Annotated in this window: 53 protein-coding genes (1 of these 53 running past the window's edge); 32 read left to right on the top strand and 21 right to left on the bottom strand. The window is 45.4% G+C overall.

Annotated elements, in window-relative coordinates; all coding sequences use genetic code 11:
* Nucleotides 1-69 precede the first annotated feature (69 nt).
* The 4 genes from ACLI09_RS10300 to ACLI09_RS10315 all read right to left on the bottom strand — a co-directional run bounded on the left by ACLI09_RS10300 (nucleotide 70) and on the right by ACLI09_RS10315 (nucleotide 3,296).
* Nucleotides 70-687 (bottom strand): bifunctional nuclease domain-containing protein, encoded by a 618-nt coding sequence (locus ACLI09_RS10300; protein WP_411419536.1) that lies wholly within the window; start codon nucleotides 685-687, stop codon nucleotides 70-72.
* Nucleotides 688-786: 99 nt separating this feature from the next.
* Nucleotides 787-1,755, bottom strand: coding sequence for an electron transfer flavoprotein subunit alpha/FixB family protein (locus ACLI09_RS10305; RefSeq protein WP_411419537.1), 969 nt, complete (start codon nucleotides 1,753-1,755; stop codon nucleotides 787-789).
* A gap of 105 nt (nucleotides 1,756-1,860) precedes the next feature.
* Nucleotides 1,861-2,607, bottom strand: coding sequence for an electron transfer flavoprotein subunit beta/FixA family protein (locus tag ACLI09_RS10310; protein WP_411419538.1), 747 nt, complete (start codon nucleotides 2,605-2,607; stop codon nucleotides 1,861-1,863).
* 212 nt (nucleotides 2,608-2,819) lie between these two features.
* The gene (locus ACLI09_RS10315) at nucleotides 2,820-3,296 is read right to left on the bottom strand and encodes a TlpA family protein disulfide reductase (protein ID WP_411419539.1); all 477 of its coding nucleotides are present in this window, start codon (nucleotides 3,294-3,296) and stop codon (nucleotides 2,820-2,822) included.
* A 184-nt stretch (nucleotides 3,297-3,480) separates the two neighbouring features.
* Between ACLI09_RS10315 and ACLI09_RS10320 the strand changes: the two genes are divergently transcribed.
* The 3 genes from ACLI09_RS10320 to ACLI09_RS10330 all read left to right on the top strand — a co-directional run bounded on the left by ACLI09_RS10320 (nucleotide 3,481) and on the right by ACLI09_RS10330 (nucleotide 7,817).
* Entirely contained in the window at nucleotides 3,481-4,458 is a 978-nt protein-coding gene (locus tag ACLI09_RS10320; RefSeq protein ID WP_411419540.1) for a pyruvate dehydrogenase complex E1 component subunit beta, read from the top strand.
* Nucleotides 4,459-4,614: 156 nt separating this feature from the next.
* Nucleotides 4,615-7,110 carry a DUF5686 family protein gene (locus tag ACLI09_RS10325; RefSeq protein ID WP_411419541.1) on the top strand — a complete coding sequence of 832 codons (2,496 nt, stop codon included), beginning with the start codon at nucleotides 4,615-4,617 and terminating at the stop codon, nucleotides 7,108-7,110.
* A gap of 182 nt (nucleotides 7,111-7,292) precedes the next feature.
* Complete coding sequence (locus ACLI09_RS10330) at nucleotides 7,293-7,817, top strand: inorganic diphosphatase (protein ID WP_411419542.1); 525 nt, start codon at nucleotides 7,293-7,295, stop codon at nucleotides 7,815-7,817.
* Between the two features lie 90 nt (nucleotides 7,818-7,907).
* On the opposite strand, the gene ACLI09_RS10335 is transcribed toward ACLI09_RS10330, so the two are convergent.
* The 8 genes from ACLI09_RS10335 to ACLI09_RS10370 form a co-directional block, all read right to left on the bottom strand.
* A complete protein-coding gene (locus tag ACLI09_RS10335) occupies nucleotides 7,908-8,522 on the bottom strand; it encodes a deoxynucleoside kinase (protein ID WP_411419543.1) in 615 nt (204 codons plus the stop codon).
* Nucleotides 8,523-8,531: 9 nt separating this feature from the next.
* Nucleotides 8,532-9,326 (bottom strand): hypothetical protein, encoded by a 795-nt coding sequence (locus ACLI09_RS10340; protein ID WP_411419544.1) that lies wholly within the window; start codon nucleotides 9,324-9,326, stop codon nucleotides 8,532-8,534.
* An 89-nt stretch (nucleotides 9,327-9,415) separates the two neighbouring features.
* Nucleotides 9,416-10,795, bottom strand: a complete 1,380-nt coding sequence (gene hutF, locus ACLI09_RS10345) for a formimidoylglutamate deiminase (protein WP_411419545.1) — start codon at nucleotides 10,793-10,795, stop codon at nucleotides 9,416-9,418.
* A 3-nt stretch (nucleotides 10,796-10,798) separates the two neighbouring features.
* A complete protein-coding gene (locus ACLI09_RS10350; protein WP_411419546.1) occupies nucleotides 10,799-11,593 on the bottom strand; it encodes an N-formylglutamate amidohydrolase in 795 nt (264 codons plus the stop codon).
* 187 nt (nucleotides 11,594-11,780) lie between these two features.
* Nucleotides 11,781-12,548, bottom strand: coding sequence for a hypothetical protein (locus ACLI09_RS10355; RefSeq protein WP_411419547.1), 768 nt, complete (start codon nucleotides 12,546-12,548; stop codon nucleotides 11,781-11,783).
* 31 nt (nucleotides 12,549-12,579) lie between these two features.
* Nucleotides 12,580-13,296 carry a hypothetical protein gene (locus tag ACLI09_RS10360; RefSeq protein ID WP_411419548.1) on the bottom strand — a complete coding sequence of 239 codons (717 nt, stop codon included), beginning with the start codon at nucleotides 13,294-13,296 and terminating at the stop codon, nucleotides 12,580-12,582.
* Nucleotides 13,289-13,996: a hypothetical protein gene (locus ACLI09_RS10365; RefSeq protein WP_411419549.1), complete on the bottom strand. Its 708-nt coding sequence runs from the start codon at nucleotides 13,994-13,996 to the stop codon at nucleotides 13,289-13,291. Before ACLI09_RS10365 ends, ACLI09_RS10360 begins: the two co-directional genes overlap by 8 nt.
* Complete coding sequence (locus ACLI09_RS10370; RefSeq protein ID WP_411419550.1) at nucleotides 13,993-14,724, bottom strand: hypothetical protein; 732 nt, start codon at nucleotides 14,722-14,724, stop codon at nucleotides 13,993-13,995. Before ACLI09_RS10370 ends, ACLI09_RS10365 begins: the two co-directional genes overlap by 4 nt.
* A 75-nt stretch (nucleotides 14,725-14,799) precedes the next feature.
* Between ACLI09_RS10370 and pepE the strand changes: the two genes are divergently transcribed.
* The 5 genes from pepE (at nucleotide 14,800) to ACLI09_RS10395 (ending at nucleotide 19,059) form a co-directional block, all read left to right on the top strand.
* Nucleotides 14,800-15,507: a dipeptidase PepE gene (pepE, locus tag ACLI09_RS10375; protein WP_411419551.1), complete on the top strand. Its 708-nt coding sequence runs from the start codon at nucleotides 14,800-14,802 to the stop codon at nucleotides 15,505-15,507.
* Between the two features lie 123 nt (nucleotides 15,508-15,630).
* The gene (locus tag ACLI09_RS10380) at nucleotides 15,631-16,191 is read left to right on the top strand and encodes an RNA polymerase sigma factor (RefSeq protein WP_411419552.1); all 561 of its coding nucleotides are present in this window, start codon (nucleotides 15,631-15,633) and stop codon (nucleotides 16,189-16,191) included.
* Entirely contained in the window at nucleotides 16,178-16,942 is a 765-nt protein-coding gene (locus ACLI09_RS10385; protein WP_411419553.1) for a hypothetical protein, read from the top strand. Before ACLI09_RS10380 ends, ACLI09_RS10385 begins: the two co-directional genes overlap by 14 nt.
* A gap of 37 nt (nucleotides 16,943-16,979) precedes the next feature.
* Nucleotides 16,980-17,993 (top strand): hypothetical protein, encoded by a 1,014-nt coding sequence (locus tag ACLI09_RS10390; RefSeq protein ID WP_411419554.1) that lies wholly within the window; start codon nucleotides 16,980-16,982, stop codon nucleotides 17,991-17,993.
* A gap of 139 nt (nucleotides 17,994-18,132) precedes the next feature.
* Nucleotides 18,133-19,059 (top strand): cation diffusion facilitator family transporter, encoded by a 927-nt coding sequence (locus ACLI09_RS10395; protein ID WP_411419555.1) that lies wholly within the window; start codon nucleotides 18,133-18,135, stop codon nucleotides 19,057-19,059.
* Here the strand turns inward: ACLI09_RS10395 and ACLI09_RS10400 are convergent.
* Together ACLI09_RS10400 and fabD are read right to left on the bottom strand one after the other, a co-directional pair.
* Nucleotides 19,031-20,032, bottom strand: a complete 1,002-nt coding sequence (locus ACLI09_RS10400; protein ID WP_411419556.1) for a hypothetical protein — start codon at nucleotides 20,030-20,032, stop codon at nucleotides 19,031-19,033. The two genes, ACLI09_RS10395 and ACLI09_RS10400, sit on opposite strands and share 29 nt — an antisense overlap.
* Nucleotides 20,033-20,184: 152 nt before the next feature.
* Nucleotides 20,185-21,060 (bottom strand): ACP S-malonyltransferase, encoded by an 876-nt coding sequence (gene fabD, locus ACLI09_RS10405; protein WP_411419557.1) that lies wholly within the window; start codon nucleotides 21,058-21,060, stop codon nucleotides 20,185-20,187.
* Nucleotides 21,061-21,326: 266 nt separating this feature from the next.
* On the opposite strand from fabD, the gene map reads away from it, so the two are divergent.
* The 6 genes from map (at nucleotide 21,327) to pruA (ending at nucleotide 27,817) form a co-directional block, all read left to right on the top strand.
* Nucleotides 21,327-22,145 (top strand): type I methionyl aminopeptidase, encoded by an 819-nt coding sequence (gene map / locus ACLI09_RS10410; RefSeq protein WP_411419558.1) that lies wholly within the window; start codon nucleotides 21,327-21,329, stop codon nucleotides 22,143-22,145.
* Nucleotides 22,146-22,302: 157 nt separating this feature from the next.
* Nucleotides 22,303-22,698, top strand: coding sequence for a GxxExxY protein (locus ACLI09_RS10415; RefSeq protein WP_411419559.1), 396 nt, complete (start codon nucleotides 22,303-22,305; stop codon nucleotides 22,696-22,698).
* A 103-nt stretch (nucleotides 22,699-22,801) separates the two neighbouring features.
* Entirely contained in the window at nucleotides 22,802-23,569 is a 768-nt protein-coding gene (locus ACLI09_RS10420; RefSeq protein ID WP_411419560.1) for a class I SAM-dependent methyltransferase, read from the top strand.
* A gap of 85 nt (nucleotides 23,570-23,654) precedes the next feature.
* A complete protein-coding gene (locus ACLI09_RS10425) occupies nucleotides 23,655-24,911 on the top strand; it encodes a DUF5103 domain-containing protein (RefSeq protein ID WP_411419561.1) in 1,257 nt (418 codons plus the stop codon).
* Between the two features lie 113 nt (nucleotides 24,912-25,024).
* Nucleotides 25,025-25,411, top strand: coding sequence for a Co2+/Mg2+ efflux protein ApaG (gene apaG / locus ACLI09_RS10430; protein ID WP_411419562.1), 387 nt, complete (start codon nucleotides 25,025-25,027; stop codon nucleotides 25,409-25,411).
* Between the two features lie 780 nt (nucleotides 25,412-26,191).
* A complete protein-coding gene (pruA, locus tag ACLI09_RS10435; RefSeq protein ID WP_411419563.1) occupies nucleotides 26,192-27,817 on the top strand; it encodes an L-glutamate gamma-semialdehyde dehydrogenase in 1,626 nt (541 codons plus the stop codon).
* A 339-nt stretch (nucleotides 27,818-28,156) separates the two neighbouring features.
* Here pruA and gldA read toward each other — a convergent pair whose 3' ends face one another.
* The 3 genes from gldA to ACLI09_RS10450 are packed head-to-tail and all read right to left on the bottom strand — an operon-like array spanning nucleotide 28,157 to nucleotide 32,785.
* The gene (gldA, locus tag ACLI09_RS10440; RefSeq protein ID WP_411419564.1) at nucleotides 28,157-29,062 is read right to left on the bottom strand and encodes a gliding motility-associated ABC transporter ATP-binding subunit GldA; all 906 of its coding nucleotides are present in this window, start codon (nucleotides 29,060-29,062) and stop codon (nucleotides 28,157-28,159) included.
* Between the two features lie 42 nt (nucleotides 29,063-29,104).
* Nucleotides 29,105-31,858 (bottom strand): carboxypeptidase regulatory-like domain-containing protein, encoded by a 2,754-nt coding sequence (locus ACLI09_RS10445; protein WP_411419565.1) that lies wholly within the window; start codon nucleotides 31,856-31,858, stop codon nucleotides 29,105-29,107.
* A gap of 39 nt (nucleotides 31,859-31,897) precedes the next feature.
* Nucleotides 31,898-32,785, bottom strand: a complete 888-nt coding sequence (locus tag ACLI09_RS10450; RefSeq protein WP_411419566.1) for a GLPGLI family protein — start codon at nucleotides 32,783-32,785, stop codon at nucleotides 31,898-31,900.
* A 344-nt stretch (nucleotides 32,786-33,129) separates the two neighbouring features.
* On the opposite strand from ACLI09_RS10450, the gene ACLI09_RS10455 reads away from it, so the two are divergent.
* Complete coding sequence (locus ACLI09_RS10455; protein ID WP_411419567.1) at nucleotides 33,130-33,711, top strand: tRNA-(ms[2]io[6]A)-hydroxylase; 582 nt, start codon at nucleotides 33,130-33,132, stop codon at nucleotides 33,709-33,711.
* A gap of 113 nt (nucleotides 33,712-33,824) precedes the next feature.
* Here ACLI09_RS10455 and ACLI09_RS10460 read toward each other — a convergent pair whose 3' ends face one another.
* Entirely contained in the window at nucleotides 33,825-36,521 is a 2,697-nt protein-coding gene (locus ACLI09_RS10460) for a hypothetical protein (protein ID WP_411419568.1), read from the bottom strand.
* Complete coding sequence (locus ACLI09_RS10465; protein ID WP_411419569.1) at nucleotides 36,521-36,733, bottom strand: hypothetical protein; 213 nt, start codon at nucleotides 36,731-36,733, stop codon at nucleotides 36,521-36,523. The genes ACLI09_RS10460 and ACLI09_RS10465 overlap by 1 nt, the downstream gene beginning before the upstream one ends.
* Before the next feature lie 232 nt (nucleotides 36,734-36,965).
* Here ACLI09_RS10465 and ACLI09_RS10470 point away from each other — a divergent pair, with 232 nt between their 5' ends.
* The 6 genes from ACLI09_RS10470 (at nucleotide 36,966) to ACLI09_RS10495 (ending at nucleotide 42,950) form a co-directional block, all read left to right on the top strand.
* Entirely contained in the window at nucleotides 36,966-37,469 is a 504-nt protein-coding gene (locus tag ACLI09_RS10470) for a DUF6702 family protein (RefSeq protein ID WP_411419570.1), read from the top strand.
* 3 nt (nucleotides 37,470-37,472) lie between these two features.
* A complete protein-coding gene (locus ACLI09_RS10475) occupies nucleotides 37,473-39,731 on the top strand; it encodes a M1 family metallopeptidase (RefSeq protein ID WP_411419571.1) in 2,259 nt (752 codons plus the stop codon).
* Between the two features lie 128 nt (nucleotides 39,732-39,859).
* Complete coding sequence (locus ACLI09_RS10480) at nucleotides 39,860-40,879, top strand: T9SS type A sorting domain-containing protein (RefSeq protein ID WP_411419572.1); 1,020 nt, start codon at nucleotides 39,860-39,862, stop codon at nucleotides 40,877-40,879.
* 27 nt (nucleotides 40,880-40,906) lie between these two features.
* Nucleotides 40,907-41,920, top strand: a complete 1,014-nt coding sequence (locus ACLI09_RS10485) for a T9SS type A sorting domain-containing protein (protein WP_411419573.1) — start codon at nucleotides 40,907-40,909, stop codon at nucleotides 41,918-41,920.
* 118 nt (nucleotides 41,921-42,038) lie between these two features.
* On the top strand, nucleotides 42,039-42,338 hold the full coding sequence (locus tag ACLI09_RS10490; RefSeq protein ID WP_411419574.1) for a twin-arginine translocase TatA/TatE family subunit: 300 nt from the start codon (nucleotides 42,039-42,041) through the stop codon (nucleotides 42,336-42,338).
* Nucleotides 42,339-42,950, top strand: a complete 612-nt coding sequence (locus tag ACLI09_RS10495) for a phosphatase PAP2 family protein (RefSeq protein ID WP_411419575.1) — start codon at nucleotides 42,339-42,341, stop codon at nucleotides 42,948-42,950.
* Here ACLI09_RS10495 and ACLI09_RS10500 read toward each other — a convergent pair.
* Nucleotides 42,909-43,550, bottom strand: coding sequence for an O-methyltransferase (locus tag ACLI09_RS10500; protein WP_411419576.1), 642 nt, complete (start codon nucleotides 43,548-43,550; stop codon nucleotides 42,909-42,911). The genes ACLI09_RS10495 and ACLI09_RS10500 overlap by 42 nt on opposite strands.
* Nucleotides 43,551-43,753: 203 nt before the next feature.
* Here ACLI09_RS10500 and ACLI09_RS10505 point away from each other — a divergent pair, with 203 nt between their 5' ends.
* From ACLI09_RS10505 to ACLI09_RS10515, 3 genes are all read left to right on the top strand, one after another.
* Nucleotides 43,754-43,936 (top strand): hypothetical protein, encoded by a 183-nt coding sequence (locus ACLI09_RS10505; protein ID WP_411419577.1) that lies wholly within the window; start codon nucleotides 43,754-43,756, stop codon nucleotides 43,934-43,936.
* A 142-nt stretch (nucleotides 43,937-44,078) separates the two neighbouring features.
* A complete protein-coding gene (rlmN, locus tag ACLI09_RS10510) occupies nucleotides 44,079-45,131 on the top strand; it encodes a 23S rRNA (adenine(2503)-C(2))-methyltransferase RlmN (protein WP_411419578.1) in 1,053 nt (350 codons plus the stop codon).
* 130 nt (nucleotides 45,132-45,261) lie between these two features.
* The gene (locus ACLI09_RS10515; protein ID WP_411419579.1) at nucleotides 45,262-46,239 is read left to right on the top strand and encodes a polyprenyl synthetase family protein; all 978 of its coding nucleotides are present in this window, start codon (nucleotides 45,262-45,264) and stop codon (nucleotides 46,237-46,239) included.
* A gap of 72 nt (nucleotides 46,240-46,311) precedes the next feature.
* On the opposite strand, the gene ACLI09_RS10520 is transcribed toward ACLI09_RS10515, so the two are convergent.
* Complete coding sequence (locus tag ACLI09_RS10520; protein ID WP_411419580.1) at nucleotides 46,312-46,698, bottom strand: SPOR domain-containing protein; 387 nt, start codon at nucleotides 46,696-46,698, stop codon at nucleotides 46,312-46,314.
* 214 nt (nucleotides 46,699-46,912) lie between these two features.
* Between ACLI09_RS10520 and ACLI09_RS10525 the strand changes: the two genes are divergently transcribed.
* The 8 genes in view from ACLI09_RS10525 to ACLI09_RS10560 are tightly spaced (at most 41 nt apart) and all read left to right on the top strand, a layout consistent with a single transcriptional unit that may run on beyond the window.
* Complete coding sequence (locus ACLI09_RS10525) at nucleotides 46,913-48,265, top strand: cytochrome c3 family protein (RefSeq protein WP_411419581.1); 1,353 nt, start codon at nucleotides 46,913-46,915, stop codon at nucleotides 48,263-48,265.
* Between the two features lie 33 nt (nucleotides 48,266-48,298).
* Complete coding sequence (locus ACLI09_RS10530) at nucleotides 48,299-51,355, top strand: TAT-variant-translocated molybdopterin oxidoreductase (protein ID WP_411419582.1); 3,057 nt, start codon at nucleotides 48,299-48,301, stop codon at nucleotides 51,353-51,355.
* A gap of 40 nt (nucleotides 51,356-51,395) precedes the next feature.
* Nucleotides 51,396-52,820, top strand: coding sequence for an NrfD/PsrC family molybdoenzyme membrane anchor subunit (nrfD, locus tag ACLI09_RS10535; RefSeq protein ID WP_411419583.1), 1,425 nt, complete (start codon nucleotides 51,396-51,398; stop codon nucleotides 52,818-52,820).
* Between the two features lie 5 nt (nucleotides 52,821-52,825).
* Entirely contained in the window at nucleotides 52,826-53,350 is a 525-nt protein-coding gene (locus ACLI09_RS10540; RefSeq protein WP_411419584.1) for a DUF3341 domain-containing protein, read from the top strand.
* Between the two features lie 8 nt (nucleotides 53,351-53,358).
* Nucleotides 53,359-53,904, top strand: a complete 546-nt coding sequence (locus tag ACLI09_RS10545) for a c-type cytochrome (protein ID WP_411419585.1) — start codon at nucleotides 53,359-53,361, stop codon at nucleotides 53,902-53,904.
* 28 nt (nucleotides 53,905-53,932) lie between these two features.
* The gene (locus ACLI09_RS10550; protein WP_411419586.1) at nucleotides 53,933-55,507 is read left to right on the top strand and encodes a quinol:cytochrome C oxidoreductase; all 1,575 of its coding nucleotides are present in this window, start codon (nucleotides 53,933-53,935) and stop codon (nucleotides 55,505-55,507) included.
* 19 nt (nucleotides 55,508-55,526) lie between these two features.
* A complete protein-coding gene (locus ACLI09_RS10555) occupies nucleotides 55,527-56,729 on the top strand; it encodes a cytochrome c oxidase subunit II (RefSeq protein WP_411419587.1) in 1,203 nt (400 codons plus the stop codon).
* A gap of 41 nt (nucleotides 56,730-56,770) precedes the next feature.
* Nucleotides 56,771-57,671 carry the start of a cbb3-type cytochrome c oxidase subunit I gene (locus ACLI09_RS10560; RefSeq protein WP_411419588.1) on the top strand. 908 nt of this gene lie beyond the right edge of the window, so only the first 901 of its 1,809 coding nucleotides appear in the window; its start codon is at nucleotides 56,771-56,773; its stop codon lies beyond the right edge, outside the window.

Below are 57,671 nucleotides of genomic sequence, written 5' to 3' on the forward strand. Positions count from 1 at the left end.
CACTTGAAGAAAGCAATGTAAAGAAGATAGGAGTGAAGCTCCAAATTAACTAATTACCATATCCACAAATTAACTCTCTCGCTTCGATATTTCGTCCCTTATCTTGGCTGCCTTCTCGTAGTCTTCGTTCTGTACGGCCTGTTCCAGCTGCTCGTGCAGTTCCTGCAGGTTGTATTGTGTATAGCCTTCGCCTGAAACCACATTTTCGGCAGTGCCAAAGGTTTCCGGTTCGCTAAGTACATCGTCGCTATGTTCTTCGCCCTGCTCGGGGTTTATTTTCAGGTAAATGCCGGCTTTGTCAAGTATGTTCTTGTAGGTGAAAATAGGCGCGTTAAAGCGCAGGGCAAGTGCTATGGCATCGCTGGTGCGGGCATCGATAATCTCTTCAATGCGGTCGCGCTCGCAAATAATGCTGCTAAAAAATACCCCGTCTACCAGTTTATGTATGATAACCTGCTTTACCACAATGTCAAAGCGGTCGGCAAAATTTTTAAAAAGGTCGTGTGTAAGTGGGCGCGGCGGCTTTATCTCTTTTTCCAGGGCAATGGCAATGGATTGTGCTTCAAAAGCGCCGATAACAATGGGAAGCTTGCGTTCGCCATCTACTTCGTTAAGTATCAGGGCATAGGCCCCGTTTTGCGTTTGGCTGTACGAAATGCCCTTTATAGTAAGTTTTACTAAGCTCATGTTGGTATTTTCTCCGGGTATACAAAAAAAGGCTATCAGGCAAAGATAAAAACTATCCTTTACCTGATAGCCCAATTAGGGGCACAATTTATAATAAAATTATGAGTTTTGCGCCTTGAAGGCCTTTATTTTTTCTGTCAGTTTCGGTACGATATCAAACGCGTCGCCTACCACACCATAGTCGGCCACTTTAAAGAAAGGGGCTTCGGGGTCGGCATTAATAACCACTTTTACCTTACTGCTGTTAATACCGGCAATGTGCTGTATGGCACCCGATATGCCTACGGCAACATACAGGTTAGCAGCTACAGGTTTGCCCGTCTGGCCCACGTGCTCGCTGTGCGGCCTCCAGCCCAGGTCAGATACCGGCTTAGAGCATGCCGTTGCAGCGCCCAGGGCAGATGCAAGGTCTTCAAGTATACCCCAGTTCTCCGGGCCTTTTAGCCCGCGTCCGCCCGATACTACAATCTCAGCATCGGCTATGGTTACTTTTCCGCTTACTTTTTCTGATGACTGTACGGTAACGGTAAAGTCGCCATCGTTTAGGCTTGGACTGAAATCTTCCTCCGCTAATGCCGTTGCGTTTTCTTTTAACCCGAATGAGTTTTTACCAATAGCAAGTACTTTTATGTCGGTAGTTATTTCAGTAATATTAAAAGCTTTATTAGAGAACGCATTTCTTTTTACCCGGAAAGGCGACAGGCTTTCCGGCAGCGCTACCACATTGCTGGCATACCCGGCCTCAAGGCCCACGGCTACCAGCGGTGCGATATATAAACTATCGGTATTGCTTGAGAACAATACAAATTTCGAGCCCTCTTTAGTGGCGGCCTGTTTAATCACATCAGCATACGCCTTAGCGTTAAACGCTTTAAGTTTCTCATTCGTTACCTTAAGCACTTTATCTACGCCATAAGCGGCAAGTGCCGATGCATCGGCCACGTTAATGGCTACCGCGGTAACGGTGGTTCCGGTTTGTCCGGCTATATTTTTAGCGTAAGAAGCAACCTCAAACGCGGTCTTTTTAAATTTTCCTTCTGCCGATTCGGCGTATATTAGTATAGACATTTCTTTTGTTTATTTGTGGATTTGGTGATTCGGTAATTCGGTCTTTCCAGGGCGGTAATCCGGTGCTTAACAAATAACCGTATTACCAAATAACGCATTACCTCTTTAAATAACTTTCGCTTCCGTGTGCAATAAATTTACAAGTTCATCAAGGTTGTCAGGGCTTATCAGCTTCACAGCCGATTTAGGTGCGGGTTTTTCAAACTTCACGGCTTTGGTTTTAGCATCGGCGCCGGTAGGCTCTAAAATAGTAAGCGCTTTGGTACGGGCGGCCATAATGCCACGCATGTTAGGTATGCGCAGGTCTTTTTCCTCCACAAGGCCTTTCTGCCCGCCAATAACAAGGGGAAGTTTCGCGCTAAGTGTTTCCTTACCGCCGTCTATTTCGCGGATGGCTGTAGCATCGCTGCCGTTTACATCCAGCTTAATACAGCCGTTTACAAAGTCGGCTCCGGTAAGTGCCGCCAGCATGCCGGGCACCATACCACCGTTATAGTCTAATGACTCTTTACCGGCAATAACCAGGTCATACCCGCCGCTTTTTACCACTTCAGCAAGTTGCTTTGCTACGAAAAAACCATCGGTAGGGGCGGCGTTTACACGGATTGCTTCGTCAGCGCCTATGGCAAGGGCTTTGCGCAGCGTGGCTTCGGCGTCAGGGCCGCCCACATTTACCACCGTTACGGTGGCGCCGGCCTGCTCCTTAAACCAGATGGCACGCGTAAGGCCAAATTCGTCGTTAGGGTTGATAACAAACTGAACGCCATTAGTATCAAAGGCGCTGTCGTTGTCTGTAAAGTTAATTTTTGCAGTAGTATCAGGCACGTGGCTGATGCAGACTAATATTTTCATTATAGATAAGGAATTATAACGTTTGATTATTGATATCACGAAGTTATGAAAAAAATCCTAATTAAAAACTATGCATGCATATTAAATATCGTTTTCATTAAAAATTAATCTTAAAAGTAAAATACTGATAAAAACACAGCCTTAAAAGTGGTTTTTGATGTTTTATTCTGAACTAATCAGTAATTTTCACAGATATATAAATAAGTGTTAAACTACATTTTCAGGTATTTTTCGAGTTCGGTTTCTAATTCTTTTTCACTAGGGCGTGGAGCATCGGCGTTGACCAAGTTCCCATCTTTATTAAAGATTACATAGCGGGGTATAGATGAAACTTTAATTAACCTGGATAAATCGGTTTTTTTGATATCCCACGACATATAGCTGTACGGCATATTTACAATTTTTTCTTTTTCAGCAGCTTTTTTCCATTCATCTGCTTCAATATCCATCGATATAAATACAAACGTAATGTTAGCATCCTTATATTTTTTCATCAGTGCCCTCATCTCAGGCATTTCCTTGCGGCAGGGCTTGCACCAGCTGGCCCAGTAATCAATAAGTATTACTTTTCCTTTATTTTCAGCTATTATTTCCTCAAACGACTTTTTCGCGCCTGTTTGTGGATTAACACTTATTTGAGCCTGTGAATATTGAGCAATAAGTATAAATACTAAAAGAAAACGTATCATAATGACAGTTGGTATAAATTAGTAGTGTGGTGGTTCTGCCATAAAATAAATGTCTTTAGGCGTTTATTGTCATGAAATGAAATCCCTACCGTTATTTTATCGCATTATTACCCCATAAAAATAGTTTAAAATAATATAAAATATTTATTTTTGCCACACATTTAACCACGCGAAATACATTTACATGAGAACAATACAATTCAGGGAAGCAGTTTGCGAAGCAATGAGCGAAGAAATGCGTCGTGATGAAGCAATCTATTTAATGGGCGAAGAGGTAGCCGAATACAACGGTGCCTATAAAGCCAGTAAAGGGATGCTTGACGAATTTGGCGCCAAGAGGGTTATAGATACCCCGATTGCCGAGCTGGGCTTTGCCGGTATAGCAGTAGGTTCTGCCATGAACGGCAACAGGCCTATTGTAGAATTCATGACCTTTAACTTTGCCCTTGTGGGTATTGACCAGATTATAAACAACGCGGCAAAAATCCGCCAGATGAGCGCCGGCCAGTTTAACTGCCCTATCGTGTTCCGCGGGCCTACGGCTTCTGCCGGCCAGCTGGGTGCTACGCATAGCCAGGCTTTTGAAAACTGGTATGCTAACATACCGGGCCTTAAAGTGGTGGTGCCAAGTAACGTATACGACTGTAAAGGTTTGCTTAAATCGGCCATACGCGATAACGACCCTGTTATATTTATGGAATCTGAGCAAATGTATGGCGACAAAGGCGAGGTGCCTGAAGGGGAGTACACAATTCCGCTGGGTGTTGCCGATGTTAAGCGCGAAGGTAAAGACGTTACAGTGGTATCGTTTGGTAAAATCATTAAAGAGGCGTTTATCGCTGCCGAAGAACTTGAAAAAGAAGGCATCAGCATCGAGATTATCGACCTTAGGACCATCCGCCCGATGGACCATGAAACCATCATTACATCGGTTAAAAAAACAAACAGGCTGGTTATCCTTGAAGAAGCATGGCCGTTTGGCTCTATATCTTCTGAGATTACTTACATTGTACAGGAACGCGCCTTTGATTACCTTGACGCGCCTATACAAAGGATTACTACTGCCGATACCCCGGCCCCATATTCTCCGGCATTGCTGAAAGAATGGATACCTAACGCGGGCGACCTTGTTAAGGCAGTTAAAAAGGTTATGTATAAGTAATTTGAAGATTCTGCAATTTGAAAATTTGTAAATGCTGTCGCATGTTAAGGCAATTTTCAAATTACTGCATTTTCAAATCTTCAAATTGTAAAATTATTGCCATATATTTGAAACTTCATCATACTAAATGATGAAGTTTTCTGTTTTTATCCCCATATGAAGAGAACGTTACTGTTTGCCTTTTTGGCATTTACCGTGTTTACCCTTTCTGCCCTGGCCCAAACCAAGGTTAGCGGCGTTGTAGTTGATAATACCGCGCAGCCGCTGCCGTATGTAAGCGTATATTTTAAAGGCAGTAGCGAAGGCGTTATTACCGATGAGAACGGCAAGTTTTACCTGGAGTCGCAAAACACCTATACCGACCTGCTGGTTTCTTTTGTTGGCTTTGCCTCAAAAGAAGTGCACCTTGACAGCCCTGTAGCCTACAACCTGAAAGTTACACTTGCCGAAGCTACTGAGCTTAAAGAGGTGGTACTTTACAGCGGCAAGACTTCTAAAAAAAATAACCCCGCTATAGACATATTGCGTAAAATATGGGAGCGCCGCCGCAAGAACGGCCTGCACATGTTTAAGCAATATGAATATGATAAGTATGAAAAGGTAGAGTTTGACCTTAATAATATAGACAGCGCCATGACTCAGAGTAAGTTGTTTAAAGGCATGGAGTTTATATTTGAACAGGTAGATACCAGCAATATTACCGGCAAGAGCTACCTGCCCATATTTATTAACGAGCAGCTAAGCAAGGTATATGGCGATAATGAGGCTAACCGCAGGAAGGAAGATATATCGGCAAATAAAAATTCGGGCTTTAGCGATAACCAGCAGATTATTGCCTTTGTAAAAGACCTTTATGCCGATTATGACATCTACAACAACTATCTGAAGTTTTTTGATAAGGATTTTGTAAGCCCGCTGTCACGCACCGGTATTAATGTATACAACTATGTGCTGGCCGATACCGCCGTTTTAGATAATAAATATTGCTATAACATCGTGTTTTACCCGCGGCGTAAGGGAGAGTTAACATTTAAGGGTAACTTTTGGGTAAACGATACCACTTTTGCCATAAAAAAAATAGCCATGAGCGCCAGTAAGGGCGCTAACATCAACTGGGTAAAAGATATCTATATAGAGCAGGATTTTGATGTGCTAAACGATTCGGTGTTCCTGCTAAAGCGCGACCACATGATGAGCGATTTCGCCCTGCGTAAAAAAGACGAATCTAAAGGTGTGTACGGCAAGCGCACCACACTGTTTCGCGACTATGTGTTTGACCGTAAAAAGCCTGACGAATTTTATGCTACCGATGTTAATAATTTTGACCCCTCGATACTGCAAAAAAGCGATGAATTTTGGGACGATAACCGTTTTGAATCGCTCAATAAAGACGAGCGGGGGGTTTATAAAATGCTCGACACCCTAAAAACCGTTCCCCGCTTTAAGCACATGTATACGCTGGTGGCCACACTGGGCAGCGGCTACTACCAGATGGGTCATTTTGATTACGGGCCCATATTTTCCACCTTTGGCTACAATAATGTAGAAGGGGTAAGGCTGCGCACGGGCGGGCGCACCTACTTTGGGCAAAACGACCCCTGGAGGCTTGAGGGATATACGGCTTATGGCTTTAAAGACAACCAGTTTAAGTACGGCCTTAGCGGTAAATGGATGGTAAACAAAAGCAACCGAATAATACTGCAGGCCGGTAACCGCCGCGATATAGAACAGATAGGTGTAAGCCTTACCGCTACTAATGATGTGCTGGGGCGCAGTTTTGCATCGTCGTCGTTATTTTCAAGTGGTAACAATAACTATTTAACGTCTATTAATTTCAGTACGTTCAGTGCAGAGATAGAGCCTGTAAAAAACCTGGTGTTCCGCGGCAGCCTTAACTACCGCACGCTTAAGAGTGCCGACCGCGATGCTTTTAGCCTTGATTACTGGAAAGACGTAAACGACCACAGCCTGGGTACCGAAGGTTTTGTAAACCAGTACGAGTTTGGCGCGATGATAGATTATACGCCCAAACGCCGCACCATAGGCTTTGGGGTAGAGCGTAGCGATGTAGATTTTAATTATGCCCGTTTGTTCCTAAACTTTAACCAGGGCGTAAAAGGTATTTTTGGCAGCGACTTTGAGTACCAGAAATTACAGTTTTATTACCGCCAGCCGGTGCTGGTAGGCGGTTTTGGCAGGCTGTTTACCACCTTTGAGGCCGGTAAGATATTCGGCACCGTACCACTAGGGCTTATGGGGGTAATACCCGGTAACCAAAGCTGGTTTAATATAGAGAATACCTACAACCTGCTCAACTATTATGAGTTTGTAGCCGATGAATATACCTCGTTGCACCTGGAGCATAATTTTAATGGAAGGCTGTTTAGCCGCATACCGGGCCTGCGCGACCTTAACCTTAGGGAAATAGTAGGCATAAAAGGCGTGTACGGTACCGTGAGCGACGCAAATATTGCACTTAATGCAAGTAATATTGTATACCGCGCACCCGAAGATGTGTACTGGGAGTACCACGCCGGTGTGGGCAACATTTTTAAGGTATTCCGTATTGATTTTTGCTGGAGGGGCAGCTATCTTAACATTCCGGATGCCAATAAGTTTGCTGTAAAGGGCTCATTTGGGTTCTTCTTTTAAGCAAAATATGGTCTATATACGAAACATGCTTTGAAGTTATTTTTCAGTAATAATAAAAATGCAGGGCATATATTACTGAATTGTAAAATCGGGCACATTTTATCCTTATTTTTAACGTTTTGCATGTGGCGGTTTAATATTTATACTATTTTTGCCCTGCGTAACAAAAAACAGATTAAACGATGTCAGCAACAAAAACTTTTGATGTACTTATAGAGATACCAAGGGGTAGCAGGAACAAATATGAATATGACTTTGATATTAAGAGGATCCGTTTTGACAGGATGCTGTACTCATCAATGATGTACCCGGCAGATTACGGTTTTATACCGGAAACACTTGCCTTAGATAACGACCCGCTTGATGTATTGGTATGGTTTACAGAGCCTTCTTTCCCGGGCTGCGTGGTAGAGGTTAAGCCTATAGGTGTGTTTTACATGTCTGACGATAAAGGTGATGATGAAAAAATTATATGTGTGCCGGTATCAGACCCTATTGCCTGTAAAATGAATGACCTTAGCGACCTTAACATACATTTTACTAAAGAGGTAGAGCACTTTTTCCAGGTGTATAAAGATCTTGAAAACAAAAAGGTAGAAGTAAGGGGCTGGGGTGACCGTGCCGCTGCCGAAGCATTAATAGCAGAATGCACAGAGCGCTTTAACAACCTTGAAAACAAAGCCGAAGGCCTTTTCAGTATAAAATAATTTTTAGGAATTTCTTCTTAAAATGAAAAGCAGCGCCAAACAGCGCTGCTTTTTATATGTCTTTTCACCAACTGACAACCAACAACCAAACTAAAACAAGCCGTTTAGTTGTGCGTTAATGCGGTTAATAATATCGCCCAGGTCTTCGGGGTTGTCTACAAAATTTAGTTTATCTACATCTATAATAAGCAGTTTTCCCTTATCATACCCCTGTATCCAGGCTTCGTAGCGCTCGTTAAGGCGGCTCAGGTAATCTATGCTTATCGAGTTTTCGTAATCGCGGCCGCGCTTGTGTATATGGCTTACCAGGTTAGGTATACTGCTGCGCAGGTAAATCAGTAAATCTGGCGCGCCCACAAAGCCTTCCATAAGTTCAAACAGCGCTTTATAATTATTAAAGTCGCGGTTGCTCATAAGCCCCATGGCGTGCAGGTTAGGTGCAAAGATGTGCGAATCTTCATATATGGTGCGGTCCTGTATAATTTTTTTGCCGCTTTCGCGGAACTGGAGTATCTGGCTAAAACGGGAGTTTAAAAAGTAAATTTGCAGGTTAAACGACCAGCGTTCCATCTGGTGGTAAAAATCGTCAAGGTAAGGATTGTCTACTACGTCTTCATAGTGGGGCTCCCACCTGAAATGTTTTGCCAATAGGCCGGTAAGTGTCGTTTTTCCGGCGCCGATGTTTCCTGCTACAGCTATATGCATTTATAAAAGTTATCTGGGTAAACTTATTTTGTACTGAATAATCTCGCTGTTGGTAAAAATACTTAAAATTCCGTCTTTATAGTAAAAAGCCCCAAACGTTTTTTCAATGATTGTAACCGGTGTGCTTTTTTGTGTGCTTAACTGGTATTGGTACAGCACATTATCTTTTTGCAGTAGCAGCACATCATTGCTAATAAGTTGCGCAGCATCAAAAGGGGGCAGGGTGCCTAAGGTGTTTATTTTGCCAAAAAGATTAAGCACAAAAAGGTTACCGTTGTTATCCGTCCAGTAAAAATAGTTGTAATCGTTCTGGTACCAGGTTATGCCGCCGTTATTGGGAGGTGTAAGCGTGCGGAAGGTATTTTTTGCTGTATCAAAAAGCCCGGTTTGCTGGGTGTTGAGGTCGTATACCCAAAGGCGGTTCTGGCTGGCAAGCCCCACAGCTTCTGCCAGCAGGGGCTCGCTAATATCATTAAAATTTATAAGGTTTGTAGCGTTCATCTGGTTGTCCAGCAATACCAACGTGTTGAACTTTTTATAAAAAAGCACTATTTGCAATGGATTTTGAAGGTCAACCCTAAAAATATCCCCCAGCGCTACGTTTTTATATTTCAGCACCCTGCCATCCTTCTGCTTGCGAAACTCGTTATCGGCAATTACATAGTCCCACCCAAAGGCATCGGTGCCGGCAAAACGTTCGGCGGCCGGCTTTGGGGTAGCCATAATGCGTACCGGAAGTAGCGCCTCCTGGCACAGGGCAGGGGAGGAGTAAAGCAGGGTGAGTAGGGCGATGAGTAATTTCATGGTATAAATGTAGTTTTTTTTAGGCAGGCCCCTAAGAACATATTATCAAATAAGATTAGCCCTATGGTGTCGTCTTAAGCTATTACAGGCTATGCCCTTGTACCCAGTTCTCCCATCACCCTTATAAAATCGGCTACAATCGCTTCTCGGTTTTGCAGGCTGCCGTTGTGGTTTATCCACCTGCCGGAAACAATAGTGCCCAGGATATTGCTTACATCGGCGCCGTATACAAACGTATTGCACAGGTTTTTTTCGGATGCCGTGGCAATTAATGGCGAGTCGGCTTTCATAACTACGGCATCAAACGGCTGGCCCACTGTAAAGAACGTTGCATACGGCGCACCCATTGCCCTGCGGCCGCTTTGCCATGCCATTTTAAGCGCGTTAAAGCCGCTGTCGCCACTCTCTTCGGTTACAAAAGTGGTGCGCTTGTGCGAAATAAGGCGTTGGCCGTAATCGAGTATGCGGAGTTCTTCCAGCGGGTTGAGGCCCACATGGCTGTCTGTGCCTATGCTCCAGTGGCCGCCGTGGTTTTTATAGGCTTCAAAGCTAAACAGCCCGTCGCCCAGGTTGCCCTCGGTACTGGGGCAAAGCACCACGCTGGCGCCGCTTTCGGCCAGGCTTTTTACCTCAGCGGTATCGAGGTGGGTGGCGTGTACCAGGTGGTAGTTTTCGTTTACCGGGCAATTGTCCAGCAGCCATTGCACCGGCCGCTTGCCGTGAAAGGTAAGGCAGTCTTCAATCTCTTTCAATTGCTCCGACACGTGTATGTGGAACGGCCTGCTGCCATCGAGCGCGTTACACAGCGCTATAACATCCTCAGGTTTTACCGCACGCAGCGAGTGTATCCCGATGCCCACATTAGCATTGTCAAAGTTTTTTGCGGAAGCTATTGTACTATCGAGCAGCTTATAATAGTCTTCTATTGTGTGCGAAATAAACCGTTTTTGTTTTTCTACCGGGGCCTGCCCAAAACCACCCTGCTGGTAAAACATGGGCACCAGCGTAATGCGGATTCCTGCTTTTTGCGCGGCAGCCATAAGGCGTTCGCCCATCTCAGGCAGATTGTTATAGGGCGTACCGTCTTTATCATGGTGCAGGTAGTGAAACTCGGCCACCGCGGTATAGCCGTGCCGTGCCATTTCGCTGTAGAGCATCGCGGCAACAGCTTCCATTTGTTCCGGCGACAGCGTAAGGGCAAGGCTGTACATGGCATTGCGCCAGGACCAGAAATCATCCTGTGCACCAGTGGTGGTATGCAGCTCAGCCAGCCCCGCCATAGCGTACTGGAACGCGTGCGAATGCGCGTTCTGGAAGCCTGGCAACGCGTAACCGTTTACAAATTTGCCCTGCGGGGTATCGTTTTTAGTTATCGAAATGATGTTGCCCAAATCATCTACCGAAACCGTGGCATTATTGAGCCAGCCTTTTTCAGTCAGCAGGCCTTTAAAAGTATATGTTGCCGCCATTATTTACTGCACGGTTTTTATAAGTTGAGTAAACAATTCTTGTAACACTTCCCGAATTTTAGCGGCGTTCTGTTCGTCGTATTTCGTTTCACCCGCATCCATATAATTGGTCTTGGCCATTTCGAGCTGGAGCGCGTGCACGTTATTGGCAGGCTTGCCGAAATTCCGCGTAATGTAGCCGCCCTTAAACGGGGTGTTGTGCGTAGCCTTGTAGCCGCTATCCTTCAGTACTTCCCAAGCTGCATGTATAATTTCTTGTGAGGCCGAAGTTTCATCATTATCACCTAAAATCAAATCAGGAAATGCCTCTTTTTGTATGCCCGGCACCACTTTACGTATTGAATGTGCGTCAAACAAAAGGGCAGATCCAAATTCGAGTTTGGTTTTTTCTATCAGTTCTTCCAGCTTTTCATGGTAAGGGATATAGTACTTCAGTACACGCTGGGCAATTTCGGCCTCATCGGGTGCTGTGCCGGCATAGAGCGGGTCGCCGTTAAAGTTGGTAAGCGGTACCAGCCCGGTAATTACGCGCCCGTCGGTATATAGGGGCTTGCTCTCCGGGTCGCGGTTCAGGTCGATAACCCAGCGGCAGTAATTGGCCTCAATAAGTGTAATGCCCATGGCAGGTGCAAAATCGTAGAGGGTTTGTATAAACCAGTCGGCATCTTCGGGCCGTTCAGCGAATTCCGGCTTGAGGCGCGATTTTATATCGTCAGGAAAGAACGTACCGGAGTGTGGCGAACTTATTATTATAGGCACCTTCGGTGCGGTGGGTTCGGTTATTTTAAAAATATCCATTTCAGGTTTTAGTATTAGCTAAACAAAGATAGGGATTTTGGGAAAGCTTCTGAGCGGCTTAGCCACTTAGCTTCTGAGTTTGGTTTGTAACCCAAAGATTCCCTGAGGAAGCCCGAATACTCCCAAAGTTAAAGATTATTGCGTAAGCCTTTTAGCGGCCAAGCACATCACAAACTCTCCAACTTTTTCATTTCTTCTGCTCCTTATACTCCTTTGCTTTTTTTACTAGGTAATCCGTTAGTTCAAACTCTTTGCGGGGGTCGAGCAACTTGCGTACTTCGGGGCCATCGCAATAGCCCAGGAACAGTGCTATATCTGCCGGTGGTATTTGCAATGTTTCAGTAAAAAAGTAATCGGTATAGCGGGTAACCGCCGCTTCAGAAAAGGTTTTGCTTACGGTGTTATTATAGATTTCGCCTTTGTCAGTTTTTTTCTTTTTCGGCTTGAATATCATTTTGCCAATGGCGATAAAGTCTACGCCCTGCAGCTGGCTTTCGGTAACGGGCAGCGCGCCGTTTACCGGCCGTTTGCTTGCGGGATAAGCTATGAACTCGCTGTCATCCACATCGGGGTTTAGCGGTTTTACTTTTGTTTTTTTAGCGTCCCTGCCCAGTTCGCCCGTGAGCGGGTTTATCAGTACCTCATCGAGCACGGTAACATTTACGTCCAGATGTACGGTAAGCGGGTTTTGGCGCAGGTCGTCTTCGGTAAGCTTCAGGCGGGTACTGCGGAACTGCATGCCGTCAAAATGCAGTGTATCGCCTACGCGGGCGTACATCAGGAAGTTGCCGCGCGTATCGGTAACTGTTTTTGTTTTGGCCGATAGGTTTTCCACGCTGAGGTTTTCTACCTGTAAGGAGTCAGACACGAGGTGCCCGCGTAGCAGCTGGCGGGTTTGCGCGATGCCCAATATGGGCAATAAGCATAAGAGCAGGCAAACTATTTTATTTTTCATTCGGTGGTGGCTTTTTTCAGGTTGATTGTGGCTACTCCCCGTCTTCCAGCATTTTTATATATTCCTGGCTCAGCCTTTTAAGCTGGGGCCGGGCCGTGCTAAGGCTATTGGCCTTAAGCGCCTGCATACAGGCAGCGTCTTCGGCGGCATAGAACATAAAGCCCTCTACATTATCGGCGGGTATGCCGTAATATTCGGTAATTTCCTCCTGGGTATACATTTTACGCAGGTTTTCTACCGCAGTAAGTTTATCTTCGGTACTAATGTTTTCCCTGAGCATTTTCTTTTTACCCACACCATCTAACCCCAGGTTAATACCCTGGTTAAGGCTCAGCGTGCGGTTTGCCCTTTTGCGGCGCTCTGCCACAGTATACTGCTTTTGGCCTTCAGGTACTATACCCATTTCCTCTTCAGAGAGGTTTTCACCCTGTACCACTACCTCATTAAGCTCCGTACCTTTTGCCTCCACCTCCATTTTATAAGGCTGCTCTTCAAATGATTTTGACGAAATATCAAACTCCCTCACTTTGGTATAGTCGCTAAACACCACGATACGGTCGCCCGCACGTACATCAAGCGAAAAAATACCATTAGCATCGGTTTTAGTTTCTACGCCGGTAGTTTTGTTTATTACAAAAATTCCCCCCGCCAATGCCCCGCCGGACAAAACCTGTCCCCGGAAATCCTGGCGCTTTTGGGCAGTAATAGTTAGTGATAAAAACAGGAATATATAGAGTAGCTTATTCATCTTTTTGAAGCTTTAGGTAGGATTGCGAAAGTTCCATGAGTAGCAGCTTTACCAGCGACTCGTTATTATCTTTAATGGCATCGGCCACGCGGGGGTCTTCTACGGCGTAGTATAAAAACCCGCGCGCGGTTTCGCGGGGCAGGCCAAAACCGGCAAGTTCTTCATCGGTAAACAGCGAATCGAGGCTGTCCATAAGGGCTTGCTTTTTTTCGGTTGCCACTGCCTGTTTCAGCATGCGCATACGGCCACTCAGCACATTAATAAGCTGGTCAAGCCCCATGCCGCTTTTTGCGGTATAAAGGCGGCGTTCTGCTACGGTGTACTGCTTTTGCCCTTTTGGCACAAGGCCCATATTTTCCGGGTTCATATCGGTAATAACCACCTCTTTAAGTTCGGTGGCCTTAGGGATTACCTCCATTTCATAAGGGTTTGCGGCCAGTGCCGCCGCTGTAACGGCAAACTCCCTTACTTCGGTATACGTACTGTATACCACAATCTGGTCGCCAGCCTTAGCGGGTATGGTAAACGCCCCTTTAGCATCTGATTTTACTTCGGCACCGGTGGTTTTATTAATAATAAATACCCCTGCCGCTACGGCACCGCTGGTGTTTACAACTCCATGAAAATCAGTACGCCCCTGGCTGTAGCCAGAGGCAGTAAGTAAAAGGAGTAGTATGGCAAGCCATTTTTTAATCATCATTCTTTAAGGAGCAACAGGTATTTGCCCGCCAACCCTGTAATCATAAACCTTGCCAACTCATGGTTTTTTTCGGCAATCGCTTTTGCAAAATATTTATTTTCTACGATATAGTATATAAATCCCTGCACGTAGTCAAGCGGTATCTTAAGCTTAGACACTATATCTTCTTCAGTATAAATGTAGGCAATTTTTTCCATTAAGTCATACTTCTTCTCAACATCCGCGGCCTGCATCAGCATTTTTGTGCGCCCGCTAAAGGCGTTTATTATAGGGTCGAGGCCCAGGGGGTTCATTTTCCAGTTGCTGGCGGTATTTAATTTACGCTCGGCAGGGGTATATTGTTTTTGCCCGGCAGGCACCAGGCCCAGCGACTCGGAATTTATATGGCTGTAATCGTTAATAATTAATTCGCTTAGCTCGTGCGCCTGCGGCTCTATTGGCACCAGGAGCAGCTCTTTAGCCACAAGCTCAGGCGTAAGGGGTACGTCTACAGCCTTAAACTGTAGTGCCGAGAATATTAGGGTATCATTAACCGCTACGTTTATGGTAAAGTAGCCGCCGCGTGTGGTGTTGGTTTCCGTTTTAGCCGTACGGTTAATTACATAAACACCTTCAAGGTCACCAAAGCCGGACACCAGCTTGCCATTAAGCGGACTGCGCTCCTGGGCAAAGCCAAGTGCAGCGGAGATTAAGGAAAGGGCGATACAGCTTTTTTGTGCTAAATTCATAATATTAGGGTATAGCTATAAAAGTAAGGGTTGATTAAAAATAAGTACCTTTACTTTTTACAATGTATTAAACGAATGAAAAAACTTATTATTGCAAGCACCTCTACATTGCACGGCGGTGGCTATTTAGAATATTTACTACCCACACTTGAGGCACACTTTGCCGGCTGCGCGTCGCTTATATTTATTCCGTATGCACGGCCGGGAGGCATATCTCACGACGACTATACCGCGAGGGCTGCCGCATTTTTTACAAAATTAAATATTACAGTAAAAGGAATACATGAATTTGCCGACCCGATAACCGCGTTAACCGACGCTGAAGCCGTGTTTACCGGTGGTGGTAATACCTTCCTGCTCGTAAGCCAGCTGCACAAGACCGGCGTTATGGGAGCGCTTATAGAAGCCATAGACCGCGGCGTGCCCTACCTGGGCAGCAGCGCCGGCAGCAACATTTGCGGGCTTACCATGCAAACCACTAACGATATGCCCATAGTGTACCCACCCAGCTTTAAAACACTGGGTGCGATACCCTTTAACCTGAACCCGCATTATCTTGACCCGCAGCCGGGCAGTACCCACATGGGCGAAACAAGGGAAACACGTATTAAGGAATTCCACCAGTTTAATACGCAACCGGTGCTTGGCTTAAGGGAAGGCAGCTGGCTGGAGGTAAATGGCAATACAGTACTGCTTAAAGGCGATTTGCAGGCCAGGCTTTTCCGTTATGGGATGGAGCCGGTAGAGGTTGATGCGGGGAGTGATTTGAGTGGGGTGAAATAATTTTATATTTTATATTGCTTATTTTTAATTTGTTAAAAAATAATTTCATTTTTTTTCTTTCCTGATGCAACCATTTTAAAGACGATGTCGTCTATCCTTATATACCAGTAACCGAAACAAGTTTTGAAAGTAATTGACTTACATAGCGACGAAAAGAACCTGATAAAGGAAGCAGCGGCAAACAACCGCCACGCCCAGCAACGTCTCTACAGTAAGCATTCCGGCAAAATGCTGGGGGTTTGCAGGCAATATATTAAAGACCTGCACCTGGCAGAAGATGTAATGATAACCGCTTTTATGAAAGTGTTTGCCAACCTTAAGAACTTTGAGCACAAGGGCAGCTTTGAAGGATGGATACGGCGGATAATGGTTAACGAGTGTATAAGCTACCTGCGGGTGCAGAAGAAAGTTGGCTTTTTAGAAGATGAGTATTATAAGGAAGAATCGTTTAACAATATAGAGAGCAACCTTAGCGTAGACGATATACAAAGCCTGATAGACAGCCTGCCCGAAGGATATAAAATGGTGTTTAACCTGTACTGCATAGAAGGCTACAAGCACCAGGAGATTGCAAAAATGCTGGATATAAGCGAAGGCACCAGCAAAAGCCAGCTGAGCCACGCACGCAAGATGCTGCAGGAGCAGGTTAACAAACTAAAGAATTATGAAAATGGAACGGAATAAAATGGAACAGGATATAAAGAAAAAGCTCGACGCACGCAGCATTACGCCCACCCCTATGGCGTGGGACAGGCTGGATGCCATGCTTAGCGTAGCCGAGAAAAAAGAAACCAAAAAGAAACCCCTGGTAATGTGGCTGAGTATGGCGGCCTGTTTTGTGGCGCTGCTGTTTGCAGGCATATTTTACCTGAACAGTGAGGGCGGTAACGTAAAAAACGAAATTGACAACGGCAGTACGGTAGTTAGTGCACAGGAGAAAGAAGTTGAAAGCACTATTCCTTCGGTGGTTAAAGAAGAAATTATAGTTGAAAGGGTAGCGCCAAAAGCTGAAGCGCCTGTAGCGGTAACAACTAAACACAGCAACAAAGTACAGCACAAAACGGCTAATGTAAAGCAAAGTGTTATAGGGTTTGCCGGAGTTACACCTTCAGAACCTGAAGTAGCGGTTACTACCCCTGAAGTTGAGAAACCTGCTGCTGTGCGCCCGTCAAAAATAAAGGTAGATGCCAATGTCCTGCTGGCCAGTGTAGATAAGCCATCTCAAAACAATACTGCCCAACCCGGCACACCTCAAAAAAGCGCTGTGGCAGTGGCTCCCGGCCCGGCAAAAAAAACCATAGACGTAAACGCTAATACCCTCCTTACATCGGTAGAAGGGGAGCTGGACCAGAGTTTTAGGGGTAAGGTTATTAATTCTATCCAAAAGAACTACAATACCGTAAAAACTGCCGTTGCAACACGCAACAGGGAATAAGAAATCATCAATTACATAATAATTTAAATCAAAAAACATGAAAACAGTTACTTTTTATGTAGTGGCATTGCTATGCCTTGTTACTACTGCCATGAATGCCCAAAGCTTTGAAGAACGGGCCACCGCAATATCAAAAAATATTGAAAAAATAACCCAGGAAGAAAAAGACGCGCTAAAAGCCGAAGTAGATGCCGTAAACACCCAGCTTGAAAAAGGTGAAATAACCGCTGAACAGGCCGAGGCTCAAAAAAAGGAACTTGCTGAAAAACGGGCCAAAAATATTGAAGAACGCGTGGCCTTTGAAGAAGATGCCCTTGCCCAGCTGGTAAAAGATAAAGTAGACGGCAAGATTACAGAAGAAACCAGATACCTTAAATTTAACTTCAGTAATAAAAAAGACACCATTAGAAACAAAACAGGCTACCGCCGCACTACCAGCCAGTTTGTTTACGCACTTGGTGTTAACCGTATGGTGAAAGACGGGGTTGCTGCCGAAGGCTTTAAATGGAGGAGCGATTTTTATGAAGTAGGCCTTACCTGGAATACCCGCATGGCAAAAAATAACAACCTGCTGCATGCCAAATACGGGCTTTCGCTGCAATACAACAACCTGCGCCCTGATAACAACCAGATTTTTGTAAAAGAGGGCGGGCAGACTGTACTTGCACCGTCGGGGCGTGACCTTGATGTAGCGCGCCTTAGGTATGTAAACCTTGTGGTACCGGCCCACCTGGAGTTTGATTTTACTAAAAAGAAAGTGGATGGCGAGAAGGTTTCGTTTCCCACACACAAAAGTGTTCGCGTAGGATTGGGCGGTTATGCCGGTGTAAATGTAAAAGAAAAACAGATTATTAAATATGGCGACGGCAACGAAACCAAGAGCAAAACCAAAGGCGATTTTAATGTAAGCGACTTTGTATATGGTGTAAGCGCTTATGTGGCTTACGGTGAAGTAGGTATTTATGCCAAATACGATTTACAGCCTGTATTTAATAATAATGAAATTGATTATAATAATTTCAGTCTTGGCATGAGATTTGATTTCAATTAAGAGTTAAGGGTTAGTTTTGTACTTTTTTATGAAAAGGCGTTCCCAGGGTGAGAGGGAGCGCCTTTTTGCTTTAATAATACGTTAAGCTTCTGCGCGGCTTTTTCAAATTTCGTACTTTTAAAAGATAAAAGTTACACCAATGCCTCACCACCATTCGCATGCCCACCACGGGCACGACCATAGCCACAATGTTTCGGCAAAAAACATCAAGGCCGCATTCTTCCTCAACCTGGGTTTTACTATACTCGAAATAATCGGTGGCTTTTATGTTAACAGTGTTTCCATACTGTCTGACGCGCTGCACGATATGGGCGACAGCCTCTCGCTGGGGCTTTCTTGGTACCTGCACAACAAATCGAAACAGGGGGCCGATGCTAAGTTTACCTTTGGCTACAGCCGGTTCAGCCTGCTGGGTGCGCTTATAAACAGTGTTATACTCGTAGTGGGTTCGTGCTTTGTGGTATACGAGGCCATTACGCGCCTCATGCATCCGGAACCCGCCGATGCACGGGGAATGCTGTACTTTGCCCTGCTGGGTATGGCGGTAAACGGCTACGCGGCTTTTCGCCTCAGCGGCGGAAAATCGCTTAACGAGCGCGTGGTAAGCTGGCACCTTATTGAGGATGTACTGGGCTGGGTAGCGGTGTTTATCGTATCTATAGTAATGATGTTTACCGATGCCCCTTGGCTCGACCCTGCACTTTCGCTCGCCATCACGCTGTTTATCTTGTATAACGTAATAGGCCGCCTTAAAGAAGTGATGGTAATACTACTACAAGGCGCACCATCTGACATTGATGCCGATGAAGTAAAAGAAGCCATACTCAAATTGCCTTATGTTACCGGCATGCACCATGTAAACATCTGGTCGCTGGAGGGGGAACACCACGTGTATACCGCACACATACGCACCAAAGGTGTAGATACTTTTGCAGAACTGGTAGCCGTAAAACGCAGCGTAAAGGAAGTGATGAAAAAATACCCGTTCAGCTATTATACGATAGAGGTAGAGGTTGAAGGCGAGGAGTGCGAACTGGCTAATCAAACAAATGAAGGTCAGGCGTAAACTCACGGTTTAGGGGTATCCTGAAAATAAACTCAATGCTTATGGTGTGCTGGTATTGCCATTGTCCTTTCGGGAAAACGCTGTAAACGGTAGGGTTATAGGTAGCGCCAAACGAAAAGAAATTTAGCAACTGGTGGTGCAGGCCCAGGCTGGGGCCAAAGGCGTGGCTGTCTTTTTTAGATGGGCGCGGTGCAATGGGGTCTTCGCCATAATCAGGGCTCACGCGCTTCCAGGTATAAATACTATAATTAAGACCGTAACTCAGCGTACTGCGTGCCACAATGTAGTTATCACTCAGGGTAAAGCTGCGGGAGCGCATTGCTTCATAATCGCCGTCTATATCTACCGGGGCGGGTACCGGGGCAAGGAAATCGATAGCCACGGCAGCGGTAAATTTCACAAATTTCCGGGGTTTATAAAAGTATTCGGTACCTACTTCAAAGCCAAAAAAGCCACCGCCTTTTTTAGTACCCAAATTGCGGGGCTGCATATAAAACATGTTCCCGTAGGGCACGCCCACAATAATGTTCCACTGCCCTTTTTCGCCATAATATTTTTTGCCAAAATATTCTTTATACGGATTGAATACCGAGGGTTTGTATACCGATGTGGTATCGTCAATAGTAAGGTCGCGCCCGTAATAAAAGCGCTTTTGGGAAAACATATCAATGCCGTATAGTATAGGACAAAACTCGAGCAACGAAGCATTGGCATAAAAAAACGTGGGTGACATTCCCGGTTCAATCACCGCCTGCTTAGTAATGCTGTCGCTTATTACGGTAATGGGCAGGTCATGTTTACTGCGTTTTACTTTCACGGAAGCGGGCAGGGTATAGGTACTGTCGTTAACGGTAACCTTCATGTTTTGCTTAGCGCCGGTAAGGTTTACAGTATATTCTTTTTTATTGAATACGGTAGCGCACGATGCTAAGCTCAGCAACACTGGGAACAGCAATACGGCTTTCAGGTTCATGGTGGTTTATTAGAGGTTGTTTATCTATAGATGCAGAAAAGCTGAAAGGTTGCTTTGTAAGCAATTTGGTAACACAAAAAAATCCCCACTGTTTATATCGGTGGGGATTTGTTGTTAACTGCGACTGAACACTGATCACTGAATACTTACCACTATCCCTGCGCCGTTTCTACTTCTTTGTTTATCTTTTTTACAAGGCCCTGCAGTACGTTGCCGGGACCTACTTCGGTAAACAACGCTGCGCCGTCGGCAATCATGTTCTGTACACTTTGTGTCCATTTCACCGGGGCGGTAAGTTGTATGATAAGGTTTTTTTTGATCTCTTCGGCATCGGTAACGGCTGTGGCAGGCACATTTTGGTATACCGGGCAAACGGGATTTGTAAACTTAGTAGCCTCAATAGCGGCGGCAAGCTCCTCGCGGGCGGGCTCCATCATCGGGCTGTGGAAGGCACCTCCTACAGGCAGTATCAGCGCACGCTTGGCACCGGCGGCTTTAAGGGCTTCGCACGCAGCCTCAACGGCACTTGTTTCTCCGCTTATAACCAGCTGGCCGGGGCAGTTATAGTTGGCCGCCACCACTATGCCGTCTATGCTTTCGCATACGTCTTCCACAATTTTATCTTCAAGGCCTAAAACAGCAGCCATGGTGCTTGGGGTAATTTCGCAGGCCTTTTGCATGGCAAGCGCACGCTGGCTCACCAGTTTAAGTCCGTCTTCAAAGGTAAGCGAACCTGCCGAAACAAGCGCGCTGAACTCGCCCAGCGAGTGGCCGGCAACCATATCGGGCGTAAAGCTGTCGCCTAATGTCTTAGCCCTAATAACCGAATGTAAAAACACGGCAGGCTGCGTAACCCGGGTTTCTTTAAGCTGCTCGGGCGTACCCTCAAACATCACATCGGTAATGCGGAAACCCAATATATCATTGGCTTTTTCAAAAAGTTCCTTTGCTTCATGCGAGCTTTCATAAAGGTCTTTACCCATTCCGGTAAACTGGGCGCCCTGGCCCGGAAATACGTATGCTTTCATTGTTTTTGTCTGTTTTTCAGGCCGTGCGTGTTAGGCACAGCCGGTTTGTGGGTGCAAAAATACATTTTTTCTGTTAATGGTTTTTGCCACAACCCGAGCAAAAGCGAATTGGCGTAGCAATTACGTGAATTGCACCAATTCAGTTGAAACCTATTATATAAATTCTATAAATTAGCGAAATTCGTGGCCGATTTAATCCTTGCATTCACAACAGATTAAATATTCCGACGGAAAGTTGTACTTTTACGGGCTGAAAATTTTATGCGATGATTATCCCTAAAACACGAGAAGAAATAGAGCTGATGCGCGAAAGCGCCCTTATTGTTTCTAAAACCCTGGGCATGCTTGCCACCGAAATAAAACCGGGTGTTACTACCCTGCACCTTGATAAAATAGCGGAAGAGTTTATTCGCGACCATGGCGCCGTTCCCGGATTTAAAGGGCTGTACGGCTGCCCCAGCACGCTGCTTACCAGCGTAAACGAGCAGGTGGTACATGGCCTGCCCACACAACGCCCCATTGAGGAAGGTGATATCGTGTCGGTGGACTGCGGCGCGCTGAAAAACGACTTTTACGGCGACCATGCCTATACCTTTGAGGTGGGCGAAATAGCCCCTGCGACTAAAAAGCTGCTTGATATTACTAAGGAATCGTTATACGTAGGCATCCGCGAATTTAAGGCGGGTAACCGCGTAGAGGATGTGGGCAGCGCCATACAGCGCTTTACCGAAGCCCAGGGCTATGGTGTAGTGCGCGAACTTGTGGGCCACGGCCTTGGCCGCAAGATGCACGAAGAGCCTAATATGCCGAATTACGGCAAGCGCGGCCGCGGAAAACTGTTTGTAGAAGGTATGGTAGTTGCTATAGAGCCCATGATTAACATGGGTACCAAAAATGTGCGTACCCTTAAAGACGGCTGGACTATTGTTACCCGTGATAATCAGCCCAGTGCCCACTTTGAGCACAATGTGGCCCTGGTAGACGGCAAGCCGGAATTGCTGAGTACGTTTGCGTATGTGTATAAAGCGCTGGGTATTGTGAGTACTGAAGAGGATGAGTTTAGGCAGGTAGCGCTGACGGTATAATTTTTATATATCTGTGGTTTGTACCGCAGAGATACACTGAGCAAGAGCAGAGATACACTGAGTTTTTTTGAGATAATAACCTTCGGTTAGAGATAACAGAGGAGGTAGGCTGAGCAACTGAGTACTAAGCAGGAGGTCATAAAAAATGATATTGAGTATGGAAACAAACCAATTGACTCATAAAATTATTGGTGCTGCGATTGAGGTGCATCGAAATCTTGGACCTGGCTTACTTGAGTCAGCGTATAGGGATTGCCTGCATTATGAACTTAGTCAAATTGGCTTATATACTGAACGTGAAAAGATATTGCCGCTAACTTACAAAGGCATTACCCTTAATCAGGGATACAGGCTTGATTTGATAGTTGAAAACAAAGTTGTTATTGAACTCAAAACCGTTGAAGAACTTACCGATGTGCACCATGCACAAGTAATAACATATCTTAAGTTAGGTGACTATCCCTTAGGCTTATTAATAAACTTTCATTCAAAAATTTTAAAGAATGGTATAAGGCGGGTTATTTTCAGCAGCTCGGCGAACTCTTACCTTTAGGTGATAATCTATAATTCTCTCTGCATCTTTGCGATTGCTCTGCGTATCTCTGTGCTACAACGGAAAAACCCTTAAATTTGGGTTACAATCCCCAAAATAAACCATGAAAAAGATATTTAAACTCATACTCAACACCATACCCCGCCCACTACTCATTCGCCTGAGCTATGTAGTGCGCCCGGTGCTGGCCTTTGCCCTTAAGGGAAACACCTATACCGACCCTATAGACGGGCGCGGCTTTAAGAACTTTTTACCTTATGGCTACGGGCACCAGCGCAATAACGTGCTGTCGCCCAGTACGCTTTCGCTGGAAAGGCACAGGCTATTGTGGCTGTACCTGAAAAACGAAACCGACTTTTTTACCGCGCCGCACAAGGTACTGCACTTTGCCCCGGAGCAGGCGTTTTATAAATTATTCAGGGGGATGAAGAACCTGGATTACACTACGACCGACCTTTATTCGCCCTTGGCGGATGTAAAGGCTGATATTTGTAACCTGCCATTTAAAGATAATGAATACGACGTAATACTCTGCAACCATGTGCTGGAACACATACCTGATGATACAAAAGCCATGCAGGAACTGTACCGCGTGCTAAAGCCGGGCGGTATGGCGATACTGCAAATTCCGCAGGACTTATCAAGGGAGGCTACCTTTGAGGATGATAGTATTACCGACCCGAAAGAGCGTGCCCGCATCTTTGGCCAGTATGATCACGTGAGGGTGTATGGCCGGGATTATTTCGACAAACTTCGCAGCATAGGGTTCCGCGTAGTGGAAGAAGATTATACCAAAACCCTCGCCCCGCAGGATGTAGAACGCTATTGCCTGGCAAAGGGAGAGATAATACCCGTTTGCTTTAAAGACTAAGGCATTGTTTTTGTTTGGCTTAAAGCCGTGCTCAATCATACTATTTTTAGTATCTTTACGTTTTTTACGACTAAAACAAACAAAAATGATGCAGCCTTTTAAACGGCTTGTTGCCCTTGCTATAGTCCTTTTTACTACAGTGGTTAGTGCCCAGGAAGTGCAGCCCCCTTATAATATTAAAACCATTTCGTTTTTGCAGAACAACGAAAACGTACTGCCGTATTTCAGGCTTAACGAGAGTTTTACCCTGGCGTTTGACGACCTGTATGGCAACGAGGCAAACTACTATTATACCATACAGCACTGCAATTACAACTGGACGCCCAGCACCCAACTAACGGTAAACGACTACCTTCAGGGCTTTGATAACCAGCGTATTCAAACATACAATAACTCATTTAACACCCTGCAGATATACAGCCGCTATATACTGAGTTTCCCTAATAAATTTACACGGATACTGCTTACCGGCAATTATATCATCAGTATATTAAACGAAGACCGCGAGGTGGTTTTTACCCGCCGCATAATCATTTACCAGGAAGACGTAGCCGTTCCCATACAGGTAAAGCGCTCGCGCGATATGGCAACCATACAGCAAAAGCATAACCTTGATTTTGCCATTAAAACCAATAGTATACAGTGGCAGAGCCCGTTACAAAATGTAAAGGTGGCGCTGTTTCAAAACGGGCGTTTTGACAATGCCATTTATAATGTAAAGCCGCAGTATACCATAGGTAACGACCTGATATACAAGTACAATACCGAAACACAGTTTTGGGCGGGTAATGAATACTGGTACTTTGACAACAAGGATATCCGCAACGCGGTTAATAACGTAGCGCGCATTACAGCGGGCGAAATTTACAACACAATACTGTATACTAACGATGCCCGGGCCAGCAAGCCTTATACCTACTATCCTGATATTAATGGTAACTTCCTCACGCAGAACATACAGCTTAGCGTTACCGACCCCAGCCTGGAGTCAGATTACAGCTGGGTATTCTTTAAGCTGAGCGCCCCCGCCTTTTTTGATAAAAAGCCTATATATGTGGGCGGTATGTTTAATAACTATGCCAAGACCGATGAGTATAAACTGGAGTATAACGAAAAAACAAATACTTACGAAAAGGCGATAATGGTTAAGCAGGGTTTTACTAACTATATGTATATCACCACTAATAAGGATGGTTCGCCCGACCCGGAAAATGATGTGGACGGCAATTTTTACCAAACCGAAAACCAGTATGATATATTTGTTTATTACCGCCAGAACAACGAGCGCTACGACCGCGTTATAGGCCGCGGCACCGCTAATTCTGAAAACATTATTAACTAAGGCACAAAGAGTTAAAATTAGCATGGCGTTAATTTAATGTTGCAGCTATAGCAATCAATTGCTTTAATTTGTATTTTTGTAACGGAATAAACCACGCAGAAAGATTTTTCTTTATGGTATCACAAATAACAAGGGGCATAAAAATATCGGTATCTACTAGTTTTGAAGGCACATACTTTAAAAACTACAGGATACAATTTGCCTTTAGTTATGAAATAACTATAGAAAACCAAAGCAAAGATTCCGTACAGCTCAACACCCGCCACTGGGAAATCTATGACTCCCTGAATGACCTTGAAATTGTTGATGGTGAGGGTGTTATAGGCAAAAAGCCGGTGCTTAAACCGGGCGAAAAACACACCTACAGCAGCGGCTGCCTGCTCTCATCGCCGTTTGGGGCCATGAGGGGTTACTTCAGTATGGTAAATTTTACCACCACCCGAACCTTTAAGGTTATCGTGCCTACATTCAGGCTCAGCGCTCCTTTTGCATTGAACTAATATTTTTTTTGCAAAGTTTCACAAAGGATTTTTTTTAACAAAAATCACTTTTACAGATTTGCATAATCAGGACATCCAAAAAAGTTATCAACAGGCAACGTTCTTCACAAAACAGGTTTTTATATTACACATTTGGTTATAAAATATTCAACAAAAGTGGTGAATCGTGCGTAATGCTATTTTTAGTGTCCATTGAAAATCAGCATATTAAAGAAAACGTCTTACACAGGTGGTATAAAATTTTTCAACAGCCTTAAAATGTGGTTTAACTGAATGGGCGGCTTCAGTACCGGGAGCGGATATTTTGATTATGAGAAACTTTTGTGGTATTTTTTTCGCAAAGTTCCGCAAAGGAGACACAAGGTTTCGCAAAGTTATTTTTGCTCAACTTTATATTTTTATTCGAATATTGAAGTAAGACAACCTGCTGCCTTACTAACACCATCGACAAAAATATTTTATCCTGAAATCTATTTATAAACTGTAGCACAGAGATACACAGAGTTTTTTATTTGAGATTGCACTTGCAGCGCGAGCGCACGGAGCTGTGCGTAAAGATGTGCACGACTGTACATACCGACAACCCACTCTGTGTACTCAACCGTAGGTGTAACCTCTTCTTCTCCGCGAATCTCTGTGCTTGCTCTGTGTATCTCTGCGGTACCTTCAATAAAAGATATAGCCGCAACATAGTCCTTTAGATGAGGTTGGGATGAGGCTTCCAAAATTCTTCGTATCTTTGCACCGCTTTAATAATTTAATCCTTTAAACAACTACAACATGCCAAAAGGAATTTATAATGTACCTGCCGCCATTAACGAACCCGTAAAAAGCTATGCCCCCGGAAGCAAAGAAAGGGAGCGGGTTTTAACCGTTTTTAAGGAGTTGTATAACAGTAGCGTAGATGTGCCGAACTATATAGGCGCTGAAGAAATACGCACAGGGAATACCAAAACCATACACCCGCCGTTTGACCACAAAAAAACGGTAGGCACCTACCACGAAGCAGAGAAACAACATATAAAGCAGGCCATTGCCGCCGCGCTTGATGCCCGTACCAAATGGGCCGCCCTGAGCTGGGAGCACCGTGCCGCTATTTTCCTTAAGGCAGCCGATTTGCTTGCAGGGCCGTACCGTGCTAAGATAAACGCTGCTACCATGATAGCCCAGGCCAAGACGGTACACCAGGCCGAGATTGATGCCGCGTGTGAGTTTATCGACTTCCTGAGGTTTAACGTACAGTTCATGCAGCAGATATATGCCGAGCAGCCTATCTCTTCTGAAGGAATATGGAACCGCCTGGAATACCGCCCTTTAGAAGGCTTTATATATGCCATTACCCCGTTTAACTTTACCGCCATATCCGGCAACCTGCCTGCCGCCCCGGCCCTTATGGGTAACGTGGTGGTATGGAAACCCAGCGCCAGCCAGGTGTATAGCGCACAGGTAATTATGGAGGTATTTAAGCTTGCGGGCCTTCCGGCAGGTGTAATAAACATGGTGCACGGCGACCCGGTCATGATTACTGATACCTTAGTGTCAAGCCCTGATTTTGCGGGGATTCATTACACAGGCTCTACGCAGGTGTTTAACGACTTGTGGAGTAAAATAGGCCAGAACGTGCCTAAATATAAGACCTACCCGCGCATAGTGGGCGAAACCGGCGGTAAAGATTTTGTGGTTGCGCACCCGTCAGCTGTCCCGGCTGAGGTAGCTACCGCGCTAAGCCGTGGCGCGTTTGAATACCAGGGGCAGAAATGTTCGGCGGCCTCAAGGGCGTATATCCCGCAAAGCATCTGGCCGGAAGTAAAAGAACTGCTGCAAAAAGATATCGCTTCCTTTAAAATGGGTTCGCCGGAAGATACCACTAACTTCATTTCTGCCGTGATACATGAAGGCTCATTTGACAAGCTGGCCAGGTATATTGACGCTGCCAAGGCTTCGGCGGATGCCGAAATTATTGCAGGTGGCGGTTATGATAAATCAGTGGGCTGGTTTATAGAGCCTACGGTTATTGTAACAACTAATCCGCAGTACGAAACCCTTACTACCGAGCTGTTTGGCCCTGTACTTACCGTATACGTGTATGAAGATGCGCAGTGGGCCGAAACGCTAAAACTGGTAGATGCAACCTCGCCGTATGCCCTTACGGGTGCTATATTCAGCCAGGACCGCTACGCGGTTGAAGAAGCCACAAAGGCGCTGGAGAACGCTGCCGGCAACTTCTATATTAACGATAAGCCTACGGGCGCGGTGGTGGGGCAGCAGCCTTTTGGCGGCGCGCGTGCCAGCGGCACTAACGATAAGGCAGGCTCAGTACTTAACCTGTACCGCTGGGTATCGCCCCGCACCATTAAAGAAACCTTTGTTCCGCCTACAGATTACAGGTACCCGTTTTTAGGGTAATTGATTTGGAAGATAATATATAAAAGCCTGTTGATTGATTGCAACAGGCTTTTTTGTTTGTCAGGGAAAATGGAACGCGGATGACGCGCACTTGCAGATTTATTATGATTTTCGCCTAATCTTTTGATTACGGATAAAGCTATTCCCCTCCTGAGGGGCGCGCCGCAGGCGGGCTGGTTTCTTCAGGCCAATATGAATTTATTAGCAAGTGTGCTGAATAAAAATCAACACTTTTCGTCATCGTTTTTTTCAGGCACGGCAATCCCCGGGTCTTCGCCCTTCTCCTTGTCTTTGTCTATTTCTTCTACCCACCAGGGCAATGGCACTCCGCACATAGGCTTACTTCTTTTTGGTCATTTCCCTGAAAACGGTTTCCAGGTTTTTGTTTTTAAGCGAAAGCTGCAATGTTTTCAGGCTGTTGGCCTGCGCAAAGTCAAATACGGCGGGGCGCATATCGGTACCTGAGGTAAAGGTAAGTTCCCAAATGTTGCCTTTGGTGTTCCTGGCATCGGTTAATGAGGGTAGTTGTTGCAGCGTTTCCATTGACACCGCCTTGTCAAACTCCACCTCAATAACCTGCTCTACTTTAGTATCCTTAACCAGGTTCTTGAGTTTTTTATCGGTAACAATCCTGCCGTGGTCAATAATAATCACGCGGTCGCAAATGGCCTCTACCTCCTGCATGATGTGCGTGCTTAGGAACACCGTTTTATCGCTGCCTATGTTTTTTATCAGGTCGCGTATCTCTACCAGTTGGTTAGGGTCAAGGCCGGTAGTAGGTTCGTCAAGTATCAGCACCTCCGGGTCGTGCAGCAGGGCGGTAGCAATGCCCACGCGCTGGCGGTAACCTTTGCTTAGCGCGCCTATTTTTTTGTGGGCTTCGGGCGTAAGGCCGGTAAGGTTTATAACCTCTTCTATGCGGTTCTTATTTACCTTATAAACATCGGCGTTAAAGGCAAGGTATTCGCGCACATACAGGTCCAGGTACAGCGGGTTATGCTCCGGCAGGTAGCCTACAGCTTTTTGCACCTCCTTTTGGTCGGCGGCTACATCGCTGCCGTTTACCGATGCAGTACCGGTATCGGCATTAAGGTACGTGGTAAGTATTTTCATGAGCGTAGACTTTCCGGCGCCGTTCGGCCCCAGGAAACCTACTATTTCCCCTTTGTTTATTGAAAATGAAACGGCATCAAGCGCTTTCTGCCCGCCGTAACTCTTACTGATTTCCTTAACTTCGATAGACATGCCTGTATGTTTTGCACAAAAGTACTAAGAAAACATCAAACACTACATTATATTGTACTTAACCGAGAGCAATAAATAGCGGGGCTGCACCGTATAGCGCGATGTGCTGGTGCTAAACTGGTTAAAGCTGTCATCATTAAGCGATGTAGTGTTGAGCAGGTTAGTGCCCGTAGCCTTAAACTCCCATTTTTTGCCGGTGGTTAGGTACATGATGCCCGCGTTTAAAAAGTCGTACTCATTATCGCTGGTGCGGGCATCGTTATAGTAATGGTTATAGGTATAGTCTGCCGTAAGGGTAATGTTTTTGAATAGCAAATAATCAAAACGGGCATACGGGCTATGGGTAAAAAATTTGTTGCCCGCATAGTCGTTTACGCTAAGCGAATAGCCCACCTCAAGGTTGGGCCAGGTTTTATAGGTAGTGCTAAAGCTGCCCCTGTAGCTTTGTGTAACCTGCTCGTTTACCTGGCGCATGGCGTTTGCCATGGTTACCTCCTCATCAACATTAGCGTCTGCGCGAAAGTTGTTAAACCTGCTCCACCCCACACTGGCATTGGCCGAAGCCTTGTAAAAGCGGGCAAAGCTGCGTGTGTAGCCCGCCGAGGCGGAGAATACCTCATCGGCAAAGTTTGAGTTTTCTACCGTGCTTACCTGGTTGATGCCGCTAAAGGCTGCAAGGTTTTTTACATCGTTTTCCCGGTGGCTGTAATTAAGGTTGGCAAACAGCTGGGTAAAGTTGAACATATTGTATTTAAAATAGTTCAGGTTATGGCTTTGGTACAGCGCGTTCTCTAAATTCCGGTTACCTCTGAATAGTGAATTATAATTGTTCAGCACCAGGCCACGGGCAAATTTTGCAATATCGGTAAACTCAGTGGTCATGGTATAGGTGTATTGCAGGCGTCCTGATTTCTTTATCTGGTATACGGCATACACATCGGGCAGCACACGGTAAAAATCGTTATTTACAGTGGTGCCCAGCTGCTCGTTATAAATGTTGTAGCTGTGGAGGCTCACCCCGGGGTTAAAGGTAAATTTACCCGTAATAAATTTATAATGCGCTGCCAGGAACACATCATTAAAGCTGTATGCCACGTTGTTTTTTGTATTGGCATCAAGGTTATCAACCGTGCCGCTGTCAAGTATCTGGAAGATGGACGAGTTAAACCGTTGGTACGAATAGGTGTCGCCCAGGGTAAAATTGATGTTCGATTTTGGTGTAAGCATATAATACCAGTCTGCTTTGGCATCAGCCTTATTGGTGGTTACAAAACGCTCCTGGTTAATGTTGTACTGAATGGCATCGGCTAGGCCCAGGTTGAGCGAGCCATCGCCCGTGCCGCTGTCGGGGAAGGGATTGTTATCCAGTACCGCGTTATAAAAAGGGTCTTCTTCCTGGTATAAGTGCTGCGCCTCTATCGAAAACACATTCTTATCATCCATGGTATAATACAGGTTTGCATTCTGGGTAATGGAAAACGGGCTCTGGTCTTTACTGGTATAAATATTCTGGCTCTGCCCGGCCTCGGGTGTAACCACGCTTACTATATCAGTATCCTCGCCCTGTTTTGATGTTTTTATAAAAGCGTCATAATCAAACTGTAGGTTGCTGTCTGGTTTATAGCTCGAACTTAATTTCAGCAGGCTGAAATCACTCCGTTGCAGCGACTTCTGGTCGGTAGCCTGGGTGGTTTGTGCTTCGCCGGTTAAGGGGTCAAGCACGGTATTGCGGCTGCGGGTTTCCATTTCGGTACGGCTGGAATTGATTATAGCAAAACCGCTCAGGGCCCAGGTTTTGGTGGGGTTATAGCTAAAGTTTGCCGCGCCGAATTTCGTCTCGATATTCTTGGCCCGGTTATTCCGAAGGGTGGAAATACCCAAATCGTTAGTGCTCACGTTAAAATTAGTACCGCCTTTTTTCATCAGGCTGCGGAAACCACCCGTCATTTTAAAATAGTCCTGCATGGTAAGGGGCAGCTCGCCGTTGTTGTTAAAGTTGCCTATCATGTTAAGGCTGTATGTAGGGCTGTAATAAAACAGCTTCGGGTTTACAAGGTAGCGCGTGCCATCGCCCGTGCCGGCACCTGCGGTAAGGTCGCCAAACCAAAAATTCTTTTTGCCCTCCTTCAGCTTAATGTTCATGGCTACGTTTTCCTCATTGTTTACCAGGCCTTTCAGCTGGTTTACCTCGTTATAATTGCGCAGCACTTCTACCTTATCCAGGGCATCGGCCGGTATGTTTTTTACGCCCAGCTTGGTATCGCCGTCAAAAAAGTCCTTGCCCTCTACCATAAGCTTAGTTACGGTTTTGCCTTCTACGGTTACGTTACCATCATCATCTACATCTACGCCGGGCAGCTTTTTAAGCACATCGCCCAGCTTGCGCTCGGTACCGTTAGTAAACGAGTCGCTGTCGTATACAATGGTATCGCCCTTAATGGTAACCGGCATTTCATGCACTATTTCCAGTTCCTTAAGGTTAACGCCTTCTTTCAGGGTGATGTTCTTAACCACATTTAACGTGCCCGTGGTAAGGTTTTCCTCATAGGCGTTAAAGCCTATGTAGCTCGCCTTAATGCCATAAGTGGTATTTGCGGTAAGGTTCAGCACAAAGTGGCCTTTCTCATCGGTAATGGCATAGCTTTCCATGGCATTGGTAGTTTTGTTAACCGCCATAATATTAGCCATTTCCAGCGCTATGCCGGTACTGTCTTTAATCGTGCCTTCAAGCTTTATGTTTTGCGAATAGCCCGCGGCTGAGCAAAGGAGCAGCAGCCCCAGTAAAAATTTATTCATGGGATAGGTGTATTGTAATAAGGTTTATGGTATGTGGCTTTAATTCATGCGGGGTGGCCTGCCGCCTCCGGGTCCGCCGCCCATCTGGCGCATTTCTTCGGCTTTTTTAGCTACGATGTCAGTATATTCGGCCTGGGTAACTTTCTTGCCTTTGGTTGGTTTTTTAATTTCGGCTTTCTCTTTCGGGTTCATTACTATTTTACTGCACAGCAGGGTAGTGGTGCCATCGTTTACGCCCAGTATAAGGCCGGGCAGCCCCCAGTAATTTGCCGGGCCGGTACTTACCGGGATATCCGGAGTATACCACGCGGTTATTTCTTTTGTTTCGGGTATTTCCATCCGGTCCATAAAATTGGTAGATTTTGCGGCATCGGTTTTATCAGCCTCTTTACCCGCCTCATTGTTTTTAGGCGCTTCCTTCCTGATGCGCATATTCCTGAAATCGCTTTTATCGGTAGGTACCACTGCTGTGGCCTTGTAGCAGGTGTAGTCGCCTATCTTTTTGGTCTCAGTGGTCATTTTCCATTGCAGCTTAGGCAGCGTATCATCAATAAGGAATTCTTTGCCAAACACTTCCTTCTCGGTTGCAAAGCGTTTTTCCTTAATGCTCTTCCAGTGCTTACCGCCGCCGCCCATCATGTTCATCATCATGCGCATGCCGCCTTCCTGCCCCGGGGCATCCAGCTTTTCTTCCTCAAGCCAGGTGCTTTCGGTACGGTTAAAGGTAAGTATAATGGTTTTTTCAAGGGCTTTTTTTACACGCTCCTTTATCTGTTTTTCCATTTCGGGGGTAATGTCGCGGTTGCCCGCCATACCGCCAAAATCCGGCGGGGTAGTTTTAGACTCGTATGTGGCAACGCCCTGAAAATCCTGCGCGTGCAAGCCCAGTGATAAAAGCGCTACAAATAAAACGGCTATTTTTTTCATAAACGAATAAGTTTTGATATAAGACTATAAACAAGTGTTTTGGTTACACCAATTTTTATAAAATTATAAGCCAAAGTAATACATTAGTGCTTAAGCGGTAGTAAAAAACAGGTAAACAGGGCTTTTTTGCTTGTGAACGGATGGAAGTTTCACTTGAGGCGCAAAGAATACACCAAAGACTCACAGAGGATAAAAACAGTCCATTACAAGCTCCGTGTAATAAACCGGAAGAGAGGGATACCTTCATAAATGCTCAAAATCCGCGGGCATCCGCTTAAATCCGTGTCATCCGCGTTCCTTTTTTGCAACAGAATTCGCTATTTTTACCGCAATAATTTTTCATCATGCTTGGATTAAAACTCCTTACTGACCCCCGCTGGGCCAACATTGCCGAAGGCAACCTCGAAGAAATACTTACTGACCACGCCTGGTGCGAGCAGAAGGCCGCGGCCAATGCGCTGTATATTATTACCAATAATTCCGAGCATATAGAGCTGGTGCAAAAAATGGCCGAGATAGCCATTGAGGAGATGGAGCACTTTACTATGGTGGTCGATATCATCAAGCAGCGGGGCTACACGCTGGGCCGTGAAAAGCGCGACGATTATGTAGGCCAACTGGCTAAGTTTGCCAAAAAGAACTGCAGCCGTATGGAGGCGTTTATCGACCGGATGCTCTTTGCCGCCATGATAGAGGCAAGGAGCTGCGAGCGTTTCAGGGTGCTTTCAAAAAATATTAAGGATGCCGAACTGGCTAAGTTTTACCACGACCTTATGGTAAGCGAGGCCACGCACTATACCACGTTTTTAGGCTTTGCCCGCAAGTATGGCGAAGGTATTGATGTGGACAAACGCTGGGCCGAATGGCTGGAGTTTGAAGGGGAACTGATACAGAGCTATGGGAAGACGGGGGCAGTGCACGGGTAGGGGGGAGTATTGCTACTTCTGTTTTAGCGAACGGTTAATATGCTACCACAACCTGTTAAAAACAGCAAAGCAGCCAAAAGGCTGCTTTGCTCAAGTATTAAAATCATATTGGCTTAGGCCCTGATTTTGGCTGCCTGATCCTTGCTTACTAAATCGTCGAATCTTGCCAGGAGGGCATTATACTGCGTAGTGAGCGTAACAAGCTGGGTTTGCACCGCCTCTGCTTCAGCCTGTGCATAGGTGGCACCGGGAGCGGTAGTGCCCTGGGTAACCGCTACAGGATTATTAGCAGTATTTAGTGCAGCCGATTGAAGCATAGGTGTGTATTCCTGAACTTCTGCATCGTAGACGGATACACCTGTAGTAGCCGTAAATGCGGTGGATAAGGTAAATGTGGTACTTGCTCCACTTCCGATTTTCTCTTTTATAAATGTACCTTCAGGTATTCCAGTTCCCCTTATCCTGTCTCCAACTTGCCACGCATCCGGGGTGCTCAAGGTAATAGTAGTTGTACCGGTTATGCCAGTTATTGTTGTAGGAGCGTGATACCTGCGCCAGCCTACCATGGCTATCCTGTACGAAGGAAGTGGTTGGCCTGTATTTGTTGCTGTTGTTACAGCTACAGCAAAGGCATCAGGCACGTTTCTAAGCGTTGCCTTAAAAGTTACTTCGTCAAATGCTTCAACACAACCCATGATATTTCTGCCTGACGAAAATGTTCTTTCTCCGGTAAAATCTTCATACTTGATAGCGGTGGTTCTACACATTATTTGGGTATACAGTTTAAGTTTCCCTACCCAGTTAGAATCCAGTTGTATGATGGCTCTTGTAATACCGTCTCCATCATCATCTAAGGGAATCATGATTATCTCGGTTATTTGATAGTAATTATTGCTTGGAATTAATGAAAATTCTGGAGCATTTGCAATCAAAAGCTTATCTTGGTCTTTACTTACAATCATTTGCCCATTTACAAGATGAGCCCTGTTGTTAATGTCACTACTACTTACTCCATTTAATATAGAGGGCGTTAAATATTTTGACATCTGAGTTGTTCCATTAGATACAAGTGCGCCGGATTGTAATTTGGTATCGCTAAAAAAGCAATTGTCAATAATGGTATTATATGCATTATTAGATGAAACTACCGGTTCGCCGTTTAAGCCGGTAAGTTTACAATTTCTCAGTGTTAAAGTTGCTGCTTGATTTAAATATGCCCGGAAACACTCGGTTTGAAGCGTACAGCCCACAAGTTCCAGGTTTCCATAACACGTAATCTGGAAATCTACAGACCCTCTGTGGTCGCCAAAGTTTATACGACTGTCTTCTATTTTGGCGGTGTTGTTGGCATTTGCAGATTGTGTTCCCACCCAGCCGATACCGCCAATGCTTTCTGCGTGCATACCGGTAATGTGTATGGCCTGTTCTCCGCTTTGCCCTTTACTGTTAAAAATGTAATTACCATTAATATTAACGCCATATATCCTGGGGATGTTTCCATTTTGCGTTCCATAGGTGACAGAATCAAAACAGTATTTACATGAACCAACAGAACCTGCATACCAATATAAGTTCCTGTTTTGGGCATCGCAGGACGCTATGCCTGATTTGGCACCATCTACCCTGCAATCCATCCAGGTTATCTCTGAGCCAAGTTGCCATTTTGGATAGCCACTTGGAGAAATCAAGAAACCTACAACAAAATCTTCAACAGCAACAAATTCAAATTTTGTTCCTGATGTTGCATTAGCATTTGGGATATAATAATAATCTTCAAATCCCGGATAACGCTCCTCAGTTGATAAAATATGTTCCGCGTCCGGAAGTGAAAAAAAAGGGTCAATCACTATTCCTGCGTACGGACTGTATCTGCTATCCCTAACCCTATCCCACACAAACACCATAGTTTCATATCGTGTAGTAGAAACAGGTTGTTCGGTAGAGACCGGATTGTAGCCAAAAACCTGTATGTTTGTAAGGTGTATGTTCCTTCCGTTTTGTATACCTATGGCAAATGTTTTCATTTGTGGCAACATTTGTGCTACACCGTCTACCACTACTTCACCTATGTGCCGGGCAATAATCCGCGTACTCCTGTAATAGGTGTCTGTAGTGGCCCCTGTGCCATGCCATGTAAGCGATATATAATCTTTAGCATATTCAGTTCCATCAAAATCCGGCATTATTAACAAAGGCGCATCAACACAATATCTGCCGGCTCTTGTCCGCATAATAGCATTTGTATTTTTGCAGGAATCTATACATTTTTGTAAAAAGGGATGCTGATCAGGTGAGTCAGGGACAACGCGGGGATTAAAATTGGTCAAAATAGGGACAGTGCCAAACGCGTCAGACCACACTTCCTGATTGCCTGCAAAATAAACATTTCCTTCTCCATACACCAGCCTTTGAGATTTTGTATCAATCTCAGAATTGATTGTTAGTATTGCACCTGCCGAAACATTAAACCCGCCATCAGGCTCTATTAAAAATTTAATTTCAGCAGGTATATCCAGGTTTGTAGTGATTTCTATTTGTTTATCAAGTATTATAGTACCCTGTGTGTTTAAGTGTATAATATCACTGCACAATTTTTCAAGCCTGCCTCGGGTCGGTTCTTTCAGTTCGCTTACCCGCCTGCCCACAACAGGCAGCCGGTAATAGCCTATGCTGTCTCTGTTATAAAGCCCTCCGCACCAATCGTCAATCATTGGAGCATCGTTATAATACGTATCGGTGTAAATTCGGGTAACTAAATCGCCGGTAGTGCCAAAATAGTTTGGCTTTGCTGTGGTTAAGTCTATTGCCATTAGTGTAATGCTTCTCTATAAGTTATACAATTGCAACTTGCTTCTTCAAAACTGCCGTCTGCCTGTGCTACCACTATTGTAGTATGGCCGTTAATTACAGCAGTTGCAACCGCTCCCGGTTCGCCTGTATCTGCAATATCTACTGTTGGGGGAATAAATGAAAGTGTAACGCTAAGTTCGCCCACTTCCAAATTGTTTAAATAGTTTTCCATATTGGTTGATTTTAAAATTTCATACACATATCCCGAAAATATAAAGATGGGATCACTCTTAAAAATAGGCACCTCCGCACATACCGCACCTTTCATTAAATCAGTACTTACCATTAAAACCGGTGCGTAAGGAACCTTACGAATTTAGTAAAAAAAATCTTGCTTTTAAGGAAAATTTCCTTGAATAAGTGTATAAAATTGCTGTCAATATTTTTTATTATCTTAGCCCACTATGAAAAAGTTATATCACACGCTGTTACTCCTCATTTTTGCGGGCCTGCTCTCATCAGCAGGTGTGCACAAGTATTACGTGGCGGTTTTTCAGATGGAGCATAAGCCCCAGAAGAAAACCATACAGGTAACCGGGCGCATTTTTATAGACGACCTTGAGAAAGCCCTAAACGCTAAGTATGGCAAAACCTTTTACCTTGCCACCGCTAAAGAGCTCCCCGAAACCACCGCTACCATAAAGCAATACCTGCTGGATAAGGTAACCGTAACCGTAAATGGCAAGGCCGCGCCGCTTACTTTTCTGGCAAAAGAAGTGGATGATGATATACTGGTGTGTTACCTTACCGTGCCGGCGCCTAAAAAAGTCACCTCTATTGAAGTGCGCAATACCGTGCTGCAGGACATGTTCCACGAGCAGCAAAACATGATAAATACCAGAGTAAACAACGAGCGCAAAAGCCTGCTCCTAACCCGTGATACGCCTTCAGGCACCGTAACTTTTTAACGTATGAAAAGAGTATTTTATACCCTAACCGTGCTGGCAACCCTCACCACCGCCGCCCAGGACAAGCCCGCCACACCCCGTGAGTCCGGCCACAAAGACCGCAACAGCTTCAACCAGATGTACGACCTTTTGGCTACGCCCAATATGTTCCGCACCGCAAGCGGGGCGCCGGGCCCGGCCTATTACCAACAGCAGGCCGATTATAAAATGGACATAGAGCTTGACGATAAGAATACTAAACTTTACGGTACCGAGACCATTACCTATACCAATAACGCACCCGAGGCTTTGGAGTACCTTTGGATTCAACTGGACCAGAACGAAAACGCCGCCGACTCGCCCTCTAAACTCATAGAGAACCAAAATATGGACCCTGCCTATACCGCCCAGGGCTTTGTGCGCCGCTATGCCGAAAAGGAATTTGACGGCGGGTTTAAGCTGGAGTACGTTAAGGATGCAGCGGGCAAGCCCATGAAATATACCGTAAACCAGACCATGATGCGCATCGACCTGCCTGTGCCGCTTAAGCACGGCGAAAAGGTATCGTTCAGCATTAAATGGTGGTACAATATTAACAATTACCAGGTTGTTGGCGGCCGCAGCGGCTATGAGCATTTTGATGCGGATAACAACAACCTCTACGTTATCGCGCAGTTTTACCCGCGTATGGCGGTGTATAATGATGTAGAGGGCTGGCAGAACATGCAGTTTTGGGGCGCGGGTGAGTTTGCCCTTACCTTTGGCAACTTCGAGGTAAACATTACCACCCCGGCAGACCACGTGCTGGATGGTACGGGCGTACTGCAAAACCGCAAAGACGTGTTTACGCCCGAACAGCTAAGGCGCTGGGAACTGGCTGCAAAAACCTACGACAAGCCTGTGGTTATCGTTACCCAGGAAGAAGCTACCGCTGCCGAAAAAAACTTCAGTACCAAAAAGAAAACCTGGAAATTAAAGGCCGATAACGTGCGCGACTTTGCGTTTAGCTCTTCGCGTAAGTTTATATACGACGCTATGGCGGTAAAGCTAAACGACAAGAGCGTTATGGCCATTTCGCTGTACCCTAAGGAGGCTAACCCGCTATGGGGTGACAGCAGCACCCGCCTGGTGGCGCATACGCTAAAAACTTACAGTAAATATACGTTTGATTACCCGTACCCGAAGGCCATATCGGTTTCGGCGGCAGACCAGGGCATGGAGTACCCCATGATATGCTGGAACTTTGGCCGCCCTGACGAAAAAGGCTTTGTAAGCGACCCCATTAAATGGGGCAATGCCGGGGTAATCATACACGAGGTGGGGCATAACTTTTTCCCCATGATTGTTAACTCTGATGAGCGCCAGTGGACCTGGATGGACGAGGGGCTAAACAGCTTTTTAGAGTACCTTGCAGAGCAGGAGTGGGATGCTAACTTTCCCTCACGCCGTGGCCCTGCCGATAAAATAGTGCCTTACATGAGCGGCGACCAGAAATTCCTGGAACCGATAATGACAAATTCTGAAAGCATCCACCAGTTTGGCAACAACGCTTACGCCAAGCCTGCCGCGGGGCTTAACATGCTGCGCGAGGTCATTATGGGGCACGAGCTTTTTGACCATGCCTTTAAAACCTACGCTAACCGCTGGAAGTTTAAGCACCCCACGCCGGAGGATTTTTTCCGAACCATGGAAGATGCCTCTGCGGTAGACCTTGACTGGTTCTGGAGGGGATGGTTTTACAGTACTGATTATGTAGACCTTTCGATAAAAGAGGTAAAGCAGTATTATGTTACCGATGTAAAACCGGAAGGCCTTAAGGAAGTAAACATCCGCAAAGGGCGCTTTGGTAAAGAAACCGGGCCGTTTGTATATATGGCGCCCGATAGCCCCGATGCCAATAAAGCCGATAAAAAAGCCTTTAACCGTGCTGAAGTAAAAATGCTTAAGGAGTATATTGACGGGAAATTTACCCCTGAAGAAAAGGCGGCGTTACGCGAGCCGAAGTTCTTTTATGAAGTCACCTTTGAAAAGCTGGGCGGCCTGCCCATGCCGGTTATAGCGCAGCTAACGTATGAAGACGGCACCACCGAAACTCAGACGTTTCCGGTGCAAATATGGCGTAAAGAAAACACCACGGCAAAACGCGTGATAGCCACCGGCAAAAAAGTAACTAAAATGAGGCTGGACCCTAAGCTGCTTACCGCTGATATTGATGTAGAGAATAACATGTGGCCCCCTATAGCCGGCCCGGACAAATTCGACCAGTTAAAGGACAAAAAATAGGCGTTCACCGCTTTTTAGGTAAAATACAGTTAAACCCTGGTTTATTTAGCAATACGTCAGGGTTTTGTTGTTATTTTTAAATTATAACTGATGTATTTTTTTATATTTTTGGAAAAAAACCATCGGCTATGGAAGCAGTATTACGTTACGCACTTTTATTGGGCTTTGTTACAGTTTCGGCGCAAACCGTAGATAATTTTTATACGCCAGGTAACAGCCCTGAAATTGGCGGCCCGGCCTACGTTATAGCCACACCTGAAACCGATCTTAATGAGGACGTTTCCGGCGAAAGCATTACTTGGGATTTTACAAACCTTTCCGATGCCGGCCAATCTGAAACTACCACACAAAGCCCTACTAACAACCAGCTTGCTAATTTTCCGGGAACAAGCCTTGTAGTGCAAACCAATGGTAACTTTTACGGTAACGATAATGTGGTAAACCGTTTCTTTTTAAACAGTAACAGCATTACCGGTATCAAAATTGGCAATGTAACGCTGAGTTATAACACGGATAACGCTTTTTTGGGCAACTTCCCGCTAAATTACGGCTACACCTTTACCGATGCTGTTGCGGGCACTTTTCAGGGCATGGGCTATACCGGCACCTTTACAGGAACGGCCACCACCTCGGTTGATGCCTATGGCACCTTAACCACAAACCTGGGCAATGCAGGTATGGGTTTTAGCAATGTACCCGTTACAAGGCTAAAAATCACACAGGACCTGGTGCTAATTTACAACGGCGTACCAGCAGGTACGCTTACCCAAACCATGTACCATTATTATTCAGGCGAACCTTTTGTAACATATCCCCTTGTAAGGAGCATCGCTTCACACCTTAATGTACCCGCACTTGAATTAGATTATAATGCCGATTCATTTGAGGTGTATAACGTGGGGCTGCTGGGTACAATTACAAATACTAAAGAAAAAATAAGCATTGCACCAAACCCCGTGGGCGATGTATTGCATTTTACCAACGCCGGTACTATTACCGCAGTAACCGTTACCGACGCTTCGGGCAGGGAGGTGCTAAAAAGCAATCCGGGTAACGATATCGCTACGGCCGGCCTTAACACGGGTATTTACCTTGTTACTTTACAGGATGCATCGGGCACCAGTACTTTAAAAATGGTCAAACAATAAATATTTAAATCTGCTTAAACTATCACAATGAAAAAAACACTACTATCAGCATTTTTGCTTGCGGCTGTAGGCATGTCGGCACAAACGGTAAACACTTTTTACACTATTTCTGCAAACACCTACGAGTACCAGCTTGCCGAAAGTGCCACACTGCTTGATGAAAGTGCCTCTGGCGAAAATGTAACCTGGAATTTTAGCGGCCTTACAGCGGCCGGATACTCGTCTACCGCTACAATCGCGTCTACCGATGGGCAGGAAGCCGAATTCCCTACAACAAATACGGTGGTAGAAACCAGCGGCGATTTTACTACTACCGAGTTTTTCCTGAATAACGCTCAAGATGGGGGTACGTTTTTAACGGCTGCCAGCTCAAATGGTATCATGCTGGATTATGCGGCAAACAATGCTTTTTTAGGAATATTCCCTAAGGCGTATGGCGCGGCGGCTGTTGCCGATCCCATATCGGGTTCATTTACTTATGTTACAGAAGAAGACACGTATAATGGCACCTTCTCCGGTACCTGCACCACTTCGGTAGACGGCTACGGCACCCTTACAACAAATGTGGGCACTACCCCGGCCGGAACCCCGGTTACCCGCCTTAAAATTGTGCAGGTACTTAACATTGTATACACCGGTTTCCCCGTAGGTACCGTTACCCAGACCATGTACAGCTATTATGCAGCCGCCCCGGCTGACGCCCCTGTGTTCCGCACGCTTACCATGGTAATGAACCTGCCGCTTTTAGGCCTTAATAACGAGACCACACAATCTATAGAAAGCTATTACGACCCTCTCATGGCTACTACCAATCCTTTTGAGGTAAATAAAATTGCCATAGCCCCAAACCCGGTAGCCGATGTGCTGCACTTTACAGGAAATGCCCAAGTTACTAAGGTAGTAGTTACCGATGCAGCCGGAAGGCAGGTGCTGCAGTCAGCGGCGAATGACGTTAATGTAAGCAGCCTTAGCGCGGGTATTTATTATGTTACCGCACAAACCAGCAAGGGCAACACTACCCTGAAAATTGCAAAACAATAAGCAGCTGTATTATAATTTAAAGGATGGCGCTCCGTTTACTAAAAAAACACTAATTACACATCCGTAAATGTAATATGCACGTATTTATATTTAACTTTGTGTATTAAATTTTACAACTATGTTTGGAATAGGAGGCGGAGAGCTGTTTTTTATCATGATTGTTGTGCTCATGCTTTTTGGCAGCGACAAAGTCCCTGAGATTGCGCGCGGCCTGGGCAAAGGGATGCAGCAGCTTAAAAACGCTACTAACGATATAAAAAGCGAAATCCATAAGAGCGCGGATATAGACGGTATAAAAAAATCGCTTACTGATTTGGGTACGGCTAATGACGATACCTCTAAACAAATACAGGGCGAAATTGAAAAAGTAAAAGAAGACATTGAAGAAATGTCGGGCCCTATAAAACGGATTAAATAGATGCTTGAAAAATTAGGCCAGCTTGACCGCGAACTTTTTATATGGCTAAACAGCCTGGGTTCAGAAACCTGGGACCCGCTTTGGCTCATCATTACAAAACAGGTAAGCTGGATACCCGTTTTTGCAATTATTATCTACCTGGCTTTTAAACGCCTCGGCTGGAAACACGCGCTTATGGTAGTGGGGCTTATAGGCCTTTTAGTTTTAGTTACAGACCAGACTACTAATCTTATAAAAAACTCGGTGCACCGCCTGCGCCCCGGCAGCGACCCTGCCATTGCCAATATTATCCGGGCCATACAAAAGCGCCACTCCTTTAGTTTTATATCGGGGCATGCCAGTAACTCTATGGCCGTTGCCTTTTTTACCTATCGTGTACTGCATCCGTATTTAAAATATATAGGCTTCTTTTTCCTTTGGCCGCTTATATTTGCTTACAGCCGCATTTACCTGGGGCTGCACTATCCGGGCGATATACTGTGTGGCTACTTATTTGGCCTGTTTACCGGGTGGCTTATGGTAAAACTATACACCTTCCTGCGCGATAAATACTTCCCGCAACACGAGCGTTTAGATAACCCTACTAACAGTGAGCCCGTCTCTAATGGGTAAAAGCACGGTTTCTACACGCGGGTCCTCCTTTACCATCTTGTTGTAATCCAGCAGTACCTTTGTGCTTTTGTCGTTGTCTTTTACGGGTTCCAGTACTTTTCCGCTCCACAGCACGTTGTCAGAAAGTATAATGCCGCCCTTGTGTATCAGGGGTACAATAAGGTTCCAGTAGTTGGGGTAATTTTGTTTATCGGCATCTATAAACACAAGGTCAAACTTTTTATCCAGCCTGGGTATTATATCCAGCGCGTTGCCCAGGTGCTGCGTTATCCGGCCACCCCAGGGGCTTTTGTCAAAATACTTCCGCTGAAAATCATACAGCTCCTCGTTATTGTCCAGCGTATCCAGCGTGCCGCCTTCCTGTAGCCCTTCGGCCAGGCACAGCGTGGCATAGCCTGTAAAGGTGCCTATCTCTAATATTGCCTTAGGGTGAACCAGCTTGCTCAGCAGGCTCAGCACCCGCCCCTGAAAATGCCCGCTCAGCATGCGCGGCTGCAGTATCTTCTGGTGGGTTTCGCGGTTTAGCGCCTCAAGTAATGCAGGTTCGTTTTCGCTGTGGCTGGCGGCATAGTCTTCAAGTTCTTCAGATATAAAGTGCATGTATTTCTTGATTTTGAAGCAAAGATAATTATTACAGATAAACTTTTTTAAAGGCAGGTAACCCCATAAAAAAATATTCCTAAAACGTTTGCCGGTTTATAATTGGTAAAAATGACTATAAGTATTAAAAAAATAGGGGTTAACCCTGATAATTAAGGAATTAAATGATAATATTGCCACTTCTCAAATGATTACAGGGTGTTATGAAATTTAAAATTACGTTACTTGCCGGTCTTTTAACGTTTGTTGTTTTCCCCCGGGTTACTCAAGGCGACAAGCCCAAAAGGAGGGAACTCCCCATCGTTGAAAAACCGCGCGAAACCGTTTTGCCGGCCCTCTATACATATTCCCTGGCGGAAGAGGATAACGCACTTTTGGTTCAGTGATTATTTTTATAGCCGTAACTGTGTGGCATTATATGCGTATAACAACAGCCCACCGATGAGTGCAAATCTCCAACTGAATATTTCAAATTTCAATCCTTAAATCTTTCAATTCATAAATAACAAAAAAACCTACCTTTGCAGCATGCAAACGGAGAAAAGAGACATAAGGGCGCTTACTAAAGAACAGCTGCGTGCGTTTTTTGAGGCAAATGGCGATAAGGCGTTCCGTGGTAACCAGGTATATGAATGGCTGTGGCAAAAAAATGCCCATAAGTTTGACGATATGACCAATGTGGCCAAAGCTACCCGCCAGATGCTGGAGGATAACTTTGTAATAAACCACATACACGTAGACCAGATGCAGCGCAGTACCGACGGTACCGTAAAAAATGCCGTGCGCCTGCACGACGGCCTGGTGGTAGAAAGCGTACTGATACCTACCGAAACCCGTACCACCGCCTGCGTGAGCAGCCAGGTAGGCTGCAGCCTTGACTGTAACTTTTGTGCAACGGCGCGCCTTAAGCGCATGCGCAACCTTAACCCTGACGAAATATACGACCAGGTGGCTGCCATAGATGCCGAAAGCCGCCTGTACCACAACCGCCCGCTAAGCAATATAGTATTTATGGGCATGGGCGAACCGCTTATGAACTATAATAACGTATTAAAGGCTATTGAAAAGATAACATCTACAGAGGGGCTGGGCATGAGCCCTAAGCGCATTACCGTTTCTACATCGGGTGTGCCCAAAATGATTAAAAAACTGGCGGATGATGAGGTTAAATTTAAGCTTGCGGTATCGCTGCACTCGGCTATAGATGCCGTGCGCAGCAGTATTATGCCCTTTAGTAAAAATTTCCCTCTGGCAGAGTTGCGCGAATCGTTAGAATACTGGTATACCAAAACTAAAAGCCGCGTTACCTATGAGTATGTGGTGTGGAAAGGTATTAACGACCGCAAGGAAGATATAGACGCGCTGGTAAAATTTACCCGCTACGTGCCCTGCAAGGTTAACCTGATAGAATACAATCCTATTGATGATGGCGAATTTCAGCAGGCCGACCCTGAGGCTATAGATGCCTACATCCGCGCATTAGAAAACAGTGGGGTAGTGGCAAAAGTGCGCCGCAGCCGCGGGAAGGATATTGATGCCGCCTGTGGGCAGCTGGCTAATAAGGGCGAGGCGGTGCAGTAATTCAGTGTTCAGTGGCGGCTAAGTAGCCAAGTAGCTCAGCGGCTAAGAAACTTAATACGTGACATAGTTTTTAAACTTAGTGCCCCGGCACCTCAGAAACTAAGCACCTTTTTTTTATCTTTGACGGCGAATGAAAATCACGGAGCAAATAAAGCAGCCCATATCGGCCGAAATGGAACTTTTTGAGAAAAAGTTCCGCGAGTCGATGTCTTCAAAAGTGGCGCTGCTCAACCGCATTACCTATTATATAGTAAACCGCAAGGGCAAGCAAATGCGGCCCATGTTTGTGTTCCTTACCTCAAAAATGATAAGCGGGGGAATGGTAAACGAGCGCACGTACCGCGGCGCTTCGGTTATAGAGCTGATACATACCGCCACACTGGTACACGATGATGTGGTAGACGACTCTAACCGCCGCCGTGGCTTCTTCTCCCTAAACGCCCTCTGGAAAAACAAAATTGCCGTGCTTGTAGGAGATTACCTGCTCAGCAAGGGCCTGTTGCTAAGTATAGACCACGGCGATTTCGACCTGCTGCGCATCATATCAGTAGCCGTGCGCGAAATGAGCGAGGGCGAACTGTTACAGATAGAAAAGGCACGACGCCTTGATATTACCGAAGAAATTTATTTTGAAATCATCCGCCAGAAAACCGCAACCCTTATCGCGGCCTGCTGCTCGCTGGGCGCGGCATCGGTAGACCCCGAAAGTGAAAATGTGGAAAAGATGCGCCGCTTTGGCGAACTTATAGGCATGGCGTTCCAGATAAAAGACGACCTTTTTGACTATACCGATGATGCCATAGGCAAACCTACCGGCATAGATATTAAGGAGCAAAAAATGACGCTGCCGCTTATTTATGCGCTGAATAATTGTGCCAAATCAGAAAAGAAATGGGCTATTAATTCGGTTAAAAACCATAACAAAGATAAAAAACGGGTTAAGGAGGTAATTAACTTTGTTAAAAATAAAGGCGGCCTTAGCTACGCGGAGCAAAAAATGAGCCAGTACCGCGAAGAAGCCCTTATGCTGCTTGCAGGTTATCCCGCATCACAATATAAAGACGCGCTTACGCTGATGGTAAATTATGTTATCGAAAGGAAAATATAAACACCTATTATATATATAACGAGTAAGGCTGCCAACTGGCAGCCTTACTCGTTAATAACAGAAAGCGATATGTTATTTATTAGGGCGCACTATAAGTGCATACGGAAATTTTTTACGTATTTCGGCAAGGTTGCGCTCCGCTTCAATTTTCGATTTATAGCTGCCTACTAAAACTTTATAGGTAGGGCTCTCATATATTATTGTAGCATCTACATTCTTATAGTCGCGCCTAAAATCCTGTAGCGATTTGCGTGCGCCGTTGTTGTCTCCATAAAATATCTGCACCTTATATTTGTCGTTAACGGTTATCGAAGCATTAATTTTACGCTTTGCTGCCAGCAATTCGCTAAATTGTTCGTCCTGATTTACCGTTACACTGCTTTGTGCATTAGATTTATATGTAAATAAAATGCTAATAAAAAGTATACTAAAGGCACATTTAAATCTTAAAATTCTCATAATGAACTGGGTTTTATACAAATGTACAACTATTATTTTTACTGGGCTTGCAGGGGTCTATTTAGAATTGGTATAAATTATGCTTTAAGGTTTATTTAAGGTTTGAGAATAATTCTTAAGTCGTATTTTTGTGGGAGTTTTTTAAAAAAGGCTTGTATTTTAACAGATATACCCCTTAAAAACCGTACCAAAATAGTCGTTAATCATTACTAATATGAAAAAAGTGGGTAACCATACTTCAATTTCAAGGATCTTAATGTTCTTTCTGGCGCTCTCGCTAACTTTTTCCACTTCTGCATTTGCTCAGGATAGTGCTGCCCCGGCAGCTCCTGGCGCTATGGCTGCACCGGCAGCCGCCGATGCTGCAGCACCTGCTGCTGCCGGTGCGGGCGATCCGGTTAAAGGGAAAGAACTGTTTAACGCCAACTGTGCCTCATGCCATAAGCTAGATGAAAAGTCTACCGGCCCTGCACTTAGGGGGGTAGCGGCTAAGCACGATACGCAGTGGCTATACGACTGGATACACAACAGTACCGCCATGATAAAATCTGGCGATGCGGCAGCTGTAAAGCTGTATAATGAAAACAATAAGGTTACAATGACCTCGTTTCCACAGCTAAGTACTGCGGATATTGATAACATTATAGCTTATACTTCAGAGCCAAAAGTAGTTGATACGCCTTCGGCTGCAACTGCCACAACAGCTTCAGGCAGTGATAACGGCGGAGTTTCGTCTGTTATTGTATTAGGTGCGCTTATACTTGTTTTAGGTGTGCTTATCGTTATGCTGGTATTGGTAAACAGGACACTTACAAGGGTAGCTAAAAATAATGGCCTTGAAATAGAAAAAGAACCTTCAATATCCGTTTGGAAAGCGTATGTTAAAAACCAGTTCCTTGTTTTGGTAACGGTTATATTATTAATACTTTCAGGCGGCTACATGCTGTATGGCTACTTAATGCAGATAGGTGTAGACCAGGGCTATGAGCCGGTTCAGCCTATTCACTTCTCGCACAAAATACACGCCGGAGACAACGGTATCGACTGTAAATACTGCCACTCTTCTGCAAGGGTTAGCAAGCAGTCGGGCATCCCTTCACTAAATGTATGTATGAACTGCCACAAAAACATCAGTTCATTTGCAGGGGATAAAGATTCAATTTACGACCGCTCTAAAGAATTCTACACGGGTGAGATTGCCAACTTGTATGACGCGGTTGGTTGGGATAATACTACAAAAGCCTATACGGGTGTTCAAAAGCCTGTTAAATGGGTGAGGATACACAACCTGCCTGATTTTGTTTACTTTAACCACTCACAGCACGTTTCGGTTGCGGGTGTGGAGTGCCAGACGTGCCACGGCCCTGTACAAACGTTTGAGGTTATGAAACAGCACGCTCCGCTTACAATGGGCTGGTGTATCAACTGCCACCGTGAAACAAATGTGAAGGTGGAAGGCAACGGCTACTACGCTAAAATCCACGATGAACTTGCTAAAAAGTACGGGGTTCAAAAACTTACTGCTGCCAACATGGGTGGTACTGAGTGTGGTAAATGTCACTATTAATCAATTTCTAAGAAGCTAATATCTATATACAACATGGCATCAAACAAAAAATACTGGCAAAGTGTTGAAGAGCTTAATGAAAACAGCTCTATTGTTGAGACGCTAAGAAACAACGAGTTTGTTGAAGAAATCCCTACAGAGGAGTTCCTTGGTGATAAGGAAGCCCTGGCAAATTCATCTACAAGCCGTCGTGACTTTTTAAAATATGTGGGCTTTACCACAGCCGCTGCTTCCCTTGCAGCGTGTGAAGGCCCGGTAATTAAATCTATACCTTATGTGGTGCAGCCGGAAGAAATTATCCCGGGTGTTGCTGATTATTATGCTACTACCATAGCAGACGGTTTTGATTTTGCAAACATACTTATAAAAACCCGTGAAGGGCGTCCTATAAAAGTTGAGAAAAACAAACTTGCAGGCGCTAAGCTTTCTGCAAACGCAAGGGTGCATGCCTCTGTACTTTCGCTTTACGATAACCTTAGGCTTAAACAGCCGGTTATAAGCGGTAAGCCTGCCTCATGGCAGGAAGTTGACGCTAAGGTAAAAGCGGGCCTTTCTCAGGCTGCTGCCAGCGGCGGACAGGTTGTGGTGCTTACAGGTACTACCGCAAGCCCCTCTACTGATAAATTAATTGCTGAGTTTGGCGCTAAATATGCTAACTTTAAGCATGTTGTATATGATGCCGTATCTTCTTCAGAAGCGCTTGATGCCTACCAGGCCGTATATGGCGAAAGGGCACTGGCAGATTATGACTTTAGCCAGGCGGATGTTATCCTTTCTGTAGGCGCCGATTTCCTTGGCGACTGGCAGGGTGGTGGTTTTGATGCGGCCTATGCTTCAAAACGCATCCCTAAAAACGGCAAAATGTCTAAGCACATCCAGATAGAGAGCAACATGACGCTATCGGGTGCCAATGCAGACAAGCGTATACCGCTTACCGTTACCCAGCAAAAATATGCCCTTGTGGCTATATATAATGCCCTTGTGGGCGGGGGCGCTAACGTAGCCCTTGATAAAACGTATGCTGCTGAAGTAAATAAAGCTATTGCCCAACTTAAAGCTGCCGGATCTAAAGGTGTGGTTGTTACCGGCCTTGATGATGTAAACGCGCAACTGCTTGTATTGGGTATTAATGCTGCCATCAACTCGGCTGCGTTTAAGCCGGGTGCGCCTCGTTACACACGTAAAGGCGATGCCAAAGCCGTTAAACAGCTTGTGGCTGATATGGCTTCCGGGCAGGTGGACGTACTTATTATGAGTAATGTTAACCCTGTGTACACGCTTCCTAACGGAAACGATTTTGCAGAGGCGCTTAAAAAAGTAAAACTTTCTGTTGCATTCTCGCTTAAAGAAGATGAAACAGCTTCAAAAACAACTGTGGCCGCCGCTGCCCCCCACTACCTTGAGGCATGGGGCGATGTTAGCGTAGCTAAAGGATATTATGCCATAACACAGCCTACGATCCGCCCGTTGTTTAATACAAAACAATTTCAGGATGCCATCCTTAGCTGGAGCGGTTCTTCGGTATCTTATTATGACTATATCAAAACAGTAGCGCCTACGTATGTAGCCGGTAAAACCTGGAACCAGTTAGTGCACGATGGTGTGGCTTACACAGAGGTAGCTGCAACGGCTGCGGCTGCGGGAGCAGACTGGGGCAGTGCGGCTTCTGCGCTTGCACAGGCTAAGCCTACATCTGATTTTGAGCTTGTACTGTATACTAAAACCGGTATGGGCGACGGCCAGCAGGCCTATAACCCATGGCTTCAGGAGTTTCCAGACCCTATTACCAGGACGTCTTGGGATAACTACATCACCATCTCTAAGGCAGACGCCGATACACTTAAAATAGAGAACTGGAATGTTGCAAACGGTGGCCTTAACGGTAGCCTTGCAGACATTGTGGTAGGCGATAAAAAACTTGAAAAAGTTCCGGTAATCATACAGCCGGGCCAGGCAAAAGGCACTATAGGCCTCGCATTGGGCTATGGCCGCGAAGCTGGATTTAAAAAAGAAATGGTAGTAGGAGTTAACGCTTACACATTATATAACAACCTTAATGCGTTACAGACTGCCAAGCTTACTAAAGTGGGCGGGGAGCATGAATTTGCGTGTGTGCAGCTTCAGCGCACCCTTATGGGCAGGGGCGATATCGTTAAGGATACTACACTTACAGAATTTAACGAAAAGGGCCCTGAAGTTTGGAACGAGATGCCGCAGGTATCTTACGACCATAAAGAGGTTCCCGCTGCTACAATAGACCTTTGGGAGTCTTTTGACAGGACTACAGGCCACCACTTTAACCTGGGTATTGACCTTAACGCCTGTACAGGCTGTGGCGCGTGTGTTATAGCATGCCACGCCGAAAACAACGTTCCTGTAGTAGGAAAATCTGAAATACGCAGGAGCCGCGATATGCACTGGCTGCGTATAGACAGGTACTATTCTGCCGAGGAAACGTTTAATGAGGATGTTGAGAAGAAAGAAAAGGCATCGGGCCTTATGGGTTCTATCCATACTTTTGACGAAATGGAGCACCCTGCAGATAACCCTCAGGTGGTATTCCAGCCGGTAATGTGCCAGCACTGTAACCACGCACCTTGTGAAACCGTGTGCCCGGTTGCCGCTACCTCTCACGGGCGCCAGGGACAAAACCACATGGCTTACAACCGTTGTGTGGGTACCCGTTACTGTGCTAACAACTGCCCGTATAAAGTGCGCCGTTTTAACTGGTTCCTTTACAACAAAAACAACGATTTTGATTATAACATGAACAACGACCTTGGCCGTATGGTGCTTAACCCTGATGTGGTGGTGCGTTCACGCGGTGTAATGGAAAAATGTTCATTCTGTATACAAATGACCCAGGCTACTATACTAACCGCCAAACGCGAAGGCAGGGTGGTTAATAAAGATGAGTTTAGCACAGCCTGTTCTGATGCGTGTGATAGCGGTGCCTTAGTATTTGGCGATGTTAACAACGCCGAAGATACCGTGGCAAGGGGCATAGAAGACGAAAGGGCTTACCACCTGCTAAGCCAGATAGGTACTAAGCCAAATGTATTCTACAAAGTTAAGGTAAGGAATACATAGTAGTAAAAAGTTTATTAATAGAAACAAACATAAAAGGATTATGTCGTCTCATTACGAAGCACCCATTAGAAAACCTTTAATTATAGGTGACAAAAATTATCACGATGTAACAGTTGATGTTGCAAGGCCCGTGGAAGGCAGGGCCAATAAGCAATGGTGGATAGCTTTTACCATAGCGCTGGCAGCCTTTCTTTGGGGTGTAGCGTGTGTTGCCTATACGGTAGGTACAGGTATCGGTACATGGGGATCAAATAAAACAGTGGGCTGGGCCTGGGATATTACCAACTTCGTTTGGTGGGTAGGTATCGGCCACGCCGGAACGCTTATCTCGGCTGTACTACTTTTGTTCCGCCAGAAATGGAGAATGGCCATTAACCGCTCTGCGGAGGCGATGACCATCTTCTCGGTAATACAGGCGGCAATGTTCCCTGTATTCCACATGGGCCGCCCGTGGCTTGCTTACTGGGTAATGCCTATACCTAACCAGTTCGGTTCGCTTTGGGTTAACTTTAACTCACCGCTTCTTTGGGACGTATTTGCGATATCAACCTACCTTTCTGTTTCGCTTGTATTCTGGTGGACGGGTTTACTTCCTGACTTTGCCATGCTTCGCGACAGGGCCATAACGCCTTTTACAAAACAGGTATATTCTATATTAAGTTTCGGCTGGACCGGCCGTGCCAAAGACTGGCAGCGTTTTGAAGAGGTTTCGCTTGTACTTGCGGGCCTTGCCACACCACTGGTACTTTCGGTACACACCATTGTATCATTTGACTTTGCCACATCGGTAATACCGGGCTGGCATACCACCATCCTTCCGCCATACTTCGTAGCGGGAGCTATCTTCTCAGGATTTGCAATGGTAAATACCCTCCTTATCATCATGAGGAAGGTATCAAACCTTGAAGCATATATTACTGTACAACACATAGAGCTGATGAACATCATCATCATGATTACAGGTTCTATTGTGGGTTGTGCCTATATTACAGAGTTGTTTATTGCATGGTATTCGGGCGTTGAATATGAGCAGTATGCCTTCCTTAACAGGGCAACGGGCCCTTACTGGTGGTCATACCTGCTGATGATGACGTGTAACGTGGTTTCGCCGCAGGTAATGTGGTCTAAAAAAATACGTACCAGCATCGCGGCTTCGTTCATCATTTCAATCGTGGTAAACATAGGTATGTGGTTTGAGCGTTTTGTTATCATCGTTACCTCGCTTCACAGGGATTACCTTCCATCTTCATGGACCATGTTCCAGCCTACATTTGTAGACGCCGGTTTCTTCATCGGTACCATAGGTTTCTTCTTTGTGCTGTTCCTGCTTTACTCAAGGAGTTTCCCTGTTATTGCACAGGCCGAGGTAAAATCTATCATGAAAACATCCAGCGAAAAATACAAAAAGCTGCATGAAGCACATGCACACGACGACCATTCACATTCAGAACATAATCATCACTAAGAATCATGAGCAATAAAGTTTTACATGTATTGTACAATGACGATGATATCCTAATGGACGCGGTACGGAAAACCCGCGCTGCACATCATCACATTGAAGAAGTTTTTACGCCATTCCCGGTACACGGCCTTGATAAGGCTTTGGGACTTGCCCCTACAAGGCTTGCTATATGCGCGTTCCTTTATGGCTTAGTGGGATTATCTGTTGCTACATCAATGATGTACTATATAATGATAAAAGACTGGCCGCAGGATATAGGGGGTAAGCCCAGCTTTACCTACTACCAGAACATGCCGGCCTTTGTACCGGTTATGTTTGAGCTTACCGTGTTTTTTGGCGCCCACCTTATGGTAATAACCTTTTATATGAGGAGTAAATTATGGCCGTTTAAAGATGCCGAAAACCCGGACGTAAGGACTACAGACGACCACTTTTTAATGGAAGTGCCTGTACATGGCGATGAAAACGAACTGGTTACTTTTTTTCAGGGCACCGGAGCTGTTGAAGTTAAAGTAATCGAAAAGCATTAATTAGAAGTATGAAAGCATTACATAAAATAGCATTTGCCGTAACCGCCTCGCTGGCGTTTGCATCATGCCATGACACCGCTGCACCTAATTACCAGTACATGCCTAATATGTATGAATCTGTAGGCTACGAAGCATATTCTGAAGCGCCTAAAACTGTTTTTAAAGACGGTAAAGAAGGCCGCCTGCCGGCGCAGGGTTCTATACCCAGGGGTTTTGTGCCTTATGAGCTTCCTAATAACGAAGAGGGCTACACAGCATCTAAAGCGCTTGTATCGCCACTTGCGGCAGGGGAGTATGATGAGGCTAAAGCAGAACAGCTGTATACAATATACTGCGCGATTTGCCACGGTGACAAAGGAGACGGTAAAGGTAACCTTGCAGTAAGGGAAAAATTTGCCGGTGTGCCTGATTATAAAACCAGGGAAATTACCGAAGGCAGCGTTTTCCATGTGGAAACGTATGGCCGCAACATGATGGGATCTTATGCTAACCAGCTGAACCAAAAGGAACGCTGGCAAGTGGCCCGATATGTTATGAAACTTAAGAGTGAATAATTATTGTAGAACACTGAAAGCATAAAATATGTATACATTTTCTAGTAAATTAAAAACGTTGGCCTTTGTACTGATGGTGTTAGGAGCACTGGGTATAGGGTACGGTTTTTTTACTGCACCGAAAACAGTTGAAGAAGCTGAACAAATTATAGCGGCCCAGCACGGGCACGGTGGCCACGGTGATGCAGCGCATGAAGGCGAAGCAGCACCGCACCATGAAGGCGCTGCTGCAGAACACCATGAAGGTGCTGAGGCACACCATGAAGCCCCTGAGGCAAACCAGGGCCATGCAGAAGCCGCCGTTACAGAAGCTGAAGCCGTAACAGGTGATACTGCTACTGCCGAAGGGCATGAAGCTGTTGCTGCCGTTGCCGATACCGCTGTTAGCGATACTGCGGTTGCGGAAAATGCAGTTGCTGAAGAAACTCATGCCGAAACGGCTGTTGCCGCGCACGAGGGGCACGAAGCCCATGCTGAAGCGTCGCACGATGCACACAAAGAACATGCAGAACATGTATTAAAACAACTTAGGAACAAGCCCTGGGCTGCGGTATACGTTGCGGCATTATTTTTTATGCTGATATCGCTTGGCGCCCTTGCGTTTTACGCTATACAAAATGCCGCGCAGGCAGGCTGGTCTCCGGTATTGTTCCGTGTTATGGAGGGAATTTCTTCTTACCTTATCCCCGGTGCAGCAATAGTGTTTATACTTTTAGCATTAGGCGTATTTCACTGGCACGGCCTTTTTGTGTGGATGGATGAAGATGTTGTAGCTGCAGACCACCTTATTAAAGCTAAATCAGGTTACCTTAACGGCCCTTTCTTCTTAATCAGGGCTGCCATATTTATGGGCGGATGGATCTGGTACCGCCAGTACTCACGCAAACAATCGCTTGCACAGGACGAAGCTAACGATAATGTTTCTTACAAAAAGAGCTTTAAAGGCGCTGCGACTTTCCTTGTGTTCTTTATTATATCAGAATCAATTATGTCATGGGACTGGATCATGTCGGTAGACCCGCACTGGTACAGCACCCTGTTTGGATGGTATGTGTTTGCAAGTTTCTTTGTAAGCGGCATCACTACTATTGCCATGATAACGCTTTACCTTAAATCTAAAGGGTATATGGAGTATGTTAATACAAGCCACATACATGACCTTGCCAAGTTTATGTTTGGTATCAGCGTATTCTGGACCTACCTTTGGTTCTCGCAGTTCATGCTGATATGGTATGCCGATATACCTGAAGAGATTGTGTACTTTAAAATGAGGATAGAAAACTATAACCTTCCGTTCTTTGGTATGGTTGCCATGAACTTTGTGCTCCCTATACTTATATTGCTGAATACTGACTTTAAACGCCTTACATGGATTGTGGTAATGGCAGGGATAATTATCCTTTGCGGCCATTATGTAGACTTTTTCAACATGATAATGCCGGCTACCGTGGGCGAGCAGTGGTTTATAGGTGTTACCGAAATTAGCGCTGTATTGTTCTTCCTTGGCCTGTTTATACTTGTAGTGTTTACCACACTTACAAAAGCGCCATTGTTAGCTAAGCGCAACCCGCTTATCGAAGAAAGTAAGCATTTCCAATATTAATATTTAAAGAGATAAACAGATGACTAGTTTATTGATATTTGTAGTTGTAGTTTTATTAGGTGTTGCTATATGGCAGCTTACCAGGATATTCCATCTTACACAGGTGGGAGCCGGTACCGGTACCCATGATGCGGACACCGGGGTGGCGTCTGAAAAAGACAATGCTGTAAACGGCTACCTTATGTTTGCCTTTGTAGGGTTTATCTACCTGTTTACTATTTACTCTTTGTGGAAATGGGGACACCTGGTATTGGGCACGCCTGCTTCTGAGCACGGCCCCCAGTATGATAACCTGATGTCTATATCTATGTGGCTCATCTTTATTGTACAGGTGCTTACACAGTTTTTACTGCACTACTTTGCATTTCGCTATAAAGGCGAAAAAGACAGGGTGGCTTTTTACTATGCTGATAATGACAAACTTGAATTTATCTGGACTATTATTCCCGTTATAGTGCTTGCAGGGCTTATATTATACGGCCTTTATGCGTGGACTAACATTATGTTTATAGACGAAGAAGCTAAAGAAGATGCGGTGTATGTAGAGGTTTATGCAAAGCAGTTTGGCTGGGAAGTGCGCTATGCCGGTAAAGACGGTAAGTTAGGTAAAGCTAACGTGCGTTATATTAACGGTGTTAACAGTATGGGTGTGGATATGTCTGATGCAAATGCTGAAGATGATATACAGGCCAGCGAGTTGCACCTTCCTAAAGGAAAACAGGTTATTTTTAAATTCCGTTCGCAGGATGTACTGCACTCTGCTTATATGCCACACTTCAGGGCACAGATGAACGTGGTTCCGGGTATGGTTACCCAGTTTGGTTTTGTTCCTACCGTTACTACAGATGAAATGCGCGACGATCCGGCTATAATGAATAAGGTGGCGCACATTAATGACCTTCGCTCTAAAAAAAGTGCCGAGCTTGTAGCCGCCGGTAAATCAGCGCTTGATCCGTATCAGTTTGATTACCTGCTGCTTTGTAATAAAATTTGCGGGCAGTCGCACTACAATATGCAAATGAAAATTGTAGTGGAAAGCGAGGCCGACTTTAACAAGTGGCTGGCAGGTAAGGAAACGCTGGGTGCAGCCGTTAAAAAAGAGAAAGACGAAGCTGCTAAGCCTGCAGCGGAGGAAACTGCCACACCGGCAGCGGATACTACAGCTACCGCTAAAGACACTACCGCTACCGCTAAGGATACCGTAACGGCAGCGGCCCAATAATTTTAAAATAATTCTTTTACAATATATCAAATTAAAGAAATATGTCAGCAGCAGGACACGAGATACACGATCACGCAGAACACCACGATGCCCACGATCATCATCATAAAGAAACGTTTATAACAAAGTACATCTTTAGTATAGACCACAAGATGATTGCTAAGCAGTACCTGCTTACCGGTACCATCATGGGTATAATTGGTATTATAATGTCGCTATTGTTCCGTATGCAAATTGCATGGCCGGAAGAATCGTTTACAATATTTAAGGTACTTCTTGGAGATAAATTTGCACCGGGAGGTGTAATGCGTAATGATATTTACCTTGCCCTTGTTACCATACACGGTACCATCATGGTATTCTTTGTACTGACCGCCGGATTGAGCGGTACGTTTAGTAACCTTCTTATCCCGCTGCAAATTGGTGCACGCGATATGGCGTCAGGCTTTATGAACATGGTATCCTACTGGTTGTTCTTCCTTTCTGCTGTTATCATGGTTATATCGCTTTTTGTTGAAGCAGGCCCTGCCTCTGCCGGATGGACAATCTACCCGCCGCTAAGTGCACTGCCACAGGCAATAGGCGGCTCAGGAGCCGGTATGACGCTTTGGCTGGTTTCTATGGCTATATTCATCGCCTCTTCACTAATGGGTTCGCTTAACTATGTGGTTACTGTTATCAACCTGCGTACAAAAGGTATGAGCATGACAAGGCTTCCCCTTACAATATGGGCGCTTTTCATTACTGCCGTTATCGGTATCATATCATTCCCTGTACTTTTATCTGCGGCATTGCTGCTTATTATGGACAGGAGCTTTGGCACATCATTCTTCCTTTCTGATATTTATATTGCGGGAGATGTACTGCACTACCAGGGCGGTTCGCCGGTATTGTTTGAGCACTTGTTCTGGTTCCTTGGCCACCCTGAGGTTTACATCGTAA

The sequence above is a fragment of the Flavobacterium sp. RHBU_24 genome (assembly GCF_046613695.1).
Lineage (GTDB): Bacteria > Bacteroidota > Bacteroidia > Flavobacteriales > Flavobacteriaceae > Flavobacterium.

Coding starts and splice junctions, on each gene's coding strand:
- ACLI09_RS10395 (WP_411419555.1), top strand. CDS start 18,133: ATGCCTCACCACCATTCGCATGCCCACCACGGGCACGACCATAGCCAC.
- ACLI09_RS10390 (WP_411419554.1), top strand. CDS start 16,980: ATGAAAACAGTTACTTTTTATGTAGTGGCATTGCTATGCCTTGTTACT.
- ACLI09_RS10425 (WP_411419561.1), top strand. CDS start 23,655: ATGATGCAGCCTTTTAAACGGCTTGTTGCCCTTGCTATAGTCCTTTTT.
- ACLI09_RS10490 (WP_411419574.1), top strand. CDS start 42,039: ATGTTTGGAATAGGAGGCGGAGAGCTGTTTTTTATCATGATTGTTGTG.
- ACLI09_RS10555 (WP_411419587.1), top strand. CDS start 55,527: ATGACTAGTTTATTGATATTTGTAGTTGTAGTTTTATTAGGTGTTGCT.
- apaG (WP_411419562.1), top strand. CDS start 25,025: ATGGTATCACAAATAACAAGGGGCATAAAAATATCGGTATCTACTAGT.
- ACLI09_RS10460 (WP_411419568.1), bottom strand. CDS start 36,521: ATGGCAATAGACTTAACCACAGCAAAGCCAAACTATTTTGGCACTACC.
- ACLI09_RS10550 (WP_411419586.1), top strand. CDS start 53,933: ATGTATACATTTTCTAGTAAATTAAAAACGTTGGCCTTTGTACTGATG.
- ACLI09_RS10480 (WP_411419572.1), top strand. CDS start 39,860: ATGGAAGCAGTATTACGTTACGCACTTTTATTGGGCTTTGTTACAGTT.
- ACLI09_RS10415 (WP_411419559.1), top strand. CDS start 22,303: ATGGAAACAAACCAATTGACTCATAAAATTATTGGTGCTGCGATTGAG.
- ACLI09_RS10540 (WP_411419584.1), top strand. CDS start 52,826: ATGAGCAATAAAGTTTTACATGTATTGTACAATGACGATGATATCCTA.
- ACLI09_RS10520 (WP_411419580.1), bottom strand. CDS start 46,698: ATGAGAATTTTAAGATTTAAATGTGCCTTTAGTATACTTTTTATTAGC.
- ACLI09_RS10350 (WP_411419546.1), bottom strand. CDS start 11,593: ATGGATATTTTTAAAATAACCGAACCCACCGCACCGAAGGTGCCTATA.
- ACLI09_RS10485 (WP_411419573.1), top strand. CDS start 40,907: ATGAAAAAAACACTACTATCAGCATTTTTGCTTGCGGCTGTAGGCATG.
- ACLI09_RS10545 (WP_411419585.1), top strand. CDS start 53,359: ATGAAAGCATTACATAAAATAGCATTTGCCGTAACCGCCTCGCTGGCG.
- ACLI09_RS10525 (WP_411419581.1), top strand. CDS start 46,913: ATGAAAAAAGTGGGTAACCATACTTCAATTTCAAGGATCTTAATGTTC.
- pruA (WP_411419563.1), top strand. CDS start 26,192: ATGCCAAAAGGAATTTATAATGTACCTGCCGCCATTAACGAACCCGTA.
- ACLI09_RS10340 (WP_411419544.1), bottom strand. CDS start 9,326: ATGAAATTACTCATCGCCCTACTCACCCTGCTTTACTCCTCCCCTGCC.
- ACLI09_RS10370 (WP_411419550.1), bottom strand. CDS start 14,724: ATGAATTTAGCACAAAAAAGCTGTATCGCCCTTTCCTTAATCTCCGCT.
- ACLI09_RS10445 (WP_411419565.1), bottom strand. CDS start 31,858: ATGAATAAATTTTTACTGGGGCTGCTGCTCCTTTGCTCAGCCGCGGGC.
- nrfD (WP_411419583.1), top strand. CDS start 51,396: ATGTCGTCTCATTACGAAGCACCCATTAGAAAACCTTTAATTATAGGT.
- ACLI09_RS10305 (WP_411419537.1), bottom strand. CDS start 1,755: ATGTCTATACTAATATACGCCGAATCGGCAGAAGGAAAATTTAAAAAG.
- ACLI09_RS10495 (WP_411419575.1), top strand. CDS start 42,339: ATGCTTGAAAAATTAGGCCAGCTTGACCGCGAACTTTTTATATGGCTA.
- ACLI09_RS10325 (WP_411419541.1), top strand. CDS start 4,615: ATGAAGAGAACGTTACTGTTTGCCTTTTTGGCATTTACCGTGTTTACC.
- ACLI09_RS10355 (WP_411419547.1), bottom strand. CDS start 12,548: ATGAAAAATAAAATAGTTTGCCTGCTCTTATGCTTATTGCCCATATTG.
- ACLI09_RS10465 (WP_411419569.1), bottom strand. CDS start 36,733: ATGGAAAACTATTTAAACAATTTGGAAGTGGGCGAACTTAGCGTTACA.
- ACLI09_RS10330 (WP_411419542.1), top strand. CDS start 7,293: ATGTCAGCAACAAAAACTTTTGATGTACTTATAGAGATACCAAGGGGT.
- ACLI09_RS10505 (WP_411419577.1), top strand. CDS start 43,754: ATGAAATTTAAAATTACGTTACTTGCCGGTCTTTTAACGTTTGTTGTT.
- ACLI09_RS10335 (WP_411419543.1), bottom strand. CDS start 8,522: ATGCATATAGCTGTAGCAGGAAACATCGGCGCCGGAAAAACGACACTT.
- ACLI09_RS10300 (WP_411419536.1), bottom strand. CDS start 687: ATGAGCTTAGTAAAACTTACTATAAAGGGCATTTCGTACAGCCAAACG.
- gldA (WP_411419564.1), bottom strand. CDS start 29,062: ATGTCTATCGAAGTTAAGGAAATCAGTAAGAGTTACGGCGGGCAGAAA.
- ACLI09_RS10385 (WP_411419553.1), top strand. CDS start 16,178: ATGGAACGGAATAAAATGGAACAGGATATAAAGAAAAAGCTCGACGCA.
- hutF (WP_411419545.1), bottom strand. CDS start 10,795: ATGGCGGCAACATATACTTTTAAAGGCCTGCTGACTGAAAAAGGCTGG.
- ACLI09_RS10320 (WP_411419540.1), top strand. CDS start 3,481: ATGAGAACAATACAATTCAGGGAAGCAGTTTGCGAAGCAATGAGCGAA.
- ACLI09_RS10310 (WP_411419538.1), bottom strand. CDS start 2,607: ATGAAAATATTAGTCTGCATCAGCCACGTGCCTGATACTACTGCAAAA.
- ACLI09_RS10365 (WP_411419549.1), bottom strand. CDS start 13,996: ATGATGATTAAAAAATGGCTTGCCATACTACTCCTTTTACTTACTGCC.
- pepE (WP_411419551.1), top strand. CDS start 14,800: ATGAAAAAACTTATTATTGCAAGCACCTCTACATTGCACGGCGGTGGC.
- ACLI09_RS10400 (WP_411419556.1), bottom strand. CDS start 20,032: ATGAACCTGAAAGCCGTATTGCTGTTCCCAGTGTTGCTGAGCTTAGCA.
- ACLI09_RS10515 (WP_411419579.1), top strand. CDS start 45,262: ATGAAAATCACGGAGCAAATAAAGCAGCCCATATCGGCCGAAATGGAA.
- ACLI09_RS10360 (WP_411419548.1), bottom strand. CDS start 13,296: ATGAATAAGCTACTCTATATATTCCTGTTTTTATCACTAACTATTACT.
- rlmN (WP_411419578.1), top strand. CDS start 44,079: ATGCAAACGGAGAAAAGAGACATAAGGGCGCTTACTAAAGAACAGCTG.
- fabD (WP_411419557.1), bottom strand. CDS start 21,060: ATGAAAGCATACGTATTTCCGGGCCAGGGCGCCCAGTTTACCGGAATG.
- ACLI09_RS10455 (WP_411419567.1), top strand. CDS start 33,130: ATGCTTGGATTAAAACTCCTTACTGACCCCCGCTGGGCCAACATTGCC.
- map (WP_411419558.1), top strand. CDS start 21,327: ATGATTATCCCTAAAACACGAGAAGAAATAGAGCTGATGCGCGAAAGC.
- ACLI09_RS10475 (WP_411419571.1), top strand. CDS start 37,473: ATGAAAAGAGTATTTTATACCCTAACCGTGCTGGCAACCCTCACCACC.
- ACLI09_RS10500 (WP_411419576.1), bottom strand. CDS start 43,550: ATGCACTTTATATCTGAAGAACTTGAAGACTATGCCGCCAGCCACAGC.
- ACLI09_RS10450 (WP_411419566.1), bottom strand. CDS start 32,785: ATGAAAAAAATAGCCGTTTTATTTGTAGCGCTTTTATCACTGGGCTTG.
- ACLI09_RS10420 (WP_411419560.1), top strand. CDS start 22,802: ATGAAAAAGATATTTAAACTCATACTCAACACCATACCCCGCCCACTA.
- ACLI09_RS10470 (WP_411419570.1), top strand. CDS start 36,966: ATGAAAAAGTTATATCACACGCTGTTACTCCTCATTTTTGCGGGCCTG.
- ACLI09_RS10530 (WP_411419582.1), top strand. CDS start 48,299: ATGGCATCAAACAAAAAATACTGGCAAAGTGTTGAAGAGCTTAATGAA.
- ACLI09_RS10315 (WP_411419539.1), bottom strand. CDS start 3,296: ATGATACGTTTTCTTTTAGTATTTATACTTATTGCTCAATATTCACAG.